The organism is Rhodococcus sp. Leaf225 (assembly GCF_001426145.1).
Taxonomy (GTDB): Bacteria; Actinomycetota; Actinomycetes; order Mycobacteriales; family Mycobacteriaceae; genus Rhodococcoides.
Window position 1 is genome coordinate 498724 of sequence record NZ_LMRN01000025.1, and the last position, 56917, is coordinate 555640.

Consider the following 56917-nt stretch of genomic DNA (forward strand, 5'->3'; position numbering starts at 1 on the left):
CACGCAACGCCTGGCGCAGCAGTACGGATGGTCGCACGTCATGGTGATCAGCTGGCGGTATCACCTTCCGCGCGCGAGATACATCTTCGGACAGTGCTTCTCGGGTGAGGTCACCATGCGGGCCGTTCCTCGGTCGTATGCCTTCTCGCTGGCCGACTGGGAGTACACCTACCTCTACCAGGTCGCCGGCTTCGTCAAGGCTCGCGCGCAGGGCACGTGCACCGACGTCTCTCAGCGCAGCTTGCGATAGAGCGTCACACCGAAACGTAGGGACAGGTAGCCGAGCAAGGCAGCGGCCGCACCGGCCAGCACGTTCGCGCCGATCCCGAGAACGATGGTGCGCACCCGGCCGGGGCCGGTCGTCGCGCTCGCCTGCAGGCCCAGGGCGGTGAACGGTGCTGCCGCCCCGGCGAATCCGAGCAACGCGGCGGCCCACGGCGTGTTCCAGCCACCGGCGTAGTGCGCACCCATCGCGGCCACCACCCCGTACAGCGCGGACGCGGCGACGTTGGCCGCCAGCACCATTCGCTGGGGTGCCCTCGACATCGAGGTGGCTACGTAGTGGACCACCGTGCCCAGTGTTCCGCCGACGACGAAGGCCACGGCGGAGCTCATCGGCGCACGATCGAGGCGGTGAGAAGAGCGCCCGCCGCCATCGCCGCGAGAGCGACGACGGGTGTGACCACCAGGAAGACGACGCCGATCCACGCGGTCGACAACGCGGATCCCACCACCGCGTACAGGGAGAAGCTGGCGAAGCCGCCGCAGAGTCCGATCGCGAAGACGCGGAACGGGTTCGTGGGGGATCTCGTCGCTCCCAGGACGAGACCCAGTGCGAGACAGCCGATCACGAGCATCGCAGCGACGGTGACGCGAAGTCCGGCCGCGGGGACGGCATCCGACAGAACGGCGTGACGGCCGGCCGACCCGATCGCCCCACCCAGCGCGACGAGCACCACGTCCGTGACCGGGGGACGCGGCACTGTCAGTTGTCCCCCGAGTCCGTGTCCCCGGACTCGGCGTCGTCCGCGTCGGTTGTGGTGGTCGTGGACGTGCGGGTGCGCCGCGTCGTGGTGGTCGGCTCGTCGGCCGTCGTGGCCGCGGTGGTGGTCGGCGGAGGCGTGGTGGTGGGCCGGGGTGTGGTGACGGGCGCGATCTGCCACGTCGGGGACGGCGGCACCTCGATGGTGGGCGCGTAGGTCAGGCTGCCCACGACGGCGACCGTGCCGTCGATGGGTGGGGGAGAGACCCGTCGAACGTCCGCGTCGAACACTCCGCCGGCGGCAGCGACGGTGAGCCCGCCGGCCAGGGCGGCCGCGGCGATACCCATCACGACGGCGACGGCAGCTCTCTCACGCATGGTCTCCGCGCTCCGTTTCCGCCCGTGTCCTCGAGCCGAGTCATACCGTAGCCGGGGAGACGGCGGGTGGCAGTCCGAACTTCGATCAGCGAGCGCCCCAGATCTCGAACAGCGGACCGAGCGCCTCCGAGATGGCGTCGCCCACCCGCTCGTACACGTCGGTCGACTGACCGATGGGATCCATGATGTCGAGTTGTGTCACCGGGTTCGCCGCGCGCTCCGAGACCCACGCGGCCGGGTCGATCACCCCGGTGCGCCGCGCGAACTCCGCCGCCTCGAGCAACGTGAACGTGCGGCGGAGGTTGCGCGGCGCCACCGTCAGCACCTCGTCACGGTGCCGCGAGGTCATCGTCAGCACCAGATCCGCCCCGGACGCGATGGTCGGGGTGAGTCGGCGGGCCACGAACCCGGTGGGATCTCCGCCCAGGGACTCGAGAACGCGGGCCGCCTCGGCCTGGACACCGTGCCCGATCACGGCACGAGTGCCGGCGCTGTCGGTGGTCACGTCCAGGTTCAGGTCACGGGCGAACGCGGCGGTCAAGCGTTCCGCGGTGGGGGAGCGGCAGATGTTGCCCGTGCAGACGTAGAGGACATGCATGAGCGGAGTGTAGGTCCGCCCCGGTGTCAGGTGCGCGCGTTGTCCGTCGTGGTGTACGCCTGGTCGTCGAACCGCAGGCTGTCCCCTCCCGCGCGCTTCGCCTCGTACATCAGACGGTCGGCGCGGCGGATCAGCAGTTCGACGTCGTCGGCGTCGCGGGTCCACCGGCTGCCGGGGATCCACGCCACTCCGGCACTCGCCGTGACCGGTACCTCGTCGGCGTCGCACCGGACGGCGGCGTGGACGTCGTCGAGACGGTTCCGCATCTCCGCCCACGGCACGATCCCGACGACGCAGAACTCCTCGCCGCCGAGACGGGCGACGTACGCCCAGGTGGTCGTACTGGTCTGCAACCGTTCGGAGACCCGTCGCAACACCTCGTCGCCGCCCTCGTGGCCCACGCGGTCGTTGACCGACTTGAACCTGTCGAGGTCGATCACCATCATCGCCACCACCTCGTCGTGACGTGCCGCAGCCAGCAGCGGCGCGTGCACCACCGCGCTCAGCCCCCGACGGTTCAGCGCCCCGGTCAGTGGATCGGTGCCCGACTGGTACGCGTCGTCCCGCAGGTTCGACAGCGGGATCTGCGAGAGCAGCGGTGCAAGAAGGAACAGTGCCAGCTGCACGACCAACAGGACGGACAGGTAGGCCACGTCGCTGTCGCCCTCCGCGGCGGCCGAGCCGAAGAAGTACAGGGACACGGCCACCGTCAGCGCGATGTGCGCCACGAGCGTACGGATCGAGTGGAAGTAGCCGCAGTAGATGCCGAGAAGGGCGAACACCACGGACACGGTGAACGAGGCCTGCACGTCGGCCAACATCGACAGCCCCACCACCAGCGCCACGTCGTCGCCGAACAGGAAGACGAGGGATTGTCGACGAGTCGGCCACGTCCCGCGGAGCCACAGCAGCGCCGACACGGCGCCCGTGACCAGGCAGGCGATGAACACGGCGCGGGCGGCAGGTGAGGGAGGTGCCCCGCTGGTGAAGAGCAGCAGGGAACCGGCGAGCACCACCATGAGCACCACTGCGGCCATCATGCGGCGGTAGGGCCGCTGCAGTCCGCGCTGCGCCATGTAGCCGGGCATCGCGGAGTAGTCGAAGGGTCGACTCCACCACTCGCCCACAACACGGAACATCGACTGGCAACTCTCGGCTGGGAAGAATGGTGAAAGGTAAACCTACTCACAGGTTCGTGACGACGCCCCGCTTCGTTACAGCACTGCGGCCTCGCGTGGCAGGATTTCGAGCATGGCTGATGAACTCTCACGACAGCGCCCGAGTGTCGTCGTCGTCGGCGGCGGATTCGGCGGGCTGTACGCCGCCCGGCGACTGCGCCGCATCGACGGCGACGTCACCGTGATCGACCGCGGCACCTCGCACGTCTTCCAACCGCTGCTCTACCAGTGCGCCACCGGCCTGCTGTCCGAGGGATCCATCACCTCGCCGCTGCGGCACCTCCTGCGTCGACAGAAGAACACCCACGTCGCGCTCGGGGAGGCGTCGGGCATCGATCTCGAGAAGCGACGTCTCACCGCGTCGCGTATCGACGGGTCGACGTTCGAGCTGCCCTTCGACTACCTCGTGTTCGCCGCCGGCATGCGGCAGAGCTATCACGGCAACGAGGAGTTCGCGAAGTACGCGCCCGGAATGAAGACCGTCGACGACGCGCTCGCGATCCGCCGCAAGCTCATCAGCGCGTTCGAGATGGCCGAGTCGCTGCCCACTCCCGAGGAGCGGCGGCCCTGGCTCACGTTCGCGGTGTCCGGCGGCGGCCCCACCGGCGTCGAGATCGCCGGACAGATCCGTGAGCTCGCCGTCGGGGCGCTCGAGCACGAGTTCCGCTCGATCGACCCGAGCGAGGCGCGGGTGCTGCTGTTCCACGGCGGTGACCGCGTCCTCGAGTCGTTCGACGCCACGCTGTCGGCGAAGGCTCAGAAGACCCTCGACCACATCGGGGTGGAGACCCACCTCGGGGTCCACGTGACCGACGTGACGGCCGACCACATCGAGGTCACCCGCAAGTCGGACAAGCAGAAGACGACCTACGACACCCACACCGTGCTGTGGACCGCGGGCGTCGAGGCGGTGCCGTTCGCCGGCACCCTGGCGTCCGCACTGGGCGTCACGCAGGCACGCGGCGGACGCATTCCGGTGGAGAAGGACCTCTCGGTCGCCGGGCACCCCACCGTGTACGTCGTGGGCGACGTGGCCGCGCTGAACGATCTGCCCGGCGTCGCGGAGGTCGCCATGCAGGGCGGCCGCCACGCGGGCGCGATGATCGCCAAGACCATCGAGAACGGGACGCGCGCGTCGTCGCCGTTCAAGTACCACGATCTCGGTAGCGCGGCCTACATCGCGCGTCGGCACGCCCTGCTGCAGGCGGGCCCCATCCAGCTCTCGGGCTTCGCCGGGTGGGCCGCGTGGGGCGCGATCCACATCGCGTTCCTCTCGGGTCGACGCAACCGTGCCGGCACCTTGATCAACTGGGCCGCGACCCTCGCCTCGGGAACCAGACGCGAGCGAGCGGTCACGTTCGGCGATCCGGAGACCGCCCGCATGCCCTACGCGTGACCGGCCTCCGGACAAAGTGGACGCCTACCCCGTTTGTCAGGTCATAACAGCCGATGTGACGGCGATGGCGCGGCCTGGTTACACTCTGTGATCGCACGCGCTCGTCGTGCGGTACATCGGTCCGGACAAGGCGGCTCATGACAGTACTGGGAGTGTCGGTGGGCACCAGTGCCGTGCGCTTGGCCAGGCCCGTTCAGGGGCTGCGCGCGGGCGTCGAGGCCGCCTTCCGCCACCGCGCCATCGACACCACCTTCGACCAGGCCGAGCAGCTCGCGGCCGAGTCCATCGGCGTCATCCTCGCCGACCCCGCCGACCCCGAGTCGATCTCCGCCACCGGCGTCGCCTACCGCGACGACGCGCAGGCCGGCGCCGTCGCCCGGGCCATGGCCCGCCAGCACATCGTCAACTACCGCCTCGTCCCCGAAGTGCATGCCGCCGTGCAGTTCCTGCGGTCCACGGGCGACCTCGACGGGCTCCACGTCGTCGGGTTGTACGACCTGGGCAGCTCGGGTCTCAGCGTCACCGTCGTCGACCTCGACAACGGGCAGGTGCTCGCCTCCGAGCGCAGCTTCGCCGTCAGCGGCAACATGTTCGACGCCACCATCCGCGACAACCAGATCGGCCGCCAGCAGAGCGGCCTGGACGACGTGGACGGACGCGAGTTCGAGCTCCGGTGCCGCGTGGCCAAGGAACAGCTCTCCTCGAGCGGCGCCGTGTGCCTGCCGGGTATCGGCGGGCTCATCCTGCTGTCCCGCGAAGCGTTCGAGTCGATGGTCGCCGTCCCCATCGAGCAGTCCGCGCGGCTCACGCGCGACGTCATCACGCGCGCCGGCCGCCCCGTCGATGCTCTCGTCATGATCGGCGGCGGATCCCGCATACCCCTGGTCCGGGCGACGCTCGCGGGCTGGGTCGGTCTGCCCACCATCACGCCCGCGGAGCCCGAGCTGGTCGCCGCGAAGGGTGCGGCACTGTCCGCGACTCCCGTGGACGGCCAGTCGAACTCCGGTCCCGTCCCGATGGCCGCCCCTCGTCCCGCTGCTCCCGCTCCGACCGTCGCGGCACCGCTGGTGTCCGCTCCCGTGGTCGCCGGGCCGGTCGAGCCGCGCACGCCGGACGCACCGGCGCCGGAGAAGGCGCTCAGCGCACCGTCCGCGGAGACCATGGCCTACAGCGACGTGGAGAGCCGTGAGCACTCTGCGCGCGACATCGACCATGCGGCTCGCGACTCGGAGCATCGCCCCGACGTGGCGGATCCGCGTGCGGCGGAGACTCCCTCGTGGCTCTCCGGGTCCGGTTCCGCAGCGCCGGAACAGCGTTCGTCACGCCCACGGCTGCCGCTCATCGCGGCCGTCGGTCTCGCGGTGATCGCTGCCGTCGGGCTCGCGCTCGGATACGGCGCCACGCCGTCGCAGTCCACCGCCGACGTCACGCCGGCCGATCAGGCGGGAACGTCGAGTTCGGACGCACCGTCCACGACGACGGCGACCACCACACGGACCACCACCACGGTGCCGCCGACCACCACCACCGTTCCCCCGGTCGCTCCGGCTCCGGTGGAGGCGCCCGCTCCGGCCGCCGAGGTTCCCGACGTGGCGCCGGCCCCCGCGCCCGCTCCGCCGACCATCCCGGGACTCCCCGGTGTGCAGCTGCCGCCCGGCATCCAGATCCCGCCGGGTCTCATCCCCGGGTTCTGATCCTGCCGTTCGCGGTGCATGTCGTTGTCCTGCTGTGAACGTCGTCGAACACGAGCGCCGTAGCCCCCGACGGCATCGCATCGCAGCGATGCCGCACTACGGCGTTCGTGTTCGTCGCGTGTCCGGGCCGTCAGGCCACGGTCACGAGCACTCGCTGTCGAGTGCAGCCTTGATGTAGCCGGCAGTCTGATAGATGTAGCTGCCGATCCATTCTCCGATCCCCTCCTGAGTGGGGTTGGGAGACATGGTGACCTCGCCGTCGAAGCACTGCTGGACGATGTAGCGCGACCGAGACAGGTGCGGCGTGTAGGTCACCACGATGATGTGTTTCCAGTTCTCCGCGGCGGCGCGGCGCTTGATCTCCTCCGCCTCGCCCTTCGTGGAGTACGGATCCGGGAGGAAGCACGACACCGTCACGGTGTAGGTGCCGTTGCAGATCTGCTGCATGCGCACGTCGTCCGGGCCCACCGAGTTGGAGAGCACCACTTCGGGTGCGTACCCCTGCTCGGCGATGTCGATGCCGTAGTGGAAGCGCCCGTAGGGCTTTCCCCCGAGCACCACGACGGCGTCGGCCGGTCGGAGTGGGTCTGTCTGAGGGTGGACGTACACGGGCCATCCCGCGGCCACGATGGCCACGAGCAGCACCGAGAACGCCACCAGAAGGCGGCGAAAGGTCACGAGTCTCAGCCACCGGTCCGCCGCAGTACGGACAGGACTGTACGGAGCAGGATCTTGACGTCGAGCCAGAGACTCCAGTTCTCGATGTAGAAGTTGTCGTAGAGCGCGCGGTCCTTGAGTGACGTGTCGCCTCGGAGTCCGTGCACCGCAGCCCATCCCGTGAGTCCGCCGGGCACGCGGTGACGCGCGGAGTAGCCCGGGATCTCGGTGGTGAACTTGTCGACGAAGTGCGGTCGCTCGGGGCGCGGGCCCACCAGATCCATGTCGCCCACCATGATGTTCCACAGCTGAGGCAACTCGTCCAGAGAGGTCTTGCGCAGGAAGCGGCCCAGTCGCCCGACGCGGTCGTCCTGGGAGATGTTCCACGTCGTGTCCGACTCGGTGCGCGACGCGGGTTTCATCGACCGGAACTTGAGGCAGGCGAACAGCTGACCGTTGCCGGTGACGCGCAACTGCTTGAACAGCACGGGCGCGCTCGGATCGGAGAACCGCACGGCTGCCGCGATGGCGAGCAGGAGCGGGGACAACACGAAGAGAGCCATACCCGCAAGGATGCTGCTCAGAACGCGCTTCATGCGCCAGGCGAGCGACCGGTGCGCGTCGCGTCGGATACGCACCAGCGGGATGGCGTGCAGTCGGTCCATCTCACCGGTGACGCTCACGAACTCGAACAGACGAGGCACCACGAAGATCTCGCAGTCCATCCGGTCGCACTCGCGCAGCAGTGTCAGCAGAGCCGACTCCCGCATCGCCGAGAACGCGATGACGATGGTGTCGATCTGGTGCAAATCGATGTAGGTCCGCAGCTGGTTCGCCAGCGGCTCGACGGGGATGTGGCTGGCCACGCTCGCCGGCATCGGTGAATCGTCCAGCAGGGCGTGCGGCTCGAGACCGTGCTCCGGGTAGGACTGCATGCTCTCGACGAGCTGCGTGGCCACGAGCCCGCTGCCGATCACGACGGTGCGGCGCTGGAAGCGCGGCCGACGCCGCAGCCGACGGGCGACGAAGTAGGACGCCTCGCGCCCCGCCATGGTGGCCGCCAGGACGGACAGGGAGATGAGGGCGGCCGTGAGCAGGGTGGTGGACGGCGCCACGATGACGATGGCGCTCATGGAGACCAACAGCACGATGGCGGCCATCAGCGGCAGATCGTCCAGCATCGACAGCGTGAGACGCTGACGACGGCGCTGCGGCAGCACCGCGAAGACGACGATCAGCACGGTCACGATCACTGGGTGGCCGTCGAACGGCGCGAGCGCGATCGCGAGGGAGACGAACATCGACTCGAGGACGATGCCGAGCACCGCGCTCAGGTGCAGAGCCGGCCAGCGCGACAGACGGCTGCGCGGATCCGGGATGTTGGGACGGAGCGGGATGGGCGGGGTGACCTCGGTGGCCGTCGCCTCCTGCGCTGCCTGTGCGTACTGCACGGCCTCGGCATGGCGGGCGAAGCGGGGGAGCAGGTTCTCCGGCTCGAGATCGGGTGAGTCCGCCCCGCGGCGCTTGTCGCCTCGGTGGTTGTCGCCACGGAGATCGATCGGCGAGGTGTCGGGGTGCGAGGTGGTCATCGGCTCGCCTCCGGCTGGACGGCTGCGGAGGTGTCGGACACATGGTCCAGCGCGTCACGAATGGCGGCGATCGTGGCGAACGTGGAACGACGCAGAAGGTGATCGGGGAACTCGACCTGGGCCGATTCCTCCAGATCCACGAGCACGGCCACGCTGGCGTGCGAACTCAGGCCGGCGTCGAACAGGTTCTCGTCGTCGCCCAGCGTCCACGGATCGACGGGTAGTCGACCGGCTCGGTGCAGCGAGCTACGGACGATGGTGTCCCGGGTTGGTGACGGGTGCGTCACGAGGGTTTACTCCTTGCCTACGGTTCAGACAGACAGTCACGCTCATATCGCGCCCCGCGGCGAATGCATCGTCGACTTACATGGAAGAACTCGACCGCGTCGGCTCTTGTGGACGCCGCAACAATCTACGAGAAGTGTATATGAGAAGTTTCCGTACCGCAGGAAGGTTTTGGTGAAGGCGTGAGTGAGATGCCGATCGGACGGTCGTCGGAGCGCGAGATGGAGGCGCTCCGGCAGTCGTTCGGACAGACGACGCGCTCCTGGGCGGACCACACGTTCGAGTCGACCGACTCCGGCTGGGTGGCGTTCAGCGGGTTGGACCGACCCGATTACAACCTCGCCCTGGTGCACGGCGGAGACGCCGCTGAACAGGTCGGACGGGTGATCGACTCGGTGACCGCGCTCCGCCGACCGGCTCTGGTGATGCTGGCCGGCGCCGGCCTCTCGGGGGCGCAGACCCTGGCCGACGCCGGCTGGGTGAGCCTGCAGGCCATGCCGTTCATGCACCGGTCCGCCGGTGGGTCGCAGCCGGTGGACGGGGTGCGCGAGATCACAGAGGCAGACCTGCCCGCCTGTCAGGAGGTCGCGTCGCTCGCGTTCGGGGTGGGGCCCGAGCTGGCCGCCGCCGTCTACACCGCGGAGACGCTTCGCCGTCCCGACGCCATGGCGTTCGGCCTGTTCGTCGACGACGAGCTCGTCTCCTGCCTCCTGTCCTGCCGCGCCGGCGACACCGTCACGGGGTGGGCGCTGGCCACCCACCCCGACCATCGCCGTGCCGGACACGCGGCGCGCCTCATCGCGGGCGGCAAGCACGTCGAGACCGGACTGCACGGGCCGTCGCAGGATCTGTGCCTCGCCTCCCCGGCCGGAGTGCCGCTCTACGCGTCGCTGGGCTTCCACACGACGGAGTACTGGCAGGTGTGGTCGCGGCCTCGGTGGGTGCTCGGCGCCGCGTGACGGCCGACACACTTTCCTGCCTTTGTCTTGGTGGGCGGGCGCGAAACACGATGCCCATCAGTGAACGGCTTTCGATGTGGAAGCCGCGGTCGGTCTTTTTCACACCGCCGTGTATCGCAGGTCTCTCGGGGCGGCGCGTCGCGTCGTGAATGCGCATTTCTTTGCTTGTGTATGGGCAGGCGCCGAGCGGGGGCAGGAGGTGCGCCGACCACGATGGTGAAGGGGTAAACCATGAACGACAGAGGTCCTTCGGGTTCGCGGCTCGACCGCCGCGCACTGCTCATGGGGGGACTGGCCGCTGGAGTGGGCACCACGCTCGCGGCGAGCAGCATCCTCGCGCAGGCCGACGACCCCGTGGCCGTGACCCTCGCGGCGGGCGAGACCGACCCCGGCGCCCTGCTCGGGTGGGTCAACGTCAAGGCTGCCCCGTACAACGCGAAGGGTGACAACGCCGCCGACGACACCGCCGCCGTCGCCGCCGCGTATACCGCAGCGCAGCAACAGAACCGGCCGCTGTACTTCCCGCCCGGCATGTTCCGGGTGCGTTCGCTCCCACAATTCGCCAACTACGCCACCGTGTTCGGAGCCGGCGCCGATCTGACGACGATCGTGCACACCAGCTCGGGCACGCTGCTCACCCTCAAGGGCCGTCAGCGCGTCGCACTGAAGAACCTGGGCATCTTCTCGCTGGATCCCTCGTCGCTGGCCGTGCTTCTCGACGCCTGCTTCCGCTGCTCGTTCGACTCGGTGGTCTTCCGCGGTAACCACACCCCGCAGAGCTACCCCCGGTTCCTGCCGCAGAAAGGCGTGTCGCTGATCAACAACACCGGCGGAACGTCGTTCGTGAATTGCGACTTCAACAATTACGGAACGGCGATGTCGACGACGGCCATTCAGTCGTACATCGCCAACTGCAAGTTCGCGACCAACTGGATCGGGCTGCTGGGAACGGGCAACAATTTCGCGTCGGGAATGTCGATCGTCAACACCGAGTTCGTCTCCGACATCAATGCGAACACCACCACGTCGCATCTCGTCGTGGACGGCCGGGCCAACGACTGGTGGCTCACCAACGTGTGGTTCGAGGGAGCGGCGACGGCCCTCACCATCGGTAAGGCGGGCACGGGCGGACCGTCGCAGTTCGGCATGGTCAACTGCAAGGTCGCCGCTCGCGGGATCTGCCTCGATCTGCAGCACTGCCGCCAGCCGTACCTCGCCAACGTGGCGTTCGACGCCGACCAACAGTCGAATCCCCAGCTCATCAGGGTGAACGCGCAGTATGTCGCGGAGGGGACCGCGATCAACCTCATCACCAGCCAGGGTGCCGACTTCCCCGGCAACACCTTCCCTGGTGGCTGGTCGGTGCTCGGCCGCGGCAAGCTCTTCTCCGCCGGCGGCGGACCCGTCGTCAAGTCGCCGGACGGCAAGAGTTGGCGGCTGTCGATCAGCAACACCGGTGTGGTGAGCGGGCAGAACCTCGGGGTGCTGTAGCGGTCAGCGCGGCCGATCGGTGCCGAGGGACTCGGTACTCAGGGTTCCGTCCGTCCCCACCACCAGACGCCAGTACGCGTTGGACTCGTCTTTGAGCACCACGCCCGCCTCGCGGCGGTCGGACAACCAGGTGCCGTCGGACAGGACGGCGGCGGTCACGGCATCGCCGCTGTCCCGCGCCTGCAGCAGGTCGACGTCGTCCTGCACGGTGCGCGTGACCACCGTGCTGGTGAAGGTGGGCCCCGACATGGTGCCGCGACCGATCACGGTCCACGCATCGGGGAAGACCGCGCCGTTCACGTCGTCGTTGACGCCCGAGATCAGGTTCACCGCGGTGCCCGTCGGGACGTGCTCCGCGTCGATGACCAGCTCGGCGGGCCGGCTGTTCGGGTCCGGATCGAAGATGATGTTGGCAAGGTAGGGCTGCCGGCAGTACAGCAGCTCGACACACGTGGTGCGCGCCGAGATCTTGCAGTTGACCATGCCGAACTGGGACGGCCCGCCGGTCTCGCGCGTGCCGATGCTCAGGGCCACCTCGGACCCCTCGAACCAGACGTTGGTGAACCACCAGTCGTTCGCGGGACCGTCGACGCGGACGTGCCGATCCGTCGTGTCCGGGTCGTTGTCCGACACGAACTCGACGTTGGTGAACGCCATGCCGGCGTTGAAGTCGCCACCGGTGCCGAGCACCCCGACACGGTTGCTCGTGAACTTCGAGGCCGTCACGTAGTTCTGGATGCACTCCGACGTCAGACCGATGCCGTAGTTGTTGATGTCGCAGTTGGTGAACGTGGTGCCGCCCGTGTTGTCGGTCAGCAGCACTCCGCGCTGGTTCTCGTACTGCGGGAACGTGGACGACGAGTGGTTGCCGCGGATGGTCACCGAGTCGAACGAGCAGCGGAAGCACGCGGACAGGGAGAAGCACGTCGACGTGGCGCCGGTGGTGAAGAACCCCATCCGGCGGAAGTTGACGCGCTGGCGTCCCCGCAGGTCGATCAGAGTGCCGTTCTGTTCGTACAGGACGGTGGTGACATCGGCGCCGTCGCCGTACACGGTGGCGTAGTCGGCCATCGCCGGCCACGCCGTCACCCGGTAGGTGCCGCCGGGCAGGTAGACCGCAGAGGCCTGGGTGATGCCTTCGAACGCCCGCGCGATCGCCTCGGTGTCGTCGGTGGTGCCGTCGCCCGTCGCCCCGAAGTCACGCACGTTGCGCGCAGCCGGGGTGTCCGTGACGTTCGGCGACTGGAACTGCACCGACTCGGCGTCGTCGCGCGAACACGCGACCGCGAGCGGAACGGTGGCGGCGACGAGGGTGCCGGTGAGCAGCCGTCGCCGGCCGAAGGAACTCGCGGTCACGCGGTGACCTGCTGTCTCTGCGGTTCGATGGTTCGGGCGAGCACCGAGGAGATGATCGTGCGGCGCATGTCGGCGTGGTACGCCGAGTGGTCACCGACGGGCGCGCTGACGATCAACGGCACGGTGCCGCTGCGACGCTGGATGCGTGTGAGGCCCTCGGGCCCACGCTGATCGACGAACCAGCGGTGATCGGCCGGAGCCAGGATCACGGTGGCGTCGACGTCGTTGTCCGCCAGCGAACGCAGGATGACCTCGGGAACCTGGGTCACGCCGCGCACACCGAGCAGCCGCCACGCCCGGTACGGCAGGTGCGTCTGCAGTGCGTTCTTGATGCGCGCCCGGGGCGTCTTCTGCCACGCCGGATCCGACCGCGGGATGCCCAGATCGGCAGGATCGATCTCGCCCTGCGTCGACTTCTTGCGCTTCCAGCTCCACGCGATGGCGTTCACCATGACGGCGCCGCCGGCCCCGATCTCCGTGGCGGCGTGGGCCGCGTTCCACGACCCGGAGCAGATGCCCGTGAGCACCACGCGACGCGGATCGGCATGCGCCGCACGGGCGGCCGCGACCACGTCGTCGGCGCTCTCCGCCGAGTAGATCGGAGTGTGCTCGTCGGCACGCACCACCTCCGATTCACCGGTTCCGCGTCGGTCGAAGCGCAGCGCGGACGCACCGGAGCGCGCCGCCTCGCGAGCGAGCTCGACCCACAGCCGCGCCGGTCCGGTGCGCGTGTCGTTCGCCGTGGCGCAGAAGACCAGAGTGGGTGCGGAGTCCGGTGTCCCGACCGGAGTTGATCGGATGCCGAACAGGCCGTGCGCACCGATGCTCTCGATGTGCTCGGTGAAGGTCGACCCGTCGCTCGCCTGGTGCGTGACGCTGGTGGTCGGGGTGAACTCGACCGCGCAGTCGCGGGCGGAGTCGTGTGCGCCGTCGAGGATGTCGACGACCGCGCGGATCGCCGTGTTCGGCAGCGGCACCAGGAAGCTCTCGGGCGTGACGAACTCGGTCATCGTGCCGACGTGCCGCACCGTCGCGCCCGACCGCTCGATCGCCTTGTCGAGCCGAGGCGAGGAGTACCCGTCACGCAGCGCGAAGATCCACTGCGACACGGCGGGTGACGCCGCGGTGAGTTCGAGGGCGGACAGCGCTGCCGCGGCCTCGGTGGACAGCGAGTGCCCGATGGTGTGCAGATCGGTGTCGTCGGTGTCGGTTCCGACGGTGTCGGTGCCCACACCGAGCCGGTACAGCGCCTGCTGCTCGCGCAGGTACGCGCGGCCGCGCGGCACCGGATCCCACAGGACGACCGTGTGCAGCGGGCCGACAGCGTCGGCGGCGCGATCGAGAAGCAGGGCACCGGCGCGCAGGCCGACGGCGGAGACCGTGGTGCAGCCGAGCGAGCGCACCAGGCTCACCGCGTCCCCGATGCTCGCGAGCCACCCGTCCATCGCCGCAGCGTCGTTCTGGTCGCCGCCCGAGTCGCCCACACCGAGGTAGTCGAACCGCAGCACGGCGAAGCCGGCCGCGGCCAACTCCTGCGCGAGCAGCTTGAGTCCGCGGTAGGTGTCGACGTGCTCCTTGCCCATCGACGGGCACAGCACGATGCCCGCGCGCGCGTGGTCGCCTTCGGGAAGGTGAACCACGCCGAACAGGCGACGGCCGTCCGATCCGAACCAGGTCGGTGTCGTCGACATGGGTGCTCGGTCCTCTCGGGAGTGCGAGCCGATCGGGCTCGGGGTGCGGGTGGAGTGGAGGGTCTGGTTCACTTGGTGACCCGGAAGGTGCGGCGGCCGGTCTGCGTCCGAGGGCGGACGGGCCGCGAGGTGGTGGGCTCCGCGGGACGGGTCGCCTTCGTGACCGTCGTGTCCTGCGCAACCTTGTCCGCCTTGTCGGACGCGGCCGGCGTGGTCGTGTCGGCCTTGGTGATCGAGACCGGCTCGGGCGTCGCGCTGGTGTCGGCGTCGTCCGTCTCGGACTCGTCGGTGTCGACGTCCTCGACGTCCGCGGTGATGGTGTCGTTCACCTCGGACTCGGTCGAGTCCTTCTCCGCGACACCATCTTCTGCGTCGTCCTGCGGAACCTCGATCGGCTCCGCCGTCACCACGTGGAAGCGGTCGGTCTCGGCGTCCGCCGGCGACTGGACCACGTCGTAACGCTCCTCCTGGCGGGGCTCGGGACGGGCGGCGCGCTCGGCACGAGGTGCCGGCTGGACGGTGTCCCAGCGATCCTGGTGATCGTCCCGGTAGCCGTCGGTGCGGTAGCCGTCATTGCGGTGGTCGTCGTTCCGGTGGTCGCGGTCGCGGTAGTCGTCGTTCCGGTACTCGGACTCGTGGACCGGCGACGGCGCGCGGTAGGACTGCGGTGCGGTCGGACGCGCAGCGGTGGTGGTCCGGGTGGTGGTCGGTACGTCGCGCACCTCGGCCACGGGAGCAGCCTTCGGCGACGTCGCGGGCACGACGTCGTCCTTCGCGGCGGACGACTTCAGCAGCGAGAGCGGCCAGCGGCGAGCCGAGACGTGCGGCACCAGAACGGTTCCGGCCACGGCGACCCCGATGCTGTCGAGCTCGGTCAGCAGTGCGCGGAGCTGCGCGGCGGTGGTGGTGCCGTTCTCGACGGCCACGACGACGTGGTCGACGTGCACGGCGATGGCGAGCGCATCGGTCGCGTCCGCCACCGAGGTCGCGTCGATCACCACGTAGTCACGATCGGCCTTCAGGCTCTGCACGATGGTGCCGAAGCGCGGGGAGGCCAGGAACAGGGTGGTCCGATCGTCACCCACGCCCATGGGCAGGATGCTCAGACCCTCGACCTGGCTCGGCCGCGTGAGATCGGTGGCCGACCGCTTGGGCGAGCGTGCGAGATCGGCGAGCCCGCCGGCGTTCTGCATGCGGGACGACACTCCGGTGCCGTCGGTGCAGGCGTCGACCACGAGAGTCGGGCGGCCCAGTCCGCTGAGCGCACGCGCCAGGGCGAGGACGGTGTCCGACCCGCCGGCGGGGGAGACGCCGACGACCGCGATGGAGTGCGGGGTCGTCCGGCCGACCGAGGCGTCGAGGCGTAGTGCGGCGCGCCGTGCGTCCGCGGTGCGCGTGGCCGCCTTGACGTCACCGAGGAACGCGGTGGGAGCGACCGCGGCGACCTGGCCGGTGGTGCGGATGCGCTTGTCGAGCCGGTCACGCAGGTACGCCGCAGCGCAGCCGAGCAGCATGCCGGCGACGGCGCCCATGAGCAGGGTGCGCATCGGTGCGGGCCCGCCCACGGCGGCCGGGGTGGTCGCCGGGTCGACGACGGTCACCTTCGCCGCGGGAGCCGCGCCGATCTCCGTGGTCTCGATCTCGTTGACCAGATCACGGAACTCGGTGACCACCGCGTCGTTGATCGCCCGCGCACCGTCCGGCGTCGTGTCCGACACCGAGATGCCGATGAGCACGGTGGCCGGCGCGAAGGACGTGGTGACCGTCGACGCGAGAGCCGCCGGCGTGGTGTCGAGCTGCAGATCGGAGATGACACCCGACATGACGCGCTCACTGGTCACCAGGTTCACGTAGGACGTGACACGCTGCTGCGCCGCCATGTTGCCCTGGTAGGCGTCCGACACCGAGGTGCCGGTCGCCATCGAGACGTAGAGACGGCTCGAGGAGGTGTAGGAGTAGCTCAGCGTCGACGTGTACGCCGCCGCTGCCACCGTTCCCAACACGACGAAGGCCAGGATGGTCATCCACCGGCGTCGTGCGATGTTCACGTAATCGATCAAACCCATGATGCAGATCCTTTGCTCGAAGAGCGGTCGAGTGTGGAGATGTCGTCGGGAACGTGCGTGGTCGGAGGGGGTGTCTCCGCGCACTGTCGGGAGTACTCGCCGACGAGAAGCGTCACGATCCACACGAGAATTGCCAATTGGAGTGATTTGCCGATGGACTCGGTCGTCCCGAGGATCCCGCGCTCGAACAGCACGGGATACTCGATGAGCGTCAGCCCGAGCACCACGAAGAGGAAGTTCCTCGCGAGGAGCCATCGAACGGCGACCAGCACCATGACGAAGGTGAAGGTCATGGTGACGGCCACGCCGGCGTACCCGCCGAACACGAAGCCCTCACTGATGTTTCCCTCGGCCAGGGAGACGGACACGTTGCGCATGTCCACCGACGACCCACGGACCTGGTTGGCCCACGCGGTGCCGGACTGGAACTTCTCCGATCCGAGGAGCTGGGACGGGATGAAGTTGAGGAGCGCGTTCTTCACCACGTCGCCGTGCGAGATCCATTCCCGGCCCTGCATGTAGTACGCGTCCGTCGCGGCCTCGAGGAGGTCGAAGCGGCGCAGGATCGGCAGGAACGGTTGCACGACAGGGGGATAGCTGGCCTCGGCGGCCGCCGAGATCGCACGGGCCTCGGGATCCACCTTCAGCGACTGCAGGATGCCGAACGCGCCGATGGCGCCCGCCGAGATACCGAGCACGCCGAGGATGGTCCCGCGCGTCCACCCGATGAGGGCGAAGCGCACGGCGACGGCGAGAGCCGCACCGAGCACGGGGGTCTTGGACTCCACGATCACGGTCCACACGAGCTCCATGCCCATCAGGCCGAGCAGCAGGACCGCGGTCTGCCACAGCTTCTCCGGTCGCGCGAAGACGATGAGGCCGAGGGCGCCCACCGTCGCCATCGTGGCGGCGAAGTCGAGGAGCGGGTTGGAACTGCTGACCTCACCGGCGGATCCGGTGTTGCCCGTCGCGAAGGACACGAAGCGTCCGCCGAGACCCAGCACGTAGATGGTGCCGAGGCTGCGGAAGAAGTACGGATCCGCGACGGCCGCTCCGATGGTGGTCCGCTCCTGCGGTCCCCGGCGCCACCGACGGAACAGCACGTATCCGACGACGAGAGCCACGTAGAACCACAGACCGAACACGACGGGCTTCAGCACCTCGGCGATGCCGATGTCGTAGCCGATGTTCGCCAGTCGCGGGTCCGCCAGGCTGTCCGCGAACTGCGGCTGCGGGAGCGTCCACAGCAGGACGAGGGGACGCGCCACGTAGCTCAGCGACCAGTAGGCGGACTGCGCCAGCAGGAACACCTTGGCGACACCCGGCACGAACATCGCGGACACGACGAGGGCGACGATGGCCGCAGTGGTGAGCGCGACGGCGGTGAAGGCGGTCACGGCGCGACCCCCGTCGGGCGGCGCAGGGCGACGATGTCACAACGCATCGGTCATCTCCCGTGCTCGGTCCACGTACGCGTGGTGATCACCGACGATCCGCAGCCGGCCGCGCTCCGCCATCTCTCTGGCTGCATCAGGTTCGGTGCGGCACCACGCCAGGATGTCATCGAGTTCGTCCGAGCTGGAGAAAAGACGGCAATCCCGTCCGTCCTCCAGCAGCGCCATGTGCTCGTCCGTGCGCTCACCGACGAACAGACCGCCGGCCGCGGGCACCTCGAACGTGCGGCACGTGTGGGTGTCGCGGTTGTCCGAGTTCAGCAGGACGAGGTTGGCCAGCACGGCCGACACCGCCACCGAGAACCCCTCGCCGTACACGGCGCCGCCGATGTGAGCCGACGTCGTCCGCAGCGCGGACACCCGTCGCCATCCCGGACCCTGGACCGTCATCGCCGAGCCGTGCGTGCGGGCCAGCTCCACCATCGAGTCGCGGCGGTCCGGTCGGCAGGCACCGATGAAGCCGACGAGGTACTCGGCCGGATCACGACGGGCGGTCGGACGGTGCCAGGCCGGGTCGTACGCGCTGTGGACGAAGAGCGTCGACTTCGCGCCGCGCGACTCCAGCTCGGGCACGTTGTGCCGCTTGGTGGTGACGACGAGGTCCCAGTCGGCCTCGCGGCGCAGGTACTCCGGCGTGGTGTTGTACGGGTTGGACACGTCGTCCGGGCTGTAGTGCACGTGCAGACCCGCCGGCAGAGCCAGCAGTCGGTCCTGGTCGAGATGCACGGTGCGGAACGCGAACAGCATGTCGGGGCGGAACTGGGCTGCCGCCGCCTCGATGCGGCGGTGCAGCGCCTCGAGCACCCAGGGGGCGCGGCCGCGGCCGAGCTTGCTGTACACCCACGGCGGGGACAGCCGGGTCGGCAGCGCGACCGGAGTGGTGTCGACGACGAGCACGGTGTGGCCGGCCTCGCGGAACCCGTCGGCCATGGACCGGGCGTTGCTGCCGATCCAGTCGTCTCCGAGGAACAGGATCTTCATCGACTTGCCTCCCGGAAGCGGCGAACGGCGAGGGGAACGGTGGGGGCATCGGAGGCGACCACGGCCATCGGCACGGTGGGTGCCTCCGATTCCGCGTGCAGCGCATCGTCGTTGCGGCGATGCAGCATGCGCACCCGGAACAGGTACCAGGCCGCGACTGCGACCTCGCAGGTGAGCGTGCCGTAGACCAGCGCCCACACCGACTCGGTGGACAGCGCGGTGGCCAGCGCTCCCGCGGCGAAGACGGTGCCGACGACGGCGCCGATCAGCACTCCCTTGGTGTCCTGGCGGACCGGCAGGATGGCGGTGGTGACGAACGAGGTGATGGCGGTGAAGGGCAGGATGAACACCTGCACGCGCATGATGTCCACCGCGGACGAGAACTGATCGCCGAACACCAGCGAGATCAGCAGCGGCGCGCTCACCCACAGCCCGACGGTGGCCACGACGGCCACACCCACGCACGCGGTCAGTCCGCGCAGTGCGTTCTGCCAGAAGTGGTCCTCCCGGCCGCGGGCCAGCCGCGGCAGCAGGCCGTAGCCGATGGCGTCGAGCAGCGACTGGAACGCGCGGATCAGCCGGTCGCTCGCGGAGAAGATGCCGAGCGACGCCGCGGACAGCGCCACGGAGTAGAAGGTCGCGGCGCCCTGGCCGTAGCTGGTGATGAGCAACCGCGAGGTCAGGACGGGCACGCCCATGCGGACCATCCCGGTGACGTCCTTCGGCTTGCTCGGCGGGCCGAACTCGCGGATGGTGAGCCGCCAGGTCAGGGCCACGGACACCACCGACGACGCCAGCAGGCACAGCATCGCGACCGCGGCGCTGGGGAACATCGGCAGCAGCGTCACCAGCAGCACGAGGTACAGGATGCGGCCGATGCCCTGGTAGACCACGCCGATGCCGAAGCGGGCCTGGGCCACGAGCACCCAGTCATCACCGAACGACGCGAAGCCGCCGGCGAAGAGGCCGAGCAGGATCATGTGCAGGTGGACGTGCGCACCGACCAGGAGACTCGCTAGCAGCCCGGTGCCCATCACGGCGAGCACCGTGGCGCGCAGCGCGAGGTAGTTGCCACGGAGCTGGTTGAGGTTCTCGTCGTTCGCCATCGCCGCGAGGAACGTGGTGATGCCGAAGTCGACCAGCAGCGAGCCGATGAAGTACGCCGACATCGCGATCGCGAGCAGACCCAGCCCCTCGGTGCCGAGGATGCGGGCCGTGAGCGGCAGCGTGACGATCGTGACCAGGTACTGGCCGTACTTGCCGAAGCTGACGAAGGCGATGTCGCGTACCGCCGACAGCTTGTGCAGCGATCCACGGCGGTGCTTCGGGGGCTCGGTGGTGGGGCCGCCGCGCGACCCGCCACGAGTGAGTTCACCGACCATGACGCACGCTCACGGTGTCGAGGACGTCCTCGAGGAAGCTCTCGACGGTGCGGGCCGATTCCTCGATGTCGAAGTGCGCGGCACGGGCCGGCGCGGCGGCGGACAGGCGCGTCCGCAGGTCACGGTCGGCGACGACGCGATCGAGCATGGCGGTGAGGCCCGCGCGGTCGCCGGAGTCGACGAGCATGCCGTTGACACCGTGCTCGACGATCTCCGCAGGGCCGCCGGGCCGCGACGCGACCACGGCGCAGCCGGCGAGCATGCCCTCGACCACGACCTGACCGAACGGTTCCGCCGTCAGGGTGCAGTGGACCAGCACGTCGGACATCCGCATGTAGTCCCGCGGATCGTCGACGTGGCCGGTGAAGGTGACGGGCAGCTCGAGCTCGGCGGCCATGGCCTCGAGCTCTGCGCGGTACGGCTCCTCGCCGAAGAAGGTGCCGCCGACGAGGAAGACGTGCGCCGGCCGGGTGGTCATCGCCGCGACCGCCTCGAGGAAGAGGACGTGTCCCTTCCACGGGGTGAGGCGGGCGACCAGACACAGCACCGTGTCCGCGGGAGCGGACTGCTCGGGGCGGGCACCCACCGGGCGGTCCGCCGACCCGTCGACGCCGGGGTAGGCGACCACGGCGGGCCGACGCCAGGTGGGCAGCGAGGCCAGCGTGGACGTGCTGTTGGCGATGAAGCCGCGACACGCGGTCCAGCCCAGAACGTGCAGCACGGCGGTGAACAGCGTGCCGAAGTACTCGCGGGAGATGCGGTCGTGGGAGTGCCACACCAGGGGCACGCCCGCTCGCCGTGCGGCGATGGTCCCCATGAGCAACGCCTTGGACGACTCGGCGACGACCACGTCGGCACCCGACTCGCGAACGACGGCGCCCACGGCCCACCCCAGCCGGAGCAGGCCGGTGACTCCGCCGATCATGCGGCGGACGGACATGCCCTCGATGGTCACGGAGCGGCTGTCGAACGCGCCGTCCACGACGACGGTGTCGATGCCGTCGGCACGGAGCTTGTCCACCATCGGACCCGTCTCGGTGAAGACGACGGTGACCTCGGTCTTGTCCATGGCGCGCACCAGGCGGTGCAGCGCGATCTCGGCGCCGGACGGCGCCGCGGTGTGGGCGAGGAACAGTGCGCGGGTCATCGCTGGACCAACTCTCGGTACACGTCGACGTGGCGGCGGGCCGAGGACTCCCACGAGAACGACTCGGCATGGGCGCGGCACGCGGCGGCACTCGGCACGTCGCCGCTCAGCGCGGTGGACAGGCGGTGGGCGAGTGCGTCGACGTCGCCGGCGGGCACCACGAGGGAGGGATCGAGGCCCGCGACGGCGTCGGGCAGGCCGCCGCAGTCGGTCACGACGGGGGCGCGTCCGCTGGCGCAGGACTCGAGGGCGATGAGCCCGAAGCCTTCGAGGCTCAGGGTCGGGACCACGGAGACGGTGGCCTCGGCGTAGAGCGCTGCGAGGCGCTCGTCGCTGGTCCGGCCGGTGAAGACGATGGAGTCGCCGGCGGTGGACTCGGCGGCCTGGCTGCGCAGTGCCGCCTCCTCGGTGCCGGTCCCGACGACGACGAGCTGCGCGTCCGGGTGGTCCGCCACGACGGCGGGCCAGGCCGCGACGAGCCGGTCGATGCCCATGCGGCGCTCGAGTCGGCGCACGCAGAGGACGGTGGGGCGAGTGTTGCTCGTTGCCGGGGTGACGGCGAAACGGTCCAGGTCGACACCCGGCGGGATGATCGTGATCGCGGCCGGATCGACGGCGTAGTCCTCGGTGAGGATGCGGGCGGAGTGCCCCGACAGCACGATGAACCGGCGCACGTCGAGGAAGCGCAGACGCTCGACCCAGTACTTGGCGCGCACCACCAGATCGCTCTCGCCGGACATGGCGCTCTCGGCGGCCCAGGGTCCGTGGAAGTGCGCCACCGACGGGTGCGCACCGCGCAGGCCGACGGTGGAGCGTCCGAAGAGGCTGAAGTGGCGGTCGATCACCGTGTTCCTCGGCAGACCGCGATCGGCGGAGAGGGCCGACCAGACGCGCGAGAGCGTGGAACCCGTCGAGGGTCCCCACGAGGACGTGCCGTGGTGGGCGTCGTCCAGATCGGAGTCGCCGAACGCGGACGCGGAGGCGCTGACACCGTCGAGGGCGGAGAGCGCGACGTAGAGATCGGTGAAGTAGCGGTTGAGGCCACCCGGCGAGTCGGCGAACCACTCGGCGCCGGTCATGTGTACCTGCACCGTGGCCGTGCGGTCACGAGTAGCGGGTGCGGGGATCATCGGGGTCGACAGCCTTTCGTCTCGGTCCGGTGCTCGTCGGTGCGTCCACGGCGCCGGGTTTGTGACTCCGAACCAAACTTCTGGATCGGAGCGTCCGGTGCGCCGCGTCTGCATCGGCGAAGCTCGGCCGTGCGCGTCGGCCCCGCTCGACACGCTGCTCGGTGAGGGATTTCTGCGATCGATGTGCCACTGACAGTCGCCCTGGGGCCCTACCTGGCAGTAAGGTGTGCCCGGTCGCATCCACGACCGGTATCGATCTCGCAGTTCCCTATTTCATCGTTTAACATACCGGAAGATTCTTTTGGGCGCCATACAGCAGGAGCTGTCCGGTTCCTGCGCTCGAAGCGGGTGCGACGTGAACAGGGCTGTGACAAGTGACAACGCAGGGGAATGACCACCCACCGAGAGGAAGCGCCGACGGATGTCCGACACCGAAGCTGTGACGTCGGTCCCTCGGGACGTGGTCGATTCGGGCGTTCTGTCCGGTCTCACCACGGTGTTGCTCTACGACCTGGGCCGTGGCGGCGCGACGGCGAGCCTCGTGGACGTCGACGAGATGGCGGTCCTGGGCTCCGTCGACTCCTCGGTGGCCGGTGGGGATGTCTTCGATCACATCGTGCTCGATCACATCGTCGACCGCGGCATTCTGGAGCGCCCCGCCGAGGGCGCGGACGACACGGACGTCATCGTCTTCTGCCGCCGCGTGAAGGAGTCGCTGTCCTCCGCGACCGTCGCGCGCACCCCCGGCGGCGGCACCACACTGATCACGCGTCAGGAGTTCGAGACCGCGGTTCGCCCTCTGCTCGACCTCTCGCTCGACACCGCGGCGTCGCTTCTCGGCGAGCGCGACCTCGACGCGGTGATCCTCGTCGGGGGCGGTTCGCCCATCCCGATCCTGTCGATCGCCGCCGCGGAACGCTTCGGCGTTCCGGTCCTCACCGCGCTGGACCCGCACGCGACGCGTGTGTCGGTACCGGCGCCGGCGCCCGAGCCCTCGTCCACGGATCGGACCGTCGCCTTCGCGGCCGCCCCCGCCGAGCCGGAACGCGAGCCCGACGCGTCGGCGCCCGCGGACGTCGTCGACGTGGGCGGGGAACCGGTGCCCGATCCGAAGCGCAGCAGGGTCCCCGTCGCCCTCGTCATCGCCTTCTCGTGCGCCGTCATGGCGGGCGCCGCGGCGTGGGCCTTCACCTCGATGCCCGAGCCGATGGACCCCGCCACGGTCAGCACCCCGTCCGTGGCACCCACCAGCGCGGTGGCGCCCGTCGGGTCGCGTGGAGTCCCGCCGCCCGTCACCACCACCGCCGACCCGTTCGCCGACGAGACCGACGGGGACTTCGGCGGTGGCGGGGACTTCGGTGGTGGCGGGGACTTCGGGGGGTTCTGATCACCTTTCTCGCGGCTACTGTCGTGCGTGATGTGAACGCGTGGGCCGACACCTCGTGTCGACGACCAATGGAGGAGCAGTGACGGTGAATCTCTCGGCGACGCCGGTGGGCGGGTCCCCGTTGCCCGCGGACCTCGATCCCGCGACGTACCGATCGCACTCCCTGCACTCGTCGGAGCGCACGTGGTCCGAGACCAACTGCTACGTCGACCTGTGGATCGAACTGCTGCACGCGATGGGCGCAGATCCGACACCCGCACTGGCGTTCGCCCTCAGCGCGGGGTTCGACGGCCGGCAGTGGGACTTCGTGAAGTTCCAGCCCGAGGATCTCCGCCTCCTCTACGGGGTGGACGTCTCCGAGATGAACATCTGGAAGCCGTTCGGAGAGCACCTGATCGAGAACATGCACGACGGTGTGCTGAGTACGGTCGAGATCGACGCCTTCTACCTCCCCGACACCGACGGCACCAGCTACGGCCGGGAGCACACCAAGACGACGATCGTGCCGACGGCCATCGATGCCGACGCGCGCCGGCTCGACTACTTCCACAACGCCGGTCTGTTCCGCCTCGAGGGTGACGACTTCGACGGCGCACTCGCTCGGTCGCTCGCTCCCGGAACGGTGGCGCTGCCGCCCTACGTCGAACGGGTCGTCGTCGACCGTGACGCTCTGGCCGCCGGTCCGGAGACCGACGATCACGACCTGCAGGTGGTGCGTGCTCACCTCGAGCGCGCCGATGCGGGCAACCCGGTGGAGCGCCTCGGAGAGCGGGTCGTCGAGGACGTCGCGCTGATCCAGCAGGCGGGCCCGGACTTCTTCCACCTGTGGTCGTTCGGCACCCTCCGTCAGTGCGGCTCCACCGCCGAACTCGCGGCCGACCTGGCCGAGTACCTCGAACGCCGCGGGGTCGCCGGTGCGGCGGCTGCCGCCGAGCCCTTCCGGGAGGTGGCGTCCGGCGCCAAGTCCGTGCAGTTCCGGATGGCGCGAGCCGCTCGGGGACGCGACGTCGACGTGCGTGACTCGATGGCCGGCATGGCAGCGGCCTGGCAGCGCGGTATGGACGCAGTGCGTTCGGCGCTGTGACCGCGCCGCTCGATCTGCTGGCCGACGCACACTGGACGCTCCTGTCGACCGATGCCGGTGCCGTCGAGAGCCCCGATGATCTCCCGGACGCCGATGCTGCTGTGCCCGCACGGGTTCCGGGTACCGTCGCCGGCGCGCTGGCCGCGGCGGGGCTGCCGATCGAGGACCTCGACGGGCGCGACTGGTGGTTCCGCACCGAGGTGCCGGTGCCGGACGGGACGGAGTCGATACGGCTGCATCTCGAGGGCATCGCCACCCTCGCGGAGGTCTGGGTCGACGGGACGCTGACGACGACCAGCACGTCGATGTTCGTTCCCGTCACCGTCGAGGCCCTCGTCGCCGGCACCGTCTCGATCGCGCTGTGCTGCCGTTCGCTCGACGCGGCACTGGCGAAGCGCCGTCCGCGCGGCCGGTGGCGATCGTCCATGATCTCGTCGCAGGGCCTGCGGTGGACCCGCACCTCGATGCTCGGCCGCGCCCCCGTGTTCACCGGCGCCCCGGCTCCTGTCGGACCCTGGCGCGCCGTGCGCTGTGTCGCTGTGGACGTCCCTGCCGTGACGGTGCGCGGGCTGGTGCGGGACGGACGCTGCGTCCTACAGGTCGACGGCACGGCCACGACCGGCGCTGCTGTGCGAATCGAGCTGGGCGACAGCGTGTTCGAGCTCTCGGCCGATGCCGACGGACGAGTGACGGACGAGATCGACGCGGGTGAGCGGGCCCTGTGGTGGCCGCACACGCACGGTGATCCGACCCTCCACGACGTCACCGTGACCGTCGACGGTCACGCCATGCACTTCCGAGTGGGGTTCCGGTCGAGCGCACTGCGCGACACGACGCTGCTCGTGAACGAGGTGCCCGTCTTCTGCCGCGGCGGATGCTGGGTCCCGCTCGACCCGATCACGCTGCAGAACGATCCCGACCACCTGCGGGACACCCTGACCTCGTATGTCGAGGCCGGGCTGAACATGGTGCGACTCACGGGCACGATGGTCTACGAGTCGGCCGAGTTCCACACGCTCTGTTCGGAACTGGGCATCATGGTGTGGCAGGACGTCATGCTGGCGACCATCGATCCACCGGACGATCCCGCCGTCGAGTCCGCCGTCGTCGACGAGGTCCGGGCGATGCTCGCGACCGCCGGTGGGCCCTCCCTCGTGGTGGTGAGCGGCGGTAGCGAGACGTACCAGCAGCCGACGATGCTCGGGCTCGCCTCGGACGAGTCACGGATACCACTGCTGGACAGCATCATCCCAGACGTGGTGCACGCTTTCTCCGGTGTCGCGTACGTCCCGTCCACCCCGTCGGGCGGCGACCTCGCCACCCACGTGGGCTCCGGCTTCGCGCACTACTTCGGCATCGGCGGCTACCTGCGACCTCTCTCGGACGTGCGGTACGCCCGGGTGGCATTCGCGACGGAGTGCCTGGCGTTCTCCGTGCCCCCGGAGCGGCGCGTCGTCGACTCCGTGTTCGGCTCGGCACATCCGGCGGGCCACGATCCGCGCTGGAAGGCCACGGTTCCGCGTGATCGGGGAGCGTCGTGGGACTTCGAGGACGTGCGAGACCACTACGTGCGCACTCTCTTCGACGTGGAGCCGTCCGCGGTGCGCCGCGACGATCCGGAGCGCTACCTCGACCTGGGTCGCGCGGCCGTCTGTGAGGCGGTGACGCAGTCGTTCGGGTTCTGGAGGCAGGTGGACTCGGGTTGCGGGGGAGCGCTGGTGCTGACTCTGCGCGACCTCGAGCCGGGCGCGGGGTGGGGATTCACCGACAGCACCGGCATCGCCAAGGCGCCCTGGTACGCGGTGGCGCGGGCCAGCGCACCGATCACCGTCCTCGTGACGGACGAGGGGATGGACGGGCTTCGTCTCGACGTGATGAACGACGGCGCGGATCCCGTCGCCGGAACACTCACCGTGCGGGCGCATCAGCGCACGGGAGCCGTTGCTGCCGAGGGTGTTCGGCAGCTCGCTCTCGATGCACACTCGTCGTGGACCGGTACCGCGGACGGTGTCGTCGGCAGGTTCACCGACATGACGCACGCTCACCGATTCGGGTCGCGCACCGTCGACGCGGTGAGTGTCGTGCTGGCCGCCCCGGAGGGCACCGTGCTCGCCGAGGCAGTGCATCTGGTGGAGAACGGGCTGCTCCCGCAGCAGAACTCGGTGGGTCTCACCGCGTCGGCGGCCCCGGAGGGCGACGGCCGGTGGACCCTCACCGTCGCGTGCACGGATGCCGCGCAGTACGTGTGCGTGGACGTGGACGGCTACCGGGCGTCCGACTCGTGGTTCCACCTCGCCCCCGGAACGAGCCGCGCCCTGACTCTGCTGCCACGCACGGGTTCGACCACGCCGCGAGGGCATGTCCGAGCGGTGAACAGCACAGCCAGGGCGACGGTGACGGTTCTCGAGAGGTAGATCAGCTGAGGCGGAGCGACGCCGGCCACCGCGAGGTGTCGAGGCCGTGAGTACGCACCATCGCGAGGGCGATGCGCTCCATACCGAAACCGACACAGGCACTGTGGGCCTCGTTGCCGTCCGCGGTACGGATGTCGAAGGTCTGGCCGAAGTGGTCACGGTGGCAGTTGCACGACACCACCGCGGTGCCCTCGTCCAGGTCGCCGTAGAGTCGCACGACCAGCTCGGTCTTGAGGTTCTCGTTGCGCTGGTTCGCGGCCAGCATGCGTCCCGCGCGACCGAAGAACGGGTCGTTGGCGATAACGGGCGAGGCGTCGAGCCCGAGGTCGGACAGTACCGTCATGCCGCGCTCGATCCACGACTCACGGTGCTCCACTGCCTGATCGGGCGTGCCGACCTGGACGAACTCGTGCATCCGGAACGCCTGCATGCGAGCAGGATCCACGGCGGGCTCGTGGCGGAAGCAGTACCCGTAGACGTCGAGCATGGTGCCGCCGTCGGGAAGCTGACCGGTGAGCATGGAGTAGGACGGGTGGCACGCGGCCGACACCAGCATGGTGCCGGCGGACTCGAGCCAGTGGTCCCAGTCCTTGCCCTCGGACCGTGCCGCGAGCAGCTCGGCGTGGGCCTTGTTGTCACCGGAGAAGGTGGTGATGGCACCGGTGAGGTTGGGGAACGAGGCGATGTAGTCGGTCTTCTCGAACGCGTCGCGCGGGAACACCGGCGGGAACCGGAAGCGGCGCAGCGCATCTCCGTGTGCGGCAGCGCCTGCGGCCTTCACCTTGGAGTCGATGAGATCGATGATGTCCTCGAACTCGCCCGAGCGGCCGTAGAGACCGTCGAGGGAACTGGGGACGAGGAGACCGGCGCCGACGAGCTGATCGCGGAAATCGGCACGAGCGAGATCGAGGTCGGAGACCACGTCGCGGTCGAGTGTGGAGGTCATGGTCAGATCCCCTTGTAGACGAGCGAGAGCTGCGCGTTGTGGTTCAGGATGCGCTCGTTGCTCACCATGATCGCGGAACCGTGCGAGTCGCGGAGGTGGCGGCTCATGCGCAGCTCACTGTCCTCGCGGTAGCCGGCGATACCGCAGATGAGCAGCGCGCGGGCGACGATGTCGATGAGCAGATCGGACGCCGTGACCTTGACGTTGTTGATCTGCAGCGCGAAACCGATGGCGCTGAGCGCAGCCGGATCGTCGGCGATGGAGTCGAACTTCGCGGCGGCCGTGAACACGGTGTCGGACAGCTGCTGATGGACCACGAGCAGCTCGGCGAGGCGCGCGGCGGACGGCGGCGTGACACCGGGCGTCTTGCGGGCCAGCTTCTGCACGGACTTGCGAGCCTTGCGCACCGCGGCGTCGGCGATGCCCAACCAGGCGCCACCCCACAGGACGTGTGCCGAGGGCAGCATCGTCTGGGCCGAGATGTCGCTGTACGTGGCGGGAACGACCCACTCCGCCGAACCCGATGCGCGGAGCATGAAGCCGGGGCTGCACGTACCGCGGAAGCCCATGGTGTCCCACGTGCCGGTCTTCTGCAGCGTGACGTCCTCGCGCTGACACGCGACGAGCACCTGATCGCTGGGCGCTGCGTCGGGGGACCGACGGGCCGTGGCCAGGATGACGTCGGCGTACTCGCCGTACGAGATGACGGGGGCGTTCTTGGTGAGCGTGTAGCGGTCGCCGTCGTACTCCACCGCGCACCCGCTGGTGCGGACGTCGCCACCGATGTTGATCTCGGTGGTGGCGGAGGCCACGAGGGGCTGCTCCACGACCATGTTCGCCAGGAACTCCCGGATGACCGGGGACTCCATGCCGTGGCGGGTCAGCGACAACACCTGCGTGTGGTGCATCGCGTAGATCATCGCGGTGGACGCGCACTCGCCACCGAGAGCGCGGCCCACGGTCGCGAGTTCGGTGAGTGTGAGTCCGGCGCCCCCCAGCGACGTCGGAACCGACGCGGAGAGCAGGCCCGCGGACTTGAGCGCCTGCACCGACTCCGTGGGGAAGCGAGCCTCACGGTCGACGAGCTCGGCGTTGCTGCGCACCACGGCGAGCACGTCCTCGAGCGGGATCTGCGCCAGGCCTGCGGGCGCGTCCGGATCGATGGGGGGAAGGGCGGAGGGAGCCTCGAGTGTGGTCATCTCAGATCACGCCAGCTCTGCGACGGCGTCGGCGATGGCCGAGACGCTCGCGAACGTGGCCTTCTGCAACAGGCGATCCGGGAACTCGACATCGAACTCGTCCTCGAGGCCGATCATCACATTGACGCTCGCGTGCGACGTCAGACCTGCGTCGTACAGATCGGCGTCGTTGGCGACTGCGTCGATGGCGACCGGGAGCTTTCCGTACTTGTCGAGTACCCGGCGGATACGGTCGACGTCCTCTGCGGCCAGAGTGTTCATTGTGTGTCCTCACATAGTCGTCGTGCTCTGCGAAGTTGCGTCAAACAAACGCGCAGGTTCCCGAACCCACTGAAACAATACAGGAGAATGTTTTGTAGTGCCAGTGCATACCTCGTGGCCGAACTCTGTGAAGTTTCCCGATGCGCGGTCGAGCGTCAGCGCGCGGAGTGCCGACCGCTCACGGGGGCGCGTCCGCGGGGCGGCCGGGCGAGCATCACGGCGATCGCGGTGGTGAGCGGAACGGAGAGCGCGAGCGCCGTGCCGCCCACGCACGAGCGGACGATCTCGATGGCCACCGCGTCTCCGGTCAGGACGTTGCCGAACGAGCGGCCGGCGACACTGAAGAGCAGCAGCAGCGGCAGCGCACCACCCGCATAGGCAAGGACGAGCGTGTAGACGGTGCTGGCGATGTGGTCCCGCCCGACGCGCATCGCGGACGTGAAGATCGACCGCCGGGTGGCGTCGGGATCGAGTGCCGCGAGTTCGAAGGCTGCCGACGCCTGGGTGATCGTCACGTCGTTCAGCACGCCGAGCGATCCGATGATGAACCCGGCGAGCAGCAACCCGGTGATGCTGACGTGGTCGAGATAGGCCTGCACGTCGGTGTTCTGTTCCTCCGACAGACCGGTCACCCGGGTCAGCCTGATGGCCGCTTCGGACAGTCCCGCAGCGACGCCCATCGACACCACGGTGCCGAGCAACGCCGAACTGGTCCGCAGATTGGGCCCGTGCGCCAGATACAGCACGCCGTAGAGGATGACGGTGCCGCCGACCAGGGCGACGAGGATGGCGGACCGGCCGTCGAGGATCGCGGGGAGCACGAAACCGACCAGCACTCCGAGCGCGAGACCGAGTCCGAGCAGGGCGCGCAGCCCGCGCCACCGCGCGACCACGCAGATGACGACGGCGAAGACCGCGACCACCAGCAGCAGCGGCGTGGTGCGGGAGTAGTCGTCGAACCCGTAGATCGCGGTCCCGCTGTCGTCGGTGCCGCGGACGAGGCGGATCTCCTCGCCGACGCGCAGATCGGGGGTGCCCGGCCCGGGCGTCACCTCGAGCAGGGTGCGGGTGCCCTCGTTCACGCCGGTGTCGATCGAGACGATGCTGCGGTTGCACTCGAAGCCCGAGACGGTGGGCGGAGTGGGGGCGCCGCTGAAGACGCGACCGTTGGACGAACTGCCACACGGACCGATGTCCTGCGACACCACGGTGCCGTACTCGGTGGCCACGACGCCGCCGGCCGCGCTCTGGAACGGCGCGGGGACCTCGACGGTGCGATCGCTGGGCCACAGCAGCACCACGCCCACGATCGCGGCGATGCCGACGACGGCGAGGATGCCGAGCACCAGTCTCGCGGCGATCTTCCCGATGGGGGCGGGACCGGAGCTGTGTCCGTGGCCGTGTGTCACGACGCCAACACTAACGGTGGCGCGGACAAGGATTTGGGGGCGCGAGCGACGCGGGACGAAAGCGGGTGGCGGGGAAGCAGGGGGGGTGTCCCCCGCCACCGACCGAGCGGCCCACCGGGGGGGTGGGGGGCCGTTCGGCGCTTTCGGAACCCCGAAGGGCTCATGTACGAACATACCCGCGAACACACGGTTCGATCATCACGGGGTTGAAAAATGTGCCCGAGACGTTGTGTTGTGTCACACAGCGCGGTGTATGGCACTGCGCGTCACACCAAGTGCAGGTCAGGGAGTGTGCCGGCGCTCCCGTAGGGGTTCCGGGTTCTCGTACGTGTTGCAGCATCCGCGGGAACCTGGAACACCCGCGGGAATACGGGCACGCCGTGCTGCGAGGGTTCCGTGAGGCGCACACCCCCTGCAGCCTGCGGGGAGGGGTGTGGGTGGCTGGAGGGCGTGCAGCGCCCCTAGACCTCCGGGAGTTCGACCGCCGCGATCTCCGCCCGCAACTGCTCCTTCAGGTCCGCGTCCGCGTACGACGCGTCCACCCCTGCGAGGGCGAGCGAGCGCAGGGCCGACGCGTCCAGCCCCATGCCGTGCGCGGCGAGGTACTCGGTGGTGAGGTCGGTGCCGAACATCGACGGGTCGTCGCTGTTGAGCGTCACGGTCAGCCCCGCGCCGATCATGGCCGGCAGCGGGTGCACGTCGAGCGACTCGACGACGCGGGTCCGGATGTTGGAGGTGGGGGACACGTCGAGCGGGATCCGGTGCTCGATCAGGTGCGCGACGAGCTCGGGGTCGCCGAGCACGGCGATGCCGTGGCCGATGCGTTCGGCCCCCAGATCACGCAGCGCCGACCAGATGCTGTCCGGCCCGCCGGTCTCGCCCGCGTGGGGGAGCGAGTGCAGTCCCGCCGCGCTCGCCCGCGCGAACACGTCGGCGAACTCCGCCCGCGGCACCTCGATGCCCCCGATGCCGAATCCGACGATCGAGTCGACGCGATGCGCCAGCACGGCGTCGAGGGTGCGGTTCGCCGCATCGGTACCGAAGTCACCGGGGAAATCGGGGATCCAGCGCGCGACGATGCCGGCCTCGGCCTCAGCACGCAGCCGGCCCTCCTCGACGCCCTCGAACACCGCCGCCGCGTCCACCCCACGCATGAGGTGCCCGAAGAGACTGATGTGCATCTCGGTGTACCGCACGGCGTGCGTCGCCAGCGCGGTGAGGCTGTCGTACGCGAGCCGCGCGAAGTCCTCGGGATCGCGCAGCACGCCGATCGACGTCAGGTACACCTCGATGAAGTGCGGGAAGTCGCGGAACTCGAACCACTCCCGCAGCGCGTCCTCCGTGCGCGGGATGGCCTCGACCTGATGCTTGTCGGCCAGCGCCTTCAGCGTGCTCGGCCACATCGACCCCTCGAGGTGGACGTGCAGCTCGACCTTCGGCAACGCCTCGACGAACGCCCTGACGGTCACTGCCGGTACGACGACAGGAAATTGCCGAACCGTTCGATCGCCGTGCGCAGATCGCGGGCCCACGGCAGCGTGACGATGCGTAGGTGATCGTGGTCGGGCCAGTTGAAGCCGGTTCCCTGCACCACCAGGATCTTCTCCTGCAGCAGCAGGTCCTGCACCAGCTTCTCGTCGCTGTGGATCTCGTGCACCTCGGGATCGAGGCGCGGGAAGGCGTACAGCGCACCGCGCGGCTTGACGCAGCTCACGCCGGGAATGGCGTTGAGTCCCTCCCAGGCGACGTCACGCTGTTCGAGCAGCCGCCCGCCCGGCAGGATGAGGTCCCCGATGCTCTGGTGGCCACCGAGTGCGACCTGAATGGCATGCTGCGCAGGCACATTGGGGCACAGGCGAGTGGACGCCAGCAGATTGATGCCCTCCAGGAAGCCCGCGGCGTGGTCCTTGGGTCCGGTGATCGCGAGCCAGCCCGCGCGGTATCCGGCCACCCGGTAGGCCTTGGAGAGACCGTTGAAGGTGAGGCACAGCAGGTCCGGCGCCATCGTCGCCATGGACACGTGCTGGGCGCCGTCGTAGAGGATCTTGTCGTAGATCTCGTCGGCCAGCAGCAACAGGCTGTGCTTGCGTGCCAGCGCCGCGATCCCCCGCAGCACCTCCTTGGAGTACACCGCACCCGTCGGGTTGTTCGGGTTGATGACCAGGAGCGCCTTGGTGCGATCGGTGATCTTCGACTCGATGTCCGCGAGGTCGGGGTTCCAGTCGTTCTCCTCGTCGCAGCGGTAGTGCACCGCCTTGCCACCGGACAGCGTCGTCATCGCCGTCCACAGCGGGTAGTCGGGCGCCGGGATGAGGACCTCGTCGCCGTCGTCGAGCAGCGCCTGCATCGTCATCGTGATCAGCTCGGACACGCCGTTGCCGAGATAGATGTCGTCGACGTCGAGGAACGGGAAGCCGTCGACCAGCTCGTAGCGAGTGACGATGGCGCGGCGGGCCGACATGATGCCCTTGGACTCGGAGTACCCCTGAGCCGTGGGGAGCGCGGCGATCATGTCGCGCACGATCACGTCGGGTGCCTCGAAGCCGAACGGCGCCGGGTTGCCGATGTTGAGCTTCAGAATGCGGTGGCCCTCGGCCTCGAGACGGGCGGCGTGGGCGTGCACGGGTCCACGGATCTCGTAGAGGACGTTCTGCAGCTTGACGGACTGCTCGAGCGGGCGCAGCGTGCGCTGGCCGGCCTGGCGCGGCGTCGTGTCTGATGTGCTCACGTCCGCCATCGTCTCACTGTCGGCCCCGTCGAGTGGTCTGCCCCCGAGCAGTCCAGTGACTGTCGGGGGCAGACGGTGAGTCGACGGGCGGTGTCAGCTGTCCTTCGACGCCTCCGCGACGTCCGCCAGGCGTTCGGCGTCGTCGCGCTTCTCGGCGGCGTCCTCGAGCTTCTCCGCCGCGTCCTCGATCTCCTCGGTGCGCGGAGCCTTGGCCTCGGCCTCGCGGCGTTCGACCTCCGACAGCTTCGCTTCACGCTCGGCCTCGGCCGCCGAGATCCGCTTGTCGGCGATGTCGTCGGCGCGCGACTTGCGGTCCTCGAGTCGTGCGGCGGCCTTCTTGCCCGCGGCCACCTTGTTCTCGATCTCCTGGTCGGCCGCGTCGGTCGCCTTCTCCTCGGCGGTCTCGCGAGCCTTCTTCGCCCGCGTCGTCGCCTCGTCGACCCTGTTCTGCGTCTCGCGCGTCGCCTGTGCACGCTTCTCGCGGGCCTGCGCCTCGAGACGGGTGGCCTTCTCGAGATCCGCGGCCGCGCTGCGCATCTTCTGGCCGCGCCGCGCGAGGTTCTCGTCACCCAGGACGGCACCCGCGGTGGCGTCGATGCCTCCGACGATCTGCTGATACGTCGCACGGACCGGACCCTCGGCGTCGAGCCGACTGATCACGGTGGACTCGAACGCCTGCAACGGAAGTCGTGCGATCGAGTACTGCAGTCGCAGGATCCGGCGGGGCAGGGACAGGCTCACTTGGTCTCCTCGGTGTCGGTCGACGCGGCCTCGCGCTCGGCCCGGGCGGCGCGCTCGCGTGCCTGCGCCGCCTCCTGCTCCAGTGCGTCGGCCTCGTCGAGCTTCTCGTCGTACTCGCTTCGCGCAGCGGAGATCTCGTCGGCCGCACGGGCCTCCTCCTGCTGCCGCTCGCTGGTGGCCTCGGCGATGCGCCGCTCCGACTGTGCCTCGGCGGCGACGCGACCCTGCTCGGCGTCACGCATCGCGTCGGCCTCCGCCGTCGTGTGCGCACGGAGCCGGTCGTTCTGTGCCGCAGCCTCGGACGCGTCGGTGCGGTCCTCGACAGACTGCCGTGCGACGTCCGCCTCGGCCTCCGTCTCCGCGATGTCCTGCTGCGCCTCCTCGATCTCGAGGGCGGCGGCGGTCTCGGTGGCCTCGGCCTCGCGGCGGCGTTCCACCTCCGCCTGTTCGAGCCGCCCGCGATCGGCGAGTTCGTCGTTGTTGGTCACGGCGCCGGCCACTTCCTTGGCACGGCCCTTGATCTTGTCGACGAAGTCGCTGCGCGCCTCGGAGGCTGCACCCTGGTTCTCGGTCACGAAAGGCTCCTTCTGATGATCGTCACTTGGGGTCTTCCTTGGCGAGTGCGCGAAATCCCTTGGCGCCGGCGCGGTCGACCCCGGCCTTGACCAGCCCGTACACGACACCGTGCAGCGCTGCGGCGATCAGGACCTCACGGTTGGTGCGTGAGAGGTCCTTCGGATCGGGCATCTCGGCGTCGTTCTTGCCGACGCGCTTGTAGATCTGGTTGAAGATCTGTCCGGCGACCAGTCCACCGACGATGCTCGTGGCCAGGGAGAGCGGCTTGTAGAAGGCCTTCGACGTGCTGGTCATCGGCCGGCCAGGATGTCGAGGACGGTCTGTCGGCGCAGCGCCGTGCGCGCACGGCGACGGCGGACCAGGGCCACGAGGACCACGGCGGCGACCGCACCGGCGAGCGAGATGCCCGCGACCTGCGGGTTCTCCTTCACCTGCGCGACACCCTCCTGTGCCTTGGCGACGCCCTGCTGAGCTACCTCCTGCACCTTCTCCGTCGACTCGTGGGCCGCGGCGGAGACGCGAGCGGGCACGTCGACCTTGGCCGCGAGCGCCTCGACGGTCGCGGCCAGCTCCTCGCGCTGCTGCTCGACGGACGGCGGCTCGGCATCGGCCTCGGTACGCAGGGCGTGACGCGGTTCGGACGCGTCCTTCGGGTCGGTCATGAGTGAGCCTTTCGGGCGTTCTGGACGGTCTCGACGTCGCGCTGGACGCTGGCGACGGTGGCGGCAGGTGCAGGCGGAACGGCATTTTTCGCCTTGGTCGCGCCGACCTTGGCGAGGATGCCGCCGACGATCAGCAGGACGACGGCGACGATCAGTGCCGCGAGCCACGGGTCGAGCACCGTCGCCAGGCCGAGGACGGCGGTGGCGACGAGGGTCGCGAGGCCCAGGAACAGCAGCAGGGCGCCGGCGCCGGAGACACCGATGCCGACCCCGAGCTTGGTGCCCTTCGACTTGACCTCGTCGAGTGCGCTGCTCACCTCGGTGCGCACCAGCGTGCTCACCTGCTGGGTCAGGCGCTCGACCAATTGCACGGTGGACAGATCGGCCGCGGCCGGTGCGCGGCCGCCCGTATCGCTCGTGTGCCGGGTTTCGTTCATGAGCCGGGTTGTACCCGCGACCCGACCGGGCGAAACGGGAGCCTCCAGAGGTCCGCGCCCAGATCGTGGACTGTTCACAACGTCGGGACGGCCTCGGGCGGTGTCCGAAATGACACAGTTGGACGTCGAGGATCGGATGTGGGGGACGTGGCTGTGAGAAGTGTCGTGGTGCCGGCTGTGGCCAGCCTGCTCGTGGGTGGGGTGTTGTCCGCCGGCGCGGTGGTGGGCCTGACGTGGTCCGCCGAGGAGACCGTCCGGCCGGAGCCGGTGGTCACCGCCGATCCGTCGGCCTCGGTGCTCGGCGACGTGCAGTACGGGAGCAGGTGACCGACGTGGCGCGACCGACCCTCCTGCGCGGCAGCGCGTGTGTCCTGCTCGCGATCGGCAGTGCGGCCGTGGTGGGGGCGATCATGCTGCCCACCTACGTCGAGCATCGACTCGCGGTGACGCCCCTGGACATCCGCACCACGACGGTCGCGGTCACCGATCCGGGAACCGGCGGCGACGTGCTCGACGCGACGTCCATCACGCGTCCCGGCCCGCTGTCCGTGGCCACCGGGGTCCCGCTGGTGGTGCAGCGCTTCATCACCACCGAGGATCCGAGCGACGCGGATCGCGTGACGTTCCAGTCCGGCGCGACCGTGCGCCGTGCGGACCGGGAGGGCGATGCCGGTCTGCTGACCGCGTCGGTCGACCGGGTCACCGTCGATCGACGCACGTCGCAGCCGGTCGATCCGGTGGCGTCGTTGCAGACCACCGTCGGCAAGCCGGCCATCCCGGTGCCGCGGACCGGATATCAGCAGCGCTTCCCGTTCGACACCCAGCCGATCACGTACTCGGTCTACGACGCGACGGCCTGGACGAGCTTCCCTGCCGAGTTCGTCGAGGAGATCTCGATGGACGGGCTCCCGATCTACCACTTCCGCACGCAGGTCACCGGTGCCGATCTCTCCGAGACGACGCAGTCGCCGATCAACTCCGTGACGTTGCCCGCGTCGAAGTGGGGGCTCGAGGGGCTCGGTGAGCAGTCGATCACCATGAAGCGGTACTACTCCACCGTTCGCGACATCTACGTCGAGCCGCGCAGCGGCAGTCTCGTCGGCGGTCGTGAGCAGCCCTACCAGTACTTCGCGCGCGACCCTGCCGTTCCGGAGGTCACCGTGTTCAAGGCGACCCTCGGGCTCGACGAGGACGGGCAGAAGGAGCAGCTCGACCGCGCCCGCGAGTCGGCCACCAAGCTGATGTGGCTCACCGACCGCGGACCTGTGCTGCTGTGGTCCGTCGGGGGCGTCGGTCTGGTTCTGGGTGCGGCGCTACTCGTCGTCTCGGGTCGGCGTTCTCAGCGCTGACGGTGCGCTGCCCCGGACGGGGTGGCGGTGAGGAAGGTGGGGGTGGGCAGCCCGGCTGCCGATGCCGCCTCGGTGACCGCGTCCGCGACCGCCTCGGTGCGCGTCCGGTCGACCAGGGCGATGGCCGAACCGCCGAACCCGCCGCCGGTCATCCGGGCGCCGAACGCGCCGGCGTCCAGCGATGCCCGGACGGCGGAGTCCAGTTCCGGCGAGCTCACTTCGTAGTCGTCACGCAGTGATCGGTGCGATGCGGTCAGCAGCGCCCCCAACGCCGCGAGATCGGGTGTGGCGTTCAGGAGTTCGGCCGCCTGCTCCACGCGGACGATCTCGCTGGTGACGTGCCGGACGCGTGCCGCCGACACCTGGTCGGTCATCGCGGACGCCGCCGCCTCCGGGTCGAGACCGCGCAGCGTCGACACGCCGAGGTCGGCGCACGCCTTCTCGATCGACGCGCGCCGCCGGCCGTACTGACCGTCGACCAGCCGATGCGGTGCGTTCGTGTCGATGACGAGGATCTCCGCGTCCGGGAGATCGAGCGGAATCTGCCGGGAGGAGAAGTCGAGACAGTCCAGCAGCAGCGCGTGGCCCGGTTCCGCGAGCATCGCGATCGACTGATCCATCCCGCCCGTCGATGCGCCGGCGATCTCGTTCTCGGCGCGGATGCACGCGTCGATCAGTGCCCGCCGGTCGGCGTCGAGATCGAACAGGTCCCGGAGTGCCACCGCCACAGCACATTCGAGAGCAGCCGAGCTGGACAGGCCGGAGCCCACGGGTACGGACGAGTGCACCGCGATGTCCGCGCCCATCGTGAGCCCCAGCGCCCACGAGACGCCGGCGACGTACGCGCCCCACCCGTCCGGGCTGCCGGGAGCGATGGCCGACAGTGCGATACCCCAGTGCATGTCGGAGCCTGTCGACGCCGCCCGCAGTACTGCGTCGTCGCGTCGGCGGGCCGCGACCGCGGTGACGTAGGGCAACGCGAAGGGAAGGACGAGCCCGCCCGCGTAGTCCACGTGCTCGCCGATCAGATTCACCCGTCCCGGCGCGATCCAGACGCCGTCCGGCTCGCCGCCGAAGGTCGTGCGGAACCGTTCGACGGCACCGTCGGCGAGCTCGGTCTCGTCGACGACCGGCAGCCACGCGGTCACGCGAGCACCTCCCGGAACCTGTCCGCGATGGCCTCGGGTGTCGTGTCGTTGATCCACGCGCCCATGGCGGACTCGGATCCGGCCAGGAACTTCATCCGCCCCGGCGATCGCATCATCGAGAACAGCTGCAGGTGCAGACTCCCCAGGTCACGGTCCGCACCGACGGGCGCCTGATGCCACGCGGCGATGTAGGGCACCTCGTCGACGCCCTCGAAGAAGTCGTCGACGGCACGCAGCAGAGCGCGATACACACCGGCCAACGCGTCGCGTTCGGCCGTCGACAACGCAGCGAGATCGGGAACGGCGCGGCGCGGGGCGAGGTGCACCTCGACGGGCCAGCGGGCGGCCGCCGGCACGTAGGCCACCCAGTGCTCGGTGTCGACGACGATGCGGCGGCCGGACCGCAGCTCGGTGTCCAGTACGTCGGACAGCAGTGAGCGACCGGTGCGCTCCCGGTGCAGCCGGGACTGCCGGATCATCGCGTCGGTCCTCTGCGGCAGGTAGGGGTAGGCGTAGATCTGCCCGTGCGGGTGAGTGAGGGTCACCCCGATCTCCCGCCCCCGATTCTCGAAGCAGACCACCTGGCGCACCCCCGGAAGGGCGGACAGTGCCTCGGTGCGGTCGGCCCACACGTCGACGATGGTGCGCACCCGGTGCAGGTCGAGCGAGGCGAAGGAGGCGTCGGGGTCGCTGGCGAAACACACCACCTCGCACCGGCCCGTGCCGGCAGCGAGCGGCCAGAGCTCCTCGCCGTCGACGTGGGACGGAAGGTGCTGCGCCGCTGCCGACTGCGCAAGGGAGGGGAAGCGATTCTCGAAGACCACGACGTCGTAGTCGGCAGCGGGGATCTCGGTGGGTGGGCGTCCCGGGCGGCTCGGCGCGAGCGGGGACGCGTCGGGCGGTGGGAGAAACGTGCGGTCCATCCGCTGCGCGGCGATGACCACCCAGTCGCCGGTGAGCACGTCGAGTCGCATCTGCGACAACGACTCCGACGCGGGGAGGGGGCGCGTGTCCACCAGGTCCCGCGTCTTCTTCCCGGACACCCAGGGCTCGGAGTCGTCGAAGTACAGCAACTCTCGACCGTCGGCGAGGGTGGTGCTGGTCTTGCGAACGACGTGCGTCGACGGTTCGTGCATGGTCATGCCTGTGTGTTCCTCGCTCTCGGCTCCCCGGACCACATCGTGCACGGAATCGTGATCAGGCGCTGACGGTTGCGAAGATCTCCGGGCCGCGGCTGGTCACCAGAGCGACGGCTCGACGCCGGGCCACCGCCACGATGCATCCGCCGAGCAGCAGGGAGACGACGGGCGCGAGCCAGACGAGGACGCCCGGGAGGGCCAGCGCGATCAGGACGCCCGGCAGGCACAGGAGGGCACCCCCGGCCATCACGGCGAGCGTCCACCCGATCGCACGGCCGGTCATCGACCCGCGGGAGTTGAACGCGCTCCCCGCGGTCTGTCCTGCGACGACGTACGGGCTGGCCGCCGACTGCACGGCGCCGGCCGCTGCGGTGGCCAGGGACGCGGCCACGACGACGGCGGCCGCCACGGGGAGAGTGCGCGGCGACGGATCGCCGACGAGGCGACCGAGGACTGTTCCGACGGCGCCGAACGCCGCGGCCACCACGGCCGCGATGACGAGACGCGCGTCGATGACGCGTCGCGCCACACCCGGCACCGACGTGACGCGCCACGCCGCTGCGCCGTCGAGGCCGTACGAGTTGGCGAACATGCTGCTGGTCAGCAGGATCACGATCGGTGCGCCGTACTGCAGGCCGTAGATGTCGGTCGAGGTGGCCATGAGCACGACTCCGACGAGCAGGAACACCCCCGGCATCGTCAGCAGTCCCACTCGGCGCGGATCGACCAGCAGCAACCTGCTCTCGGCGGCGATGGCCGTGATCATCGGTCCACGCGCACGGAACGTCGTCGTCCGACGGCGGTCGGTCCGGGAGCGGGGCGGCGTGCTGTCGAGCGCGGCCGACACCGCCGAGGTCCACCACCGCACCACCAGTGCGCCGAGTCCGGCGAGCGCGACGGCGACGAGGACGGGCACCCACCACCTCCCGTCGTCGACTGCCTCGCTCGACACCGCCGCCCATCCCGTCGGCAGGACGCGCACCGCGGTGCGCAGAAAGGTGTTGTCGGCGAACGACGTCGAGACGTTGCCGAGCAGAAGGAAGGCCGCGTACGCGGCCGCGGCGACGACGGTGCCACCGATCGTCGAGAGGATGCGGCCGCGTGGAGTGCGCGATGCCGCATCCAGGCGGAGGACGGCGACACGGGACACGGCGAGCGCGACACCGACGGTGAGCAGGGCGATCACGGCGGTCACGATGCGTGCCACGGGCGAGACGTCCGGAACCGCGACGGGCGTGAGGGCGAGTCCGACGACGAGGAAGACGGTCACCCCGCTGCGCGCACCGATGAGGGCGAGGGCTCTCCGGAGATCGTCGGCACGCACCGGTAGATGGCGCACGTGCGCCGGGACGAGTCCGCGGTCGCCCACTCCGGTCAGCAGGGGAGCGACGACGGTGAGGACGACCACCACCACGGCGCACAGTGCGGCGAGCGTGGCACGCGCCGAGGGCTGTGCGCTCAGCGTGATCGCGTACATCGCCCCGAGCGACGCGATCGCGGTGATCACGATCGCGATGCGGGCACCCGATCCGGTTGCTGCTCTGCGTATCTCGCGATCCAACGACAACAGTGTGCGGACCGGCGCGCTGATCATGAGCCCAGCCATGGCAACTCGGCCGCCTGGTCACCGCCGCCGACCGCGTCGAACAGCGCGCCCTCGAGGGTGCCGCCGGCACGCACGTCGTCGATCGTGCCGGCGGCCAGCAGAGAGCCGCGGGCGAGAATGGCCACGTGCGAGCACATCTGCTCGATGAGCGGCATGGAGTGGCTCGACACCATCGCGGTGCCGCCCCGCGCGACGAAACTCTCGAGAAGGTGCCGAATGGTGCGGGCGGACATGGGGTCCACCGCCTCCAGCGGCTCGTCGAGCACGAGGAGCCGCGGCGAGTGGATCATCGCCGCGGCCAGGCCGATCTTCTTCTTCATTCCGGCGCTGTACGTGGAGACCGCGCGGTCACCGGCCTCGGCGATGTCCAGCACCGCGAGCAGTTCCTCGCAGCGTTCGTGCGCCACCGCCGGATCGAGACCGTGCAGCACTCCGACGTAGTGCAGTGCGCGCCGACCGGGCAGGGCCTCGGGGAGGGACGGCCCGTCGGGAAGCAGTCCGACGCGCCCGCGGGCGGCGACCGGGTCGGCCCACACGTCGTGACCGTCGATCCACACCTGCCCGGCGGACGGTCGCACGATGCCCGTCGCCATCGACAGAAACGTGGTCTTGCCTGCTCCGTTGGGTCCCACCAGCCCGTACAGCGTGCCGGCCGGCACGAACAACGACAGGTCGCGCACGGCCGGTGCGCTCCCGTCGTACTGCTTGCTCAGCCCCCACGACTGCAGCGCGCCGGGTGTCTCGTCCACGGTCGACATGCGATCCCCCTCGTCGGTTGCGGTACTTTCCGACACTAACCAGACCGCCTGGCATGTCGCTACCCGAGCGGGGCAGAATCGAGGGATGTGCGGTCGCTACGCCAGTACCCGGTCCGACGACGACCTGTCGTCCATCTTCGATGCCGCCGTGGCGCTGGGGGAGGCGCCGGAACCGTCCTACAACGTGGCGCCCACGGATCCGGTGCGCATCGTGCTCGAGCGTGGGGAGGAAGCGCGCCAGCTGCGGACGGTCCGATGGGGTCTGATCCCGTCGTGGGCGAAGGATCGAAAGATCGCGAGCAGGCTGATCAACGCGCGGTCCGAGACCATCACCGAGAAGCCGGCGTTCCGCAAGGCCGCGGCGAAGCGGCGCTGCCTCGTTCCCGCCGACGGGTACTACGAGTGGGAGAAGCGCGAGGGGAAGAAGATCCCGCACTTCCTGCACACGGACGGTGTTCTCGCGATGGCGGGACTGTACGAGCTGTGGCCGGATCCCGCACTGCCCGAGGATGATCCGGGCAAGTGGGTGTGGACCACGACTGTGCTCACCACGACGGCCACCGACGCGCTGGGGCACATCCACGACCGGTCACCCGTCGTGGTGCCTGCGGACATGCGCGATGCCTGGTTGGACCCGACGCTGACCGATCTCGGCGCGGTGGCGGACCTGGTCCAGTCGATGCCCGAGCCGCACCTGTCTCCGTACGAGGTGAGCACGGCCGTCAACAGCGTGCGCAACAACGGGCCGCAGTTGCTCGAGCCGGTGGCCTGACGAGGGGTCGAGTTGCACTTCGAGCACTTCTGCGCCATGCGTAGCGCATAATCACGCTAAGGAGGCTTCATGACCCTGATCGAGTGGCTCGGATCCACCGCGTTCGTGTCCTTCGGGGCACCCACGTCGTGGGTCGAGGTCGTCGGATTCGTCACGGGCGCCACCTGCGTCGTCCTGGTCGCACGGCAGTCGGTGTGGAACTGGCCCATCGGTATCGCCAACAATCTGGCGTTCGTCCTGCTGTTCTTCGGCGCCGGGCTGTTCGCCGACGCGGCGCTGCAGTTCGTCTACATCGCTCTCGCCGTGTCCGGATGGGTCCTGTGGGTCGGCGGCGGCACGCAGGGTCCGCTGGTGGTCACGTCCACCAGCCGTCGGGAATGGTGGTGGCTCGGCGCCGTCGGCGTGACGGCCACGCTGGCCATGACGTGGTTCCTCGACACCGCGACGACGTCGGTCGTGCCGTTCTGGGACGCGGTGACGACCGTGCTGTCACTGCTGGCGACGTGGGGCCAGGTGACGAAGCGTCGTGAGTCCTGGTTCCTGTGGATCGCCGCGGACGTCGTGTACGTGCCGCTCTACCTCTACAAGGACCTGGTGCTGACCGGTGTTCTCTATCTGGGATTCATCGCGCTGTGCGTTGCCGGGCTGCGAGCGTGGACACGGTCGATGACCCCCGCCGCCGTCGAGGTGCCGGCATGAGGCACGCGCTGATCATCGGCAAGTTCTATCCGCCGCACGTCGGTCACCACGCGATGGTCCGGTTCGCCGCCACGGTGGCCGACCGGGTGACCGTCGTGGTGATGGCAGCCACCGTGGAGTCGGTGTCTCTGCGAGACCGTGTGGCGTGGATGACCGAGTCGCACGCAGGCGAGAAGACGGTCACGATCACCGGCATCGTCTGCGACGCACCGATCGACCACACCTCACGGGCCGTGTGGGCGGCCCAGGTGGCGTGCATGCGCGCGGCCGTCGGGAACGAGCCCGTCGACGTGGTGGTCACCAGCGAGCCGTACGGCGAGGAACTGGCGCGGTGGTTCGACGCTCGACACGTGCCGTTCGATCTGCCGCGCAGCACCTTCCCGGTGTCCGGGACCGCGTGTCGTCGCGACCTCGCCGCCTCGTGGCGCTGCCTCGACGCGCCCGCCAGAGCCGGTCTGGCGACGCGCATCGTCGTGGTGGGTTCGGAGTCGACGGGCACCACCACCGTCGCGGGCGCGCTGGCTGCACACTTTCGACAACGGTGGCCGGACACCGAGTGCGTCGACGAGTTCGGCCGGCAGGACACCCTCGACAAGGTCGCGGAGGTCGGATCGGTCGACGACATCGTGTGGACCGGTGACGACTTCGCCCGCATCGCGCGCACCCAGACTGCCCACGAGGACGCGGCAGCGCGGCGCGGATCGCCTGTGCTGATCTGCGACACCGACGCGTTCGCGACGACGGTGTGGGAGCGGCGTTAACTCGGCCCCGAGTCACACCACGCCGTCGCCGACGATCGACCCGCGGTGTATCTGGTGACGGATCATCACGGAGTTCCGTTCGTGCAGGACGGTATTCGTGACGGTGAACAAGTGCGGGCGGACATGACCGGGTGGTTCCTCGACGCGCTCACGCGCACCGGCCGGTCCTGGGTGTTGTTGACGGGGAGCCGTGAGGAGCGCCTGCAGTTGGCGATCCGGGTGGCGGAGCAAGAACTTCGGCGACGAACCACCTTCACGGCGCCGCTCGGCGGCATACTCGAGGCATGACCGCACTCGAGCATTCCGACTCCATCGTGATCGCCGCGTCGCCCGACGCCGTGTACGCCCTCGTCTCCGACGTCACCCGGACCGGGGAGTGGAGCCCGATCTGCCAGGAGTGCTGGTGGAACGACGGTGGCAGCGCCGACGTGGTCGGGTCCACCTTCACCGGGCGCAACGTCACCGCCGACCGCACCTGGGAGACGGTCTCGACCGTCGCCGTCGCCATCCCGGGCACCGAGTTCGCCTGGCTCGTCGGCGACTCGTTCGTGCGGTGGGGATACACCCTCGAGGCGATCGACGAGAACTCGACGCAGCTCACCGAATCGTGGCTGTTCACCGAGCAGGGGATCGAGTACTTCCACACGAAGTTCGGCGATCGCGCGCAGGAGGAGATCGAGATCCGCCGTACCGCCGCACTCGACGGGATTCCCCGCACGCTCGCCGCGATCAAGGCGATCGTCGAGTCCTGACATGCACGGTGGGCACGTGGTGGTGGTCGGGGCCGGCATCGTGGGCCTCGCGACGGGGCGGGCGCTGGTGCGCCGCGGGTACCGGGTGACGGTGCTGGACAAGGAGTCGGACACCGCGACGCATCAGACGGGCAACAACTCCGGTGTCATCCATTCGGGTCTCTACTACGCGCCCGGCAGCCTCAAGGCCACGCTCGCCGTGTCCGGGTCCGTGTCGATGCGGGACTTCGCCCGCGAGCACGACCTGCCCGTCGACGTCTGCGGCAAGCTCGTGGTCGCCACCACCGAGGCGCAGGTACCGGCACTGCGAGCCCTGGCCGAGCGCGGCGCCGTCAACGGGGTGCCGTGCCGGATGATCACCGCGGACGAGGCGCGGGAGTACGAACCCGCGGTGCGCGCGGTGGCGGCGCTGCGAGTGGAGTCCACCGGCATCGTCGACTACCGGGCGGTGTGTGCCACGCTGCGACGTGAGATCGAGGACGCCGGCAGTGACGTGGTGCTGGGCGCCGAGGTCGTCGCGATCAGTGGATCGATCGAGGTGCGCTGTCGCACAGGGCAGTCGGAGACGCTGATCGCCGCCGACCTGCTGGTGAACTGCGCCGGACTGCACAGCGACCGCATCGCCCGCATGGCCGGAGTCACCCCGGCCGTCCGCATCCTGCCGTTCCGCGGCGAGTACTTCGAACTGGCACCGCAGTACAGCCACCTGGTGCGCGGGCTCATCTATCCGGTGCCCGACCCGACGCTGCCGTTCCTGGGCGTCCACCTCACCCGCATGATCGACGGCACCGTTCATGCCGGACCGAATGCCGTTCTCGCACTGGCGCGCGAAGGCTATCGGTGGCGCGACATCGCGCCGCGCGACGTGGCCGACGCGCTGACATGGCCCGGGCTGTGGCGACTCGGTCGGCGTTACTGGCGTACCGGGGCGCAGGAGGTGGCCCGGTCGGTGTCGTCCGCGCGCTTCCTCGCCAGTCTGCGCGAGCTGGTGCCGGACCTGCCCTCGGACAGCCTCGTCCCCACCCATGCGGGAGTGCGGGCGCAGGCGATCCACCGCAGCGGTGCACTGGTCGACGACTTCTACTACGAACAGCGGCCCGGCCAGGTGCACGTGCTCAACGCGCCCTCACCCGCCGCCACCGCGGCGCTGGGTATCGCGGAGCACATCGTCGGGCAGTTGAAGGGGGTGAGGTAGGGGCGGTCTGTCTGCGGGCGGCGCCGTGCACCGGTTGCGTTGAGCTGCACCCCGTTCCGCAGGCTGGAGGGGGTGTGGATGTCATGGTCGGCGTGCGGATCGCGCCTCGGCGCGGCGGATCCGCCCGATGATCGACTCGGGGAACTCCAGATCGCCCCACGTCCAGCGCGCCATCTCGTACCCCGTGTCTCGGATCTCGTCCTCCCGGAGCTTCTCGCGCCACAGCACGTCAGCGGGAGTGTCACCCGTGGGCACGAGGCGGCCGTACTTCACGCGCCCGTCGAACTCGCCCACCACGTTCGACTCGGGCAGGAAGAAGTCCACGCGATGAGATCGGTTCGCACAGTGCACCACTCGCTGCACCTCGACGACGAAGCCCGACTCGTGGAGCAGTACGCGGCTCCGTGACTCGCCGACGCTCTCCGCTCCAGCGTTCATGAACCGAGCCACCCGCAGCGCGCGAGCGTGGCCGTTGCGGGTCGGCCGTCGGGCGAGCACCGCCGCCACCTCCGTGCCGAGTACCCCGAGCCGACGCGCGGCATCGTCCGCCGCGCAGACGGCCTGCTCGAACGGGAGGCTGCAGGCCAGGTCCGCGATCGTGCGGGCCACAGTGGTCACGCGGAGGCCCTCCACCTCGGTGACCTCGTCCGGGTCGTAGGGCGACGCGTGCACTGTGCGGAGCTGTCCGCGGCGACCCCCGGTTCTACGGTTCCGCGTCAGGTGGACGGTGCCCAGCGGCACGTCCCACAGCGTGATCCCGTGCAGCAGGGCGGCACTCGCGTGGCTCGACACGGTGTCGGGGGCGGTCGCGCGCGCCATGGTTGCCCGCGCGACGAGGAGGTGCCGATCGGTGTCGGTCAGGTTCTCGATGTCAGGCGCACCCGCGTAGGCCCCGCGGCGCAGGCGGGTGAGGGTGCCGTCGCGGCAGAGTCGGCGGAGCTCGGAGTCGGTGAATCCGTCGGTCAATGCCTGAGAGCGCGTGATGATGCGGGCCATGCGCCGATCGTTGCCGCACCGAGGGTGCTCGGGCGGGGCTCCGGTGCCCCGCTGGGGATGGTCCGAGGCCTGTGGATGCGTGAGCTGCACAGGGTCCGTGACGCGTACACCCCTCGCAGCACGCTGGACAGGGTGTTCGGAGGTGGCAAGTGGTGTGTGGCTCTGGGGGAGCGGAGCCGCGTGCCGGGTGCTGCCTTCTGCGGTGCGGGGCCCGTGGTGCCTTCTGCGGTGCGGGGCCTGTGGTGCCTTTTGCGGTGCTGGGGCTGCGGTCCCGAGCCGCACACCGCACACAACCCGAACACCCTCCCCAGCACGCTGGAGAGGGTGTTCGGCTACTGCAACGGGTGTTCGGTCAGGACCTCTTGCCCGGCGCCTTCGCTCCCGACTTGAACCCGAGCCCACCGGCCTTCGGCTGCGGTGGCGCCGGGGTGTCTGCGGGCTCCGCGGCACCATTCGACTCCGCGGCGCCGTTCGACTCGGCAGCACCGTTCGACTCCGGCGTAGGAGCGGCCGTCTCCTCGGGTGCCTGCTCTGCGGGTGCCGCCGACTCCGGTGCCTCCGACTCGGCAGGTGCCTCCGGCTCGGGCGCTGCGGCGGGTGCCGCGGAACTCGGTGCCTTGGCGCCCGGCTTCTTGAACCCGGACTTCACGGCGAGACCCTTCGCCGTGACGGTCGGCATCGACTCGGTCGCCTGTGCCGGTGCCTCGGCGGGAGCCTCGGACGGTGCCTCAGCAGAAGCCTCGGCAGGAGCAGATGCCTCGGACGGTGCCTCAGACGCCTCGGCAGGAGCAGAAGCCTCCGCCGGTGCCTCAGCCGCCGGGGAACCCGGTGCCTTGGCGCCGGGCTTCTTGAACCCGGACTTCACGGCGAGACCCTTGGCCTTGACGGTCGGCATCGACTCTGTCGCCTGTGTCGGTGCCTCGGCGGGAGCCTCGGACGGTGCCTCAGCGGAAGCCTCGGACGGTGCCTCGGCGGAAGCCTCGGAAGCAGGAGCCGCAGAAGCAGGAGCCGCTGAACCCGGTGCCTTGGCGCCGGGCTTCTTGAACCCGGACTTCACGGCGAGACCCTTGGGCTTGACCGTCGGCAACGACTCCGATGCCTCACTGGCCGTCTCGGCGGGAGCGTCGGTCGGTTCCGGCTTCTCGGCCGGAGCAGCTGCGGCAGATCCCGGTGCCTTCGCGCCCGGAGGACGACCCTTGAGCTGCAGCCCCTTGCCGCCCGGTGCCTTCGCCTTGCCGGCCATGCCGAGGCCCTTCGGCTTGGACGCGTCGGCTGCGTCGTCACCGTCGGCGTTGGGCGACTCGGCGGGCTCGGCCGGAGCCTTCGCGCCGGGTGCCTTGGCGCCCGGAGCCTTGGCCAGGCCCTTCATCTTCAGACCCTTGCCGGGCGCGGGGGCAGCAGGATCGCCACCCGCAGCAGCCGTCTCGATCTCCTCGACGCGACCCTTCTCCTCTGCGGCGGCGACGTCCTCGGTGGCGACGGACTCGGCCTTGGGGGTGTCGACGGGCTCCTCGGCAGGGACGACCACGGGCTTGGCCCGCGGCACCACCTTGATGTTCTCGCCGAGCTGTGCGGAGTCCAGGCGCGTGATCGAGCTGAGCAGCATCTGCGAGACGTCGATGACCTCGACGTTGTCGTTGCCACCGGCCTCCTGGCGTGCGGTGACACCGTCGTTGAGCATGACCCGGCAGAAGGGGCAGCCGGTCGCGATCTTCTGCGTCGCGGTGGTGCTGCCACCCAGGGTGTCTAGCGCTTCGTCGACGCGGTCGATGTTGATCCGCTTGCCGATCTTCTCTTCCATCCACATGCGAGCACCACCGGCGCCGCAGCACATGGAGCGCTCGCCGTGACGCGGCATCTCCTTGAGTGTGGAGCCCGACGCCGCCATCAGCTCGCGGGGTGCGTCGTACACCTTGTTGTGGCGTCCCAGGAAGCACGGGTCGTGGTACGTGACGTCCTCTTGCACCGACGCCACCGGCACCAGCTTCTTGGCCCGCACGAGGCGGTTGAGCAGCTGGGTGTGGTGCACGACCTCGTACTTGCCGCCCACCTGCGGGTACTCGTTGCCGAGTGCGTTGAAGCAGTGCGCGCACGTGACGACGATCTTGCGACGGCTCTCGTCGACACCCTCGAACACGGAGTTCAGGGTCTCGATGTTCTGCATCGCGAGCTGCTGGAACAGGAACTCGTTGCCCGCGCGGCGAGCGGAGTCACCGGTGCAGGTCTCCTCGGCGCCGAGCACCATGAACTTCACGCCGGCGGTGGCGAGCAGTTCCGCGACGGCCTTGGTGGTCTTCTTCGCGCGGTCCTCGTAGGCGCCGGCGCAGCCGACCCAGAAGAGGTACTCGAAGTCCTCGAAGCTGTCGGCGTCCTGGCCGAAGACCGGCACGTCGAAGTCGAGCTCCGAGATCCAGTTGGTGCGGTCCTTGGCGTTCTGGCCCCAGGGGTTGCCCTTGTTCTCCAGGTTCTTGAACAGGCCGGCCAGCTCAGAGGGGAACTCCGACTCGATGAGCACCTGGTAGCGACGCATGTCGAGAATGTGGTCGACGTGCTCGATGTCGACGGGGCACTGCTCGACGCAGGCGCCGCAGTTGGTGCAGCTCCACAGCACCTCGGGATCGATGATTCCGCCGAGACCGCCGTCGAGAGTGGTCTCGCCGACCAGCGGGCGCTCGGCCTCGTCACGGGCGGCCTGCGGGATCTTCGCGAGCTTGGCCTCGTCCGGCTTGCCGTCCGCGTCGACCAGGCCGACCTCGTCGCCCGCCATGTCCTTGCGGCCACCGGCGAGCAGGTACGGCGCCTTGGCGTTGCCGTGGTCGCGGAGCGAGGTGATGAGCAGCTTGGGTGAGAGCGGCTTGCCCGTGTTCCACGCCGGGCACTGCGACTGGCAGCGGCCGCACTCGGTGCACGTGGTGAAGTCGAGCCAGCCCTTCCAGGTGAAGTCCTCGATCTTGCCGGCACCGAACGCGTCGACGTCGGGGTCGGCCTCCTCCATCTCGAGGACCTTGCCGCCGGACATCATCGGCTTGGCCGCGCCGAGCGCGACTCCGCCGTCGTCCTCACGCTTGAAGTAGATGTTGAAGAACGCGCTGAACCGGTGCCATGCGACACCCCACGTGATGTTGCGGCCGACGATCAGCAGCCAGACCATGCCGGACATGAGCTTGACGAAGGCGAAGATCGAGACCAGGACCGCGCTCGCGGGGAGCAGCTTGGCCAGGTTCATGGTGAAGAAGTCGGTCCACGGGTTGGCGTGCCCGTAGGTGGCGATCTTGCCGGCCTTCACGAAGATCATGCCGAGGCCCTCGAGCAGCACCACGAACTCGACGAAGTAGGCGGCACGGAAGTTGGAGCCGGAGAAGCGGGAGAGGCGCTCGGGGGAGCGAGGGTGGTTCCGCTGCCGGATGATCATCAGCGTCACGATGCCGATGACGGTGCCCAGGCCCAGGATCTCGTCCATGAGGTGGTAGATCGCGAGGTCACCGATGAGTGGCCAGTGGAACTCGGGATTGAACGTCTGCCCGTAGGCCTCGAACCACAGGATGGCGCCGAGCATGAAGCCGACCATCACCAACCAGTGCGCCCAGCCGACGGAGCGGAACTTGTTCATCCGGGTGTGCGCAGCGAACTCGATGCACATCTGCTTGAACCGCGGAACGAACGGTCGCAGACGTGTCCTGTCCGGCTGTCCCAGCGCGATGGATCGCACCATCATCGCGGCACCGCGGAAGAAGTAGGCCCAACACACGATGCTGAGCAGGGCACCGACGGTGCCGAGGGTGATCGTCAGGGCATTCATGACGCTGCCTTTCTTCGGCGACGGCCATTCCGTCGCCCTACGCTTCCGGCCGGCCACAGGGGGCGGTCCGACGGTCAGCCCGGATGCATCTGTCCCACTCGAAGTTACCAGCCGGTAACCACAAGGGTTCTACCGATCGGTAACTTAGCATTTCGGTCGACATCACCGCAGGTCGGACGGAGGGCTGGTCCGTCCTGCACACGCGATGAGCCCTACCGTATTACGGCACAGCGACAGGCCTCCCGCACAGGTATTCCTAACTTGCCTCGTGGGTAACTTGGGGCCGCCGAGGAAGTCGCCCCTCATCGCGACCATTTTGTTACCCTTCACGAGCAACCTCGTCCGTGGGTGAGGTCACATCGTGGCTGTTCACACGGACAATTCCCGGATCGAGTACTGAAAACGGACCTGATATTCGGTTGTGTCCCTGTCAACCGCTACAGTGCTCGTGTCGGGGTCCGACACCACGAACCTGAACGAACGGAACATCTAGATGACACTGCGTCGACTCGTCGCAACCTCTGCGATCGCGATCGCCTCCCTGGGCGTGGCCACCGGTACTGCGTACGCGCAGCCGGCAACCACCACCCCCTCCGCGACGACCACCGAGAGTGCTCCCGCGGAGAACTCCGAGCTGAACTGGGCATCGCGCGTCGAGGCCGGTGGCGTCGTCACCACCGTCGACGCCGGCATGTTCCGTGCGGCCGACGACGGCAAGACCGTCGACCTGGTGGACGAGGAGGGCAACACGATCCTGAGCCTTCCGCTGTCGTTCAACCTCAACGGCGTCGAGTTCCCCTACGGTGTCGAGTACACCGACGAGGGCCGCACCGTGAAGCTCATCCCGAACCTCGCAGCACCGATGGGCCTCGCCCCGAACGCGCTCGAGAACACGGTGGCATCGCCCGCCGAGAACACCGCTGCCGAGCAGTCCTTCGCCTCGCAGCTCGGTCTCGCCACCTCCATCGGCGGACTGACCGGCACCATCATCGGTGCAGTCATCGGCGGCATCATCGTCCCCGCGATCGGCATCGTGCCGGGCGCCGGTGTCGGTGGCGTCATCGGCACGATCGTCGCGGGTGGACCGACCCTGGTCGTCGCCGGTATCGATCTGCTCAACACGTACAACGCTGCTCCGGGAACCTCCAAGTTCGCTTTGTAAGACTCGGAACACGACGAAGGCCGCCACCCATCGGGTGGCGGCCTTCTCTCGTTTCAGGCGGAGTGGATCAGAGCCAGGGAACGGCGGCGGCGAGGAAGATGCCACCCGCGATCACACCGACGGCTCCCGTGAGCAGTCCGATGACGGTGTCTGCGCGATCGGCATCGGGAACGCGGGTGGCCAGGACGCCGGCGACGAGCGCGGCGATGCCCAGCAGAACACCGAAGCCGAAGCTCCAGAACGCCACCACCGACAGCGCGCCCAACAGCACGGAAGCGTCGGCGAGTCGGGGATCGCGGGCAACGGAACTCAGGGCCGCCCGTGCAGACGACATCTTTTCCGCCGTGTAGATCGCGGCCGGGGACTGAGTCTCGCGGGGGAGTGACGAATCGGCGATGTCGGTCACAGCGATACCTCCTTCGGGGAACAGCCGAAGGTCATCGGGTATCGAACGCAGCGCAGCACAGCGGTACACCTCCTCGTGGGATGAACGGAACGGTCGACACTCGGACGTCACCGACGTTGGTGACGGAGTGGACTGCGCGTGTCCCACGATACCACTGTGGCCAGAGCGCGTTACGTGACGGAATCCGTAAAGTGATGTGCCCGTGTCTTTTTGATTCCTCGATACTCACGGCAGCGGCCCCGTCGTCCGAAGACGACGGGGCCGCGACAGTGTGGTGAAGGGAGGTCAGCTTCCGAAGGCGCCGGCGTTCGTGACGATCCCGATGATGTATCCGAAGACGGTGAGAGCGAGCTGGAGGTATCCCATGTCGGGCCTTCCGTGTGTCGACGACGCACGATCGAGGTGCGGAGGCACCCTGCCTCGAGGGGTGACATTACCGCACCAAGGAGACCGAACGTTGTGCTATCTCACGACGTGCGGACGGTCGTTCCGGTGGCCGCGGTGACGGCGTCGACGGGGATGCCCAGGCTGGCGGTTCCGCCGTACTGAGCCAGCGCCAGGTTGGCCTCGCCGCAGCTCGGAGCAGCGCCGCTGTTGGATCCGCTGGTGATGCCCAGTGCGAGTGTCCCTGTGACGATGGCGCCGCCGCTGTCACCCGCGAGAGTGCAGGCGGTACTGGCGAATCCACGCACCGTGCGGCTGTCGCCGTCGCCCAGGAAGAGCTGCGTCTCGACGCGGTCCGCCGCGACGAGACCACATGTGAAGGACGACGCCTGACCGGACTTGCACACCGGGGCACCGATGACGGGCGAGGCCGTTCCGGTGATCGTGAGGGCGGTGCCGTTGGCTCCCCGCACGGTGGGCTGGTCGAGCCCCGCGGCCACGCCGGCGTCGTTCAGCGCGATGACGGAGTAGTCGAGTCCGTCGCCGCCGCCGACACTCGACGCGGTGAAATCGCCGACGGGAGTACTGGCGCGGATGTCGTCGCGATTCGCCAGGTACACCGAGGCGGAGTTGCCCGGATCACAGTGTCCCGCAGACAGATTGACCGGCGTGCCGGCCCCGTCGGTGGCGCTGAACCCGAACGAGCAGATCTCGATGTCCTCGAGCGGCGCGGTGGTGATGTCGCCGGCGGACGTCACGTAGTCGTCGCCGCCCATCACGGCAGGCGGAGGCGTCGGACCGGGAGCGGGTGGGGACAGCTGCACCTGGAGGTTGGCGATGGCGGTCGGCAGATTCAGTGCGCGCCCGATCGGACTGTTGGCGATGTCGACGATCACCCGTCCGCCGAGCACGTCGACAGCCGCTGAATTGATCTGTGACGAGACCTCGCGGGGCAGACCCGACACCCAGCGACCGAAGTCGTCGAGGGACTGCTCGAGCGTGTCCGCCGACACGGGCGACTGGCGGCTGCGGTAGCCGTCCTGCGCCACCTGGCTCGCGGCCTCCGAGGTGGTGACCGCGACGACGGGAACGCCGTCGTCGCCGATCCAGGCACCCGCGAAGTCCGCCGGGCGCTGCTGACGGAAGTCGTCGGCGTAGGTACGAAGCTTCTGCGCCTCGGCAGCGCGGTCGAGGTACTCCTGCGGCGACATGTGCAGATCGCGCTGCACGGCGTCGACCAACTCGGACGGGAGGCGATCCGCGGACAGCTGCTCGGGAGCCGCCGACGCGGGTGCTGCGCCGGCAGTGGCGGTGCCGAGGCTCAGCGTCAGCAGCGACGCGCCCACCACCCCCATCACCCGTGCGCTGCGAGATGCGCCGCTCGACTCGGAGTGACTCTGGCCCGTGGCCGCTGTGGCCGCCGAGTTACGCAAGAAGTTCCCTTCGCAGTGGTGACAGTCCGTGGCCCGTCGGGTCCGCACATGGTTTGCAGAGGTACCGATGCCAGCGCACGAGCATAGGGCATCATCCTGAGCGTTTCCGGCGCCCGACGAGCGTCAGGGACGGTTCACAGAACCGGGAGAGGTACGCGAGACGGACCGGGCCGGGGCAGTGGTCTCCGAGGCCGAGGTTTCCGGTGTCGTGGTGGCGATTGTCGTGGACGGTGCCGTCGTGGTCGTGGTGGTGGTGGTGGTGGTGGTGTCTGGAGGGGGTGGGGACCCGACTCCACCGAATATCCCACCATCAGGAAACAGATCGAGCGGCTCCACGATGTCGGTGAGGCCGCTGGGTTCCGGCAGCGAGGGCGGCATCGTCTCCGTGACAGGGTCGAGCGTGTCGATCTCCGGAGCCGGGGCCTCCTGCACCGGAGCCGGTGCCTGCTCCTGGACGGGCAGCGGCGCGGCGGACGTCGTGGTGCTGTCCAACGACGACGTCACGACGGGAGCGGCGGGCGTGATGGCCTGCTGCGAGTTCAGGGGCGCGACCGAGCTGGAGTCGAGGTCGTGGGTGCCCACGGCGCCGCCGACGGCGAGGAACGCGAGAGCCACCGCGGCGACCGAGACCGCCGCGCGCGTGGGTGTTCTCCTATGTGGTCGAGTGTGAGCGGTCTTACCGGTGGCCGAGTCGGACACCATCGCCGCGAATGCCTTGTTCGAGGCCGCCGAGGTGAGCGGCGACGACCGACGTGAGGCTGCGGCGCGAACGGCCGCCGCCGGGTTCTCCGACGTCGCAGGAGTCAGCGAGCAGTCCTGCAGACCGACGTAATCGAGGGCGTCCCGCAACGCGGCTACCGAGTCGGCGGACAGTCCTGCTGGGTGGAGCAGCGTGCATCGAGCGTCGGCGGGCAGAGAGTAGAGCTCCGACAGCGTGCCCGTCAGAGCGTGGACGAATCCGGCGACGAGATCCTCGGCGCGCACCACGCGACCGTCGGCCAGGCCGAGTCCGCGAGGGTCGCCCACCGCGACGAGAAAACCGCGAACGCCCTGGTCGGAGTCATCGAGGCGCACGCGTCCATCGGGGTCCAGGCCCACCGCCGTCGGGCACTCGAACAGCTCGGTACCACCGTCGATGTCGACCGACACGGCCGTCTCGGCATCGGTCACCGCCATGACGAGGTGGATCGTCTTGTCGACCCGGGGTCCGTCGAACCCCTGGCTGCGCGCGCTCATTCGGACTCGACCCCCTCGGCGAGTTGCAGACACGGTGCCACGTCGACCGCGAGCACCCGTCCGATCACCGTACCGGTCGTCACGGTGAGGGGGTACCCGATGGGCTCCGCCCCCCGTGCGCGCTTCGCGCATCCCGCGGCACGCACAACGCGCACGGGAAGCACTCAGCCGCCGGTCGGCGGGTCGTCCGCGGTCTCGTCCGAGTCTTCGATCGGTGCATCGGGCGACGGTGACGGCGACGGACTGGTGGGCGAGGGCTCCACGACGACGGGCGGGTCGCTCGGCACGGGTTCGGGTGCCGGCTCGGGTGCCGGAGCCGGGGCGGGAGCAGGAGCGGGCGCGGGCGCGGGCGCGGGTGCCGGCACGGGGTCCGGTGCGCGCGGGGGCACCGTCGTGGTGATCCGAGCAGGTGCACGTGTGGCCTCGACGGGCGCGGGTGCGCCGGGGACGACGGTCGGGAAGCCGATGCTGGTGGACGGAGCGGGACGAGTCGTCGTCGGCCGCGCGGTGACACCGGCGGCGTCCTCGACGGCCGGAACCGCGGTGCTGACCGTCCGATCGGACGCGAGGTAGGCGATGCCGCCGCCGACGATCAGCAGGGTCGCCACCGCGGCCGCCACGAGGAGGGCGAGGGGCCCGCGCGGTGTCGACCTCGATGCACCGCTGTCGGTGGCTGTCGAGGCGGCAGCGGTCGCGAGCAGCGGTGCCCCTGTCGTCGGCGCGAGCCCGGCGGCGGCACGCGCGGCAGCCGCGGCGGCCGCCAGCCGTTCCTCCGACGCGCCGAGGGTGGCGTGGGGATCGGCCGACTCGGGATGCAGCGTCAGCGCGGTGAGTCCGACGAAGTCGAGCGCCTCCCGCAGCGCGGCGATGCGCTCGGGTGACCAGTCGGCGGGATGGGCAGCTCCGGCCGTGAGGACGCGGACGTCCTCGCCGGCGTCGACGGTCTCACTGAGCAGCAGGAACATCATGGTCGCGACGAGGTCCTCGGCGCGCATGGGTACGCCGCGGGACGAGACCACGCCGGACGGGTCACCGACGCGAGCCATGAAGCGATCGACGACGTC

Annotated in this window: 54 protein-coding genes (2 of these 54 running past the window's edge); 17 read left to right on the plus strand and 37 right to left on the minus strand. The window is 69.4% G+C overall.

Translation table 11 applies throughout. The annotated features are described in order from the left end of the window. Window positions 1-250 carry the 3' portion of a YdcF family protein gene (locus tag ASG69_RS20685; protein ID WP_056443934.1) on the plus strand. The gene continues 335 nt to the left of window position 1, outside the view, so only the last 250 of its 585 coding nucleotides appear in the window; the start codon falls outside the window, past its left edge; its stop codon occupies window positions 248-250. Here ASG69_RS20685 and ASG69_RS20690 read toward each other — a convergent pair. The 5 genes from ASG69_RS20690 to ASG69_RS20710 all read right to left on the minus strand — a co-directional run bounded on the left by ASG69_RS20690 (window position 232) and on the right by ASG69_RS20710 (window position 3097). Beyond that, a complete protein-coding gene (locus tag ASG69_RS20690; RefSeq protein WP_056443937.1) occupies window positions 232-615 on the minus strand; it encodes a hypothetical protein in 384 nt (127 codons plus the stop codon). The genes ASG69_RS20685 and ASG69_RS20690 overlap by 19 nt on opposite strands. Next, window positions 612-983: a CrcB family protein gene (locus tag ASG69_RS20695; protein ID WP_056443940.1), complete on the minus strand. Its 372-nt coding sequence runs from the start codon at window positions 981-983 to the stop codon at window positions 612-614. The genes ASG69_RS20690 and ASG69_RS20695 overlap by 4 nt, the downstream gene beginning before the upstream one ends. A 2-nt stretch (window positions 984-985) precedes the next feature. Next, window positions 986-1360, minus strand: a complete 375-nt coding sequence (locus ASG69_RS20700; protein ID WP_037186942.1) for a hypothetical protein — start codon at window positions 1358-1360, stop codon at window positions 986-988. 85 nt (window positions 1361-1445) lie between these two features. After that, window positions 1446-1958, minus strand: a complete 513-nt coding sequence (locus ASG69_RS20705; RefSeq protein ID WP_056443943.1) for an arsenate reductase/protein-tyrosine-phosphatase family protein — start codon at window positions 1956-1958, stop codon at window positions 1446-1448. A gap of 26 nt (window positions 1959-1984) precedes the next feature. Then, a complete protein-coding gene (locus ASG69_RS20710; RefSeq protein WP_081821440.1) occupies window positions 1985-3097 on the minus strand; it encodes a GGDEF domain-containing protein in 1113 nt (370 codons plus the stop codon). 112 nt (window positions 3098-3209) lie between these two features. Between ASG69_RS20710 and ASG69_RS20715 the strand changes: the two genes are divergently transcribed. Both ASG69_RS20715 and ASG69_RS22660 read left to right on the plus strand, forming a co-directional pair. Continuing rightward, window positions 3210-4532, plus strand: coding sequence for an NAD(P)/FAD-dependent oxidoreductase (locus tag ASG69_RS20715; protein WP_056443950.1), 1323 nt, complete (start codon window positions 3210-3212; stop codon window positions 4530-4532). Window positions 4533-4669: 137 nt separating this feature from the next. Next, window positions 4670-6226, plus strand: a complete 1557-nt coding sequence (locus tag ASG69_RS22660; protein ID WP_056443954.1) for an Hsp70 family protein — start codon at window positions 4670-4672, stop codon at window positions 6224-6226. A gap of 141 nt (window positions 6227-6367) precedes the next feature. Here the strand turns inward: ASG69_RS22660 and ASG69_RS20725 are convergent, their stop codons facing one another. From ASG69_RS20725 to ASG69_RS20735, 3 genes are read right to left on the minus strand one after another with little or no spacing between them, the layout of a single operon-like run. Further along, window positions 6368-6904, minus strand: coding sequence for a YdcF family protein (locus ASG69_RS20725; protein WP_056443957.1), 537 nt, complete (start codon window positions 6902-6904; stop codon window positions 6368-6370). Window positions 6905-6909: 5 nt separating this feature from the next. Further along, window positions 6910-8472, minus strand: coding sequence for a sugar transferase (locus ASG69_RS20730; protein WP_056443960.1), 1563 nt, complete (start codon window positions 8470-8472; stop codon window positions 6910-6912). Then, window positions 8469-8759, minus strand: a complete 291-nt coding sequence (locus tag ASG69_RS20735) for a phosphopantetheine-binding protein (RefSeq protein WP_231476458.1) — start codon at window positions 8757-8759, stop codon at window positions 8469-8471. Before ASG69_RS20735 ends, ASG69_RS20730 begins: the two co-directional genes overlap by 4 nt. A gap of 180 nt (window positions 8760-8939) precedes the next feature. Here ASG69_RS20735 and ASG69_RS20740 point away from each other — a divergent pair, with 180 nt between their 5' ends. Next, on the plus strand, window positions 8940-9716 hold the full coding sequence (locus ASG69_RS20740) for a GNAT family N-acetyltransferase (protein WP_156380613.1): 777 nt from the start codon (window positions 8940-8942) through the stop codon (window positions 9714-9716). A 231-nt stretch (window positions 9717-9947) separates the two neighbouring features. After that, on the plus strand, window positions 9948-11207 hold the full coding sequence (locus ASG69_RS20745; RefSeq protein WP_231476457.1) for a glycosyl hydrolase family 28-related protein: 1260 nt from the start codon (window positions 9948-9950) through the stop codon (window positions 11205-11207). Between the two features lie 3 nt (window positions 11208-11210). Here the strand turns inward: ASG69_RS20745 and ASG69_RS20750 are convergent, their stop codons facing one another. From ASG69_RS20750 to ASG69_RS20785, 8 genes are all read right to left on the minus strand, one after another. Continuing rightward, complete coding sequence (locus ASG69_RS20750) at window positions 11211-12563, minus strand: glycosyl hydrolase family 28-related protein (RefSeq protein WP_027506969.1); 1353 nt, start codon at window positions 12561-12563, stop codon at window positions 11211-11213. Continuing rightward, a complete protein-coding gene (locus tag ASG69_RS20755) occupies window positions 12560-14254 on the minus strand; it encodes an alpha/beta fold hydrolase (protein ID WP_156380614.1) in 1695 nt (564 codons plus the stop codon). The genes ASG69_RS20750 and ASG69_RS20755 overlap by 4 nt, the downstream gene beginning before the upstream one ends. 68 nt (window positions 14255-14322) lie before the next feature. Then, on the minus strand, window positions 14323-16320 hold the full coding sequence (locus ASG69_RS20760; protein WP_056443971.1) for a Wzz/FepE/Etk N-terminal domain-containing protein: 1998 nt from the start codon (window positions 16318-16320) through the stop codon (window positions 14323-14325). After that, window positions 16311-17717: a hypothetical protein gene (locus ASG69_RS20765; protein ID WP_056443974.1), complete on the minus strand. Its 1407-nt coding sequence runs from the start codon at window positions 17715-17717 to the stop codon at window positions 16311-16313. Before ASG69_RS20765 ends, ASG69_RS20760 begins: the two co-directional genes overlap by 10 nt. 36 nt (window positions 17718-17753) lie before the next feature. After that, a complete protein-coding gene (locus ASG69_RS20770; RefSeq protein WP_027506967.1) occupies window positions 17754-18755 on the minus strand; it encodes a CgeB family protein in 1002 nt (333 codons plus the stop codon). After that, window positions 18752-20137 carry a lipopolysaccharide biosynthesis protein gene (locus ASG69_RS20775; protein WP_082544422.1) on the minus strand — a complete coding sequence of 462 codons (1386 nt, stop codon included), beginning with the start codon at window positions 20135-20137 and terminating at the stop codon, window positions 18752-18754. Before ASG69_RS20775 ends, ASG69_RS20770 begins: the two co-directional genes overlap by 4 nt. Further along, window positions 20127-21284 (minus strand): glycosyltransferase family 4 protein, encoded by a 1158-nt coding sequence (locus ASG69_RS20780; RefSeq protein ID WP_056443977.1) that lies wholly within the window; start codon window positions 21282-21284, stop codon window positions 20127-20129. The genes ASG69_RS20775 and ASG69_RS20780 overlap by 11 nt, the downstream gene beginning before the upstream one ends. Continuing rightward, entirely contained in the window at window positions 21281-22363 is a 1083-nt protein-coding gene (locus tag ASG69_RS20785; protein WP_056444350.1) for a glycosyltransferase family 4 protein, read from the minus strand. The genes ASG69_RS20780 and ASG69_RS20785 overlap by 4 nt, the downstream gene beginning before the upstream one ends. Window positions 22364-22835: 472 nt before the next feature. Here ASG69_RS20785 and ASG69_RS20790 point away from each other — a divergent pair, with 472 nt between their 5' ends. The 3 genes from ASG69_RS20790 to ASG69_RS20800 all read left to right on the plus strand — a co-directional run bounded on the left by ASG69_RS20790 (window position 22836) and on the right by ASG69_RS20800 (window position 27299). Further along, window positions 22836-23801, plus strand: coding sequence for an Hsp70 family protein (locus ASG69_RS20790; protein WP_056443980.1), 966 nt, complete (start codon window positions 22836-22838; stop codon window positions 23799-23801). Between the two features lie 79 nt (window positions 23802-23880). Next, window positions 23881-24885, plus strand: a complete 1005-nt coding sequence (locus ASG69_RS20795; RefSeq protein ID WP_414891460.1) for a DUF1839 family protein — start codon at window positions 23881-23883, stop codon at window positions 24883-24885. Further along, window positions 24882-27299, plus strand: coding sequence for a glycosyl hydrolase 2 galactose-binding domain-containing protein (locus tag ASG69_RS20800; RefSeq protein WP_056443983.1), 2418 nt, complete (start codon window positions 24882-24884; stop codon window positions 27297-27299). The genes ASG69_RS20795 and ASG69_RS20800 overlap by 4 nt, the downstream gene beginning before the upstream one ends. A gap of 1 nt (window position 27300) precedes the next feature. On the opposite strand, the gene ASG69_RS20805 is transcribed toward ASG69_RS20800, so the two are convergent. The 11 genes from ASG69_RS20805 to ASG69_RS20855 form a co-directional block, all read right to left on the minus strand. Further along, the gene (locus ASG69_RS20805) at window positions 27301-28245 is read right to left on the minus strand and encodes an amino acid--[acyl-carrier-protein] ligase (RefSeq protein WP_056443985.1); all 945 of its coding nucleotides are present in this window, start codon (window positions 28243-28245) and stop codon (window positions 27301-27303) included. A gap of 2 nt (window positions 28246-28247) precedes the next feature. After that, window positions 28248-29444, minus strand: a complete 1197-nt coding sequence (locus ASG69_RS20810; RefSeq protein WP_027506959.1) for an acyl-CoA dehydrogenase family protein — start codon at window positions 29442-29444, stop codon at window positions 28248-28250. Between the two features lie 6 nt (window positions 29445-29450). Beyond that, window positions 29451-29705 carry an acyl carrier protein gene (locus ASG69_RS20815; protein ID WP_027506958.1) on the minus strand — a complete coding sequence of 85 codons (255 nt, stop codon included), beginning with the start codon at window positions 29703-29705 and terminating at the stop codon, window positions 29451-29453. 155 nt (window positions 29706-29860) lie between these two features. Beyond that, entirely contained in the window at window positions 29861-31114 is a 1254-nt protein-coding gene (locus tag ASG69_RS20820) for a YibE/F family protein (RefSeq protein WP_056443987.1), read from the minus strand. Between the two features lie 461 nt (window positions 31115-31575). After that, on the minus strand, window positions 31576-32583 hold the full coding sequence (gene add, locus ASG69_RS20825) for an adenosine deaminase (RefSeq protein WP_056443989.1): 1008 nt from the start codon (window positions 32581-32583) through the stop codon (window positions 31576-31578). Continuing rightward, on the minus strand, window positions 32580-33851 hold the full coding sequence (locus ASG69_RS20830; RefSeq protein ID WP_027506955.1) for a pyridoxal phosphate-dependent aminotransferase: 1272 nt from the start codon (window positions 33849-33851) through the stop codon (window positions 32580-32582). Before ASG69_RS20830 ends, add begins: the two co-directional genes overlap by 4 nt. A gap of 84 nt (window positions 33852-33935) precedes the next feature. Then, complete coding sequence (locus ASG69_RS20835; RefSeq protein ID WP_056443992.1) at window positions 33936-34583, minus strand: hypothetical protein; 648 nt, start codon at window positions 34581-34583, stop codon at window positions 33936-33938. Continuing rightward, on the minus strand, window positions 34580-35158 hold the full coding sequence (locus ASG69_RS20840) for a hypothetical protein (RefSeq protein ID WP_056443995.1): 579 nt from the start codon (window positions 35156-35158) through the stop codon (window positions 34580-34582). Before ASG69_RS20840 ends, ASG69_RS20835 begins: the two co-directional genes overlap by 4 nt. 22 nt (window positions 35159-35180) lie before the next feature. Next, on the minus strand, window positions 35181-35453 hold the full coding sequence (locus ASG69_RS20845; protein ID WP_027506952.1) for a DUF4235 domain-containing protein: 273 nt from the start codon (window positions 35451-35453) through the stop codon (window positions 35181-35183). Beyond that, on the minus strand, window positions 35450-35821 hold the full coding sequence (locus ASG69_RS20850) for a DUF3618 domain-containing protein (protein ID WP_056443997.1): 372 nt from the start codon (window positions 35819-35821) through the stop codon (window positions 35450-35452). Before ASG69_RS20850 ends, ASG69_RS20845 begins: the two co-directional genes overlap by 4 nt. Further along, window positions 35818-36258 carry a phage holin family protein gene (locus tag ASG69_RS20855; RefSeq protein ID WP_051613630.1) on the minus strand — a complete coding sequence of 147 codons (441 nt, stop codon included), beginning with the start codon at window positions 36256-36258 and terminating at the stop codon, window positions 35818-35820. Before ASG69_RS20855 ends, ASG69_RS20850 begins: the two co-directional genes overlap by 4 nt. Before the next feature lie 147 nt (window positions 36259-36405). Here ASG69_RS20855 and ASG69_RS22360 point away from each other — a divergent pair, with 147 nt between their 5' ends. After that, window positions 36406-36585, plus strand: coding sequence for a DUF2613 domain-containing protein (locus ASG69_RS22360; protein ID WP_235579024.1), 180 nt, complete (start codon window positions 36406-36408; stop codon window positions 36583-36585). 5 nt (window positions 36586-36590) lie between these two features. Further along, window positions 36591-37607: a DUF3068 domain-containing protein gene (locus ASG69_RS20860; protein WP_162246758.1), complete on the plus strand. Its 1017-nt coding sequence runs from the start codon at window positions 36591-36593 to the stop codon at window positions 37605-37607. On the opposite strand, the gene galK is transcribed toward ASG69_RS20860, so the two are convergent. From galK to ASG69_RS20880, 4 genes are read right to left on the minus strand one after another with little or no spacing between them, the layout of a single operon-like run. Next, window positions 37598-38755 (minus strand): galactokinase, encoded by a 1158-nt coding sequence (galK, locus tag ASG69_RS20865; protein WP_082544425.1) that lies wholly within the window; start codon window positions 38753-38755, stop codon window positions 37598-37600. The two genes, ASG69_RS20860 and galK, sit on opposite strands and share 10 nt — an antisense overlap. After that, entirely contained in the window at window positions 38752-39897 is a 1146-nt protein-coding gene (gene galT / locus ASG69_RS20870; RefSeq protein WP_056444359.1) for a galactose-1-phosphate uridylyltransferase, read from the minus strand. Before galT ends, galK begins: the two co-directional genes overlap by 4 nt. A 55-nt stretch (window positions 39898-39952) precedes the next feature. Beyond that, window positions 39953-41500: a hypothetical protein gene (locus ASG69_RS20875; RefSeq protein WP_056695892.1), complete on the minus strand. Its 1548-nt coding sequence runs from the start codon at window positions 41498-41500 to the stop codon at window positions 39953-39955. Beyond that, the gene (locus ASG69_RS20880; protein WP_027506946.1) at window positions 41485-42258 is read right to left on the minus strand and encodes an ABC transporter ATP-binding protein; all 774 of its coding nucleotides are present in this window, start codon (window positions 42256-42258) and stop codon (window positions 41485-41487) included. Before ASG69_RS20880 ends, ASG69_RS20875 begins: the two co-directional genes overlap by 16 nt. Before the next feature lie 85 nt (window positions 42259-42343). Here ASG69_RS20880 and ASG69_RS20885 point away from each other — a divergent pair, with 85 nt between their 5' ends. From ASG69_RS20885 to lhgO, 6 genes are all read left to right on the plus strand, one after another. Continuing rightward, a complete protein-coding gene (locus tag ASG69_RS20885; RefSeq protein WP_056444003.1) occupies window positions 42344-43030 on the plus strand; it encodes an SOS response-associated peptidase in 687 nt (228 codons plus the stop codon). A gap of 69 nt (window positions 43031-43099) precedes the next feature. After that, entirely contained in the window at window positions 43100-43729 is a 630-nt protein-coding gene (pnuC, locus tag ASG69_RS20890) for a nicotinamide riboside transporter PnuC (RefSeq protein ID WP_037186937.1), read from the plus strand. Then, window positions 43726-44490, plus strand: coding sequence for an AAA family ATPase (locus ASG69_RS20895; protein WP_235579025.1), 765 nt, complete (start codon window positions 43726-43728; stop codon window positions 44488-44490). The genes pnuC and ASG69_RS20895 overlap by 4 nt, the downstream gene beginning before the upstream one ends. A gap of 54 nt (window positions 44491-44544) precedes the next feature. Then, window positions 44545-44778 carry a hypothetical protein gene (locus tag ASG69_RS23190; protein WP_235579026.1) on the plus strand — a complete coding sequence of 78 codons (234 nt, stop codon included), beginning with the start codon at window positions 44545-44547 and terminating at the stop codon, window positions 44776-44778. After that, window positions 44775-45242, plus strand: coding sequence for an SRPBCC family protein (locus ASG69_RS20900; protein WP_056444006.1), 468 nt, complete (start codon window positions 44775-44777; stop codon window positions 45240-45242). Before ASG69_RS23190 ends, ASG69_RS20900 begins: the two co-directional genes overlap by 4 nt. A gap of 1 nt (window position 45243) precedes the next feature. Next, complete coding sequence (lhgO, locus tag ASG69_RS20905; RefSeq protein WP_056444009.1) at window positions 45244-46437, plus strand: L-2-hydroxyglutarate oxidase; 1194 nt, start codon at window positions 45244-45246, stop codon at window positions 46435-46437. An 81-nt stretch (window positions 46438-46518) separates the two neighbouring features. On the opposite strand, the gene ASG69_RS20910 is transcribed toward lhgO, so the two are convergent. Both ASG69_RS20910 and ASG69_RS20915 read right to left on the minus strand, forming a co-directional pair. Next, window positions 46519-47433, minus strand: coding sequence for a type IV toxin-antitoxin system AbiEi family antitoxin domain-containing protein (locus ASG69_RS20910; protein WP_056444013.1), 915 nt, complete (start codon window positions 47431-47433; stop codon window positions 46519-46521). Between the two features lie 352 nt (window positions 47434-47785). Then, window positions 47786-51232, minus strand: a complete 3447-nt coding sequence (locus ASG69_RS20915) for a (Fe-S)-binding protein (RefSeq protein ID WP_056444016.1) — start codon at window positions 51230-51232, stop codon at window positions 47786-47788. 493 nt (window positions 51233-51725) lie between these two features. Between ASG69_RS20915 and ASG69_RS20920 the strand changes: the two genes are divergently transcribed. Next, entirely contained in the window at window positions 51726-52394 is a 669-nt protein-coding gene (locus ASG69_RS20920) for a hypothetical protein (RefSeq protein ID WP_056444019.1), read from the plus strand. Window positions 52395-52461: 67 nt separating this feature from the next. Here ASG69_RS20920 and ASG69_RS20925 read toward each other — a convergent pair whose 3' ends face one another. From ASG69_RS20925 to ASG69_RS22665, 4 genes are all read right to left on the minus strand, one after another. Next, complete coding sequence (locus tag ASG69_RS20925; RefSeq protein ID WP_051613628.1) at window positions 52462-52800, minus strand: hypothetical protein; 339 nt, start codon at window positions 52798-52800, stop codon at window positions 52462-52464. A gap of 467 nt (window positions 52801-53267) precedes the next feature. After that, window positions 53268-54539: a S1 family peptidase gene (locus tag ASG69_RS20930; protein ID WP_235579060.1), complete on the minus strand. Its 1272-nt coding sequence runs from the start codon at window positions 54537-54539 to the stop codon at window positions 53268-53270. 201 nt (window positions 54540-54740) lie between these two features. Then, window positions 54741-55853: a hypothetical protein gene (locus ASG69_RS20935; protein WP_056444022.1), complete on the minus strand. Its 1113-nt coding sequence runs from the start codon at window positions 55851-55853 to the stop codon at window positions 54741-54743. 164 nt (window positions 55854-56017) lie between these two features. Next, on the minus strand, window positions 56018-56917 hold the 3' portion of the coding sequence (locus ASG69_RS22665; protein WP_056444024.1) for a hypothetical protein. The gene runs 198 nt beyond the window's last position; the window shows 900 of its 1098 coding nt (coding positions 199-1098); its start codon lies off the right edge, out of view; the stop codon is at window positions 56018-56020.

What these genes read in the sequence shown, in the direction of transcription:
- ASG69_RS20690 (WP_056443937.1), bottom strand. Translation starts at nt 615, where the DNA reads ATGAGCTCCGCCGTGGCCTTCGTCGTCGGCGGAACACTGGGCACGGTG.
- ASG69_RS20700 (WP_037186942.1), bottom strand. Translation starts at nt 1,360, where the DNA reads ATGCGTGAGAGAGCTGCCGTCGCCGTCGTGATGGGTATCGCCGCGGCC.
- ASG69_RS20705 (WP_056443943.1), bottom strand. Translation starts at nt 1,958, where the DNA reads ATGCATGTCCTCTACGTCTGCACGGGCAACATCTGCCGCTCCCCCACC.
- ASG69_RS20710 (WP_081821440.1), bottom strand. Translation starts at nt 3,097, where the DNA reads ATGTTCCGTGTTGTGGGCGAGTGGTGGAGTCGACCCTTCGACTACTCC.
- ASG69_RS20715 (WP_056443950.1), top strand. Translation starts at nt 3,210, where the DNA reads ATGGCTGATGAACTCTCACGACAGCGCCCGAGTGTCGTCGTCGTCGGC.
- ASG69_RS22660 (WP_056443954.1), top strand. Translation starts at nt 4,670, where the DNA reads ATGACAGTACTGGGAGTGTCGGTGGGCACCAGTGCCGTGCGCTTGGCC.
- ASG69_RS20730 (WP_056443960.1), bottom strand. Translation starts at nt 8,472, where the DNA reads ATGACCACCTCGCACCCCGACACCTCGCCGATCGATCTCCGTGGCGAC.
- ASG69_RS20745 (WP_231476457.1), top strand. Translation starts at nt 9,948, where the DNA reads ATGAACGACAGAGGTCCTTCGGGTTCGCGGCTCGACCGCCGCGCACTG.
- ASG69_RS20755 (WP_156380614.1), bottom strand. Translation starts at nt 14,254, where the DNA reads ATGTCGACGACACCGACCTGGTTCGGATCGGACGGCCGTCGCCTGTTC.
- ASG69_RS20760 (WP_056443971.1), bottom strand. Translation starts at nt 16,320, where the DNA reads ATGGGTTTGATCGATTACGTGAACATCGCACGACGCCGGTGGATGACC.
- ASG69_RS20770 (WP_027506967.1), bottom strand. Translation starts at nt 18,755, where the DNA reads ATGAAGATCCTGTTCCTCGGAGACGACTGGATCGGCAGCAACGCCCGG.
- ASG69_RS20775 (WP_082544422.1), bottom strand. Translation starts at nt 20,137, where the DNA reads ATGGTCGGTGAACTCACTCGTGGCGGGTCGCGCGGCGGCCCCACCACC.
- ASG69_RS20780 (WP_056443977.1), bottom strand. Translation starts at nt 21,284, where the DNA reads ATGACCCGCGCACTGTTCCTCGCCCACACCGCGGCGCCGTCCGGCGCC.
- ASG69_RS20785 (WP_056444350.1), bottom strand. Translation starts at nt 22,363, where the DNA reads ATGACCGGCGCCGAGTGGTTCGCCGACTCGCCGGGTGGCCTCAACCGC.
- ASG69_RS20790 (WP_056443980.1), top strand. Translation starts at nt 22,836, where the DNA reads ATGTCCGACACCGAAGCTGTGACGTCGGTCCCTCGGGACGTGGTCGAT.
- ASG69_RS20805 (WP_056443985.1), bottom strand. Translation starts at nt 28,245, where the DNA reads ATGACCTCCACACTCGACCGCGACGTGGTCTCCGACCTCGATCTCGCT.
- ASG69_RS20810 (WP_027506959.1), bottom strand. Translation starts at nt 29,444, where the DNA reads ATGACCACACTCGAGGCTCCCTCCGCCCTTCCCCCCATCGATCCGGAC.
- ASG69_RS20815 (WP_027506958.1), bottom strand. Translation starts at nt 29,705, where the DNA reads ATGAACACTCTGGCCGCAGAGGACGTCGACCGTATCCGCCGGGTACTC.
- ASG69_RS20830 (WP_027506955.1), bottom strand. Translation starts at nt 33,851, where the DNA reads ATGGCGGACGTGAGCACATCAGACACGACGCCGCGCCAGGCCGGCCAG.
- ASG69_RS20845 (WP_027506952.1), bottom strand. Translation starts at nt 35,453, where the DNA reads ATGACCAGCACGTCGAAGGCCTTCTACAAGCCGCTCTCCCTGGCCACG.
- ASG69_RS20850 (WP_056443997.1), bottom strand. Translation starts at nt 35,821, where the DNA reads ATGACCGACCCGAAGGACGCGTCCGAACCGCGTCACGCCCTGCGTACC.
- ASG69_RS20855 (WP_051613630.1), bottom strand. Translation starts at nt 36,258, where the DNA reads ATGAACGAAACCCGGCACACGAGCGATACGGGCGGCCGCGCACCGGCC.
- galT (WP_056444359.1), bottom strand. Translation starts at nt 39,897, where the DNA reads ATGACCATGCACGAACCGTCGACGCACGTCGTTCGCAAGACCAGCACC.
- ASG69_RS20875 (WP_056695892.1), bottom strand. Translation starts at nt 41,500, where the DNA reads ATGGCTGGGCTCATGATCAGCGCGCCGGTCCGCACACTGTTGTCGTTG.
- ASG69_RS20880 (WP_027506946.1), bottom strand. Translation starts at nt 42,258, where the DNA reads ATGTCGACCGTGGACGAGACACCCGGCGCGCTGCAGTCGTGGGGGCTG.
- ASG69_RS20885 (WP_056444003.1), top strand. Translation starts at nt 42,344, where the DNA reads ATGTGCGGTCGCTACGCCAGTACCCGGTCCGACGACGACCTGTCGTCC.
- pnuC (WP_037186937.1), top strand. Translation starts at nt 43,100, where the DNA reads ATGACCCTGATCGAGTGGCTCGGATCCACCGCGTTCGTGTCCTTCGGG.
- ASG69_RS20895 (WP_235579025.1), top strand. Translation starts at nt 43,726, where the DNA reads ATGAGGCACGCGCTGATCATCGGCAAGTTCTATCCGCCGCACGTCGGT.
- ASG69_RS20900 (WP_056444006.1), top strand. Translation starts at nt 44,775, where the DNA reads ATGACCGCACTCGAGCATTCCGACTCCATCGTGATCGCCGCGTCGCCC.
- lhgO (WP_056444009.1), top strand. Translation starts at nt 45,244, where the DNA reads ATGCACGGTGGGCACGTGGTGGTGGTCGGGGCCGGCATCGTGGGCCTC.
- ASG69_RS20910 (WP_056444013.1), bottom strand. Translation starts at nt 47,433, where the DNA reads ATGGCCCGCATCATCACGCGCTCTCAGGCATTGACCGACGGATTCACC.
- ASG69_RS20915 (WP_056444016.1), bottom strand. Translation starts at nt 51,232, where the DNA reads ATGAATGCCCTGACGATCACCCTCGGCACCGTCGGTGCCCTGCTCAGC.
- ASG69_RS20920 (WP_056444019.1), top strand. Translation starts at nt 51,726, where the DNA reads ATGACACTGCGTCGACTCGTCGCAACCTCTGCGATCGCGATCGCCTCC.
- ASG69_RS20930 (WP_235579060.1), bottom strand. Translation starts at nt 54,539, where the DNA reads ATGGGGGTGGTGGGCGCGTCGCTGCTGACGCTGAGCCTCGGCACCGCC.
- ASG69_RS20935 (WP_056444022.1), bottom strand. Translation starts at nt 55,853, where the DNA reads ATGAGCGCGCGCAGCCAGGGGTTCGACGGACCCCGGGTCGACAAGACG.